49 protein-coding genes, 2 tRNA genes and 1 pseudogene (1 of these 52 cut by a window edge) are annotated in these 56,497 nt (G+C 72.7%); 33 read left to right on the top strand and 19 right to left on the bottom strand.

All coding sequences use genetic code 11. From position 1 onward, the window contains the following. Positions 1–1,500, bottom strand: partial view of a potassium/proton antiporter gene (locus tag ACFWJO_RS12380; RefSeq protein WP_386864668.1) — the 5' portion only. The gene continues 66 nt to the left of window position 1, outside the view; 1,500 of the gene's 1,566 nt are visible here — the first part of the coding sequence; it begins with the start codon at positions 1,498–1,500; the stop codon falls past the left edge of the window. 225 nt (positions 1,501–1,725) lie between these two features. On the opposite strand from ACFWJO_RS12380, the gene ACFWJO_RS12375 reads away from it, so the two are divergent. Continuing rightward, complete coding sequence (locus tag ACFWJO_RS12375) at positions 1,726–4,461, top strand: penicillin acylase family protein (protein WP_386864650.1); 2,736 nt, start codon at positions 1,726–1,728, stop codon at positions 4,459–4,461. A gap of 8 nt (positions 4,462–4,469) precedes the next feature. On the opposite strand, the gene ACFWJO_RS12370 is transcribed toward ACFWJO_RS12375, so the two are convergent. After that, on the bottom strand, positions 4,470–5,075 hold the full coding sequence (locus tag ACFWJO_RS12370) for a 5-formyltetrahydrofolate cyclo-ligase (protein ID WP_386864649.1): 606 nt from the start codon (positions 5,073–5,075) through the stop codon (positions 4,470–4,472). Between the two features lie 158 nt (positions 5,076–5,233). Here ACFWJO_RS12370 and galU point away from each other — a divergent pair, with 158 nt between their 5' ends. The 7 genes from galU (at position 5,234) to ACFWJO_RS12335 (ending at position 11,013) form a co-directional block, all read left to right on the top strand. Continuing rightward, on the top strand, positions 5,234–6,133 hold the full coding sequence (galU, locus tag ACFWJO_RS12365; protein WP_386864648.1) for a UTP--glucose-1-phosphate uridylyltransferase GalU: 900 nt from the start codon (positions 5,234–5,236) through the stop codon (positions 6,131–6,133). Between the two features lie 151 nt (positions 6,134–6,284). After that, positions 6,285–7,562, top strand: coding sequence for a gephyrin-like molybdotransferase Glp (gene glp / locus ACFWJO_RS12360; RefSeq protein ID WP_386864667.1), 1,278 nt, complete (start codon positions 6,285–6,287; stop codon positions 7,560–7,562). A 201-nt stretch (positions 7,563–7,763) separates the two neighbouring features. Then, complete coding sequence (gene moaC / locus ACFWJO_RS12355; protein ID WP_384415803.1) at positions 7,764–8,249, top strand: cyclic pyranopterin monophosphate synthase MoaC; 486 nt, start codon at positions 7,764–7,766, stop codon at positions 8,247–8,249. A gap of 80 nt (positions 8,250–8,329) precedes the next feature. Then, positions 8,330–8,869 (top strand): molybdenum cofactor biosynthesis protein B, encoded by a 540-nt coding sequence (locus tag ACFWJO_RS12350; protein WP_386864666.1) that lies wholly within the window; start codon positions 8,330–8,332, stop codon positions 8,867–8,869. Then, on the top strand, positions 8,866–9,489 hold the full coding sequence (locus ACFWJO_RS12345; protein WP_386864647.1) for a GNAT family N-acetyltransferase: 624 nt from the start codon (positions 8,866–8,868) through the stop codon (positions 9,487–9,489). The genes ACFWJO_RS12350 and ACFWJO_RS12345 overlap by 4 nt, the downstream gene beginning before the upstream one ends. A gap of 146 nt (positions 9,490–9,635) precedes the next feature. Then, a complete protein-coding gene (gene glpR, locus ACFWJO_RS12340) occupies positions 9,636–10,823 on the top strand; it encodes a gephyrin-like molybdotransferase receptor GlpR (protein ID WP_386864646.1) in 1,188 nt (395 codons plus the stop codon). Between the two features lie 116 nt (positions 10,824–10,939). After that, positions 10,940–11,013 (top strand) — tRNA-Ala (locus tag ACFWJO_RS12335). 142 nt (positions 11,014–11,155) lie between these two features. Here ACFWJO_RS12335 and ACFWJO_RS12330 read toward each other — a convergent pair. Together ACFWJO_RS12330 and ACFWJO_RS12325 are read right to left on the bottom strand one after the other, a co-directional pair. Next, complete coding sequence (locus ACFWJO_RS12330; RefSeq protein ID WP_386864645.1) at positions 11,156–12,154, bottom strand: trypsin-like serine peptidase; 999 nt, start codon at positions 12,152–12,154, stop codon at positions 11,156–11,158. Between the two features lie 155 nt (positions 12,155–12,309). Then, positions 12,310–12,801, bottom strand: a complete 492-nt coding sequence (locus ACFWJO_RS12325) for a GNAT family N-acetyltransferase (protein ID WP_386864644.1) — start codon at positions 12,799–12,801, stop codon at positions 12,310–12,312. Positions 12,802–12,869: 68 nt separating this feature from the next. On the opposite strand from ACFWJO_RS12325, the gene ACFWJO_RS12320 reads away from it, so the two are divergent. The 3 genes and pseudogenes from ACFWJO_RS12320 (at position 12,870) to ACFWJO_RS12310 (ending at position 16,279) form a co-directional block, all read left to right on the top strand. Next, positions 12,870–13,673, top strand: a complete 804-nt coding sequence (locus ACFWJO_RS12320) for an exodeoxyribonuclease III (protein ID WP_386864643.1) — start codon at positions 12,870–12,872, stop codon at positions 13,671–13,673. A gap of 33 nt (positions 13,674–13,706) precedes the next feature. After that, positions 13,707–14,420 (top strand): annotated as a pseudogene (locus tag ACFWJO_RS12315) (response regulator transcription factor); the annotation flags it as partial. Between the two features lie 143 nt (positions 14,421–14,563). After that, complete coding sequence (locus tag ACFWJO_RS12310) at positions 14,564–16,279, top strand: sensor histidine kinase (RefSeq protein WP_386864642.1); 1,716 nt, start codon at positions 14,564–14,566, stop codon at positions 16,277–16,279. Positions 16,280–16,326: 47 nt separating this feature from the next. On the opposite strand, the gene ACFWJO_RS12305 is transcribed toward ACFWJO_RS12310, so the two are convergent. The 5 genes from ACFWJO_RS12305 to ACFWJO_RS12285 all read right to left on the bottom strand — a co-directional run bounded on the left by ACFWJO_RS12305 (position 16,327) and on the right by ACFWJO_RS12285 (position 21,104). Next, on the bottom strand, positions 16,327–17,562 hold the full coding sequence (locus ACFWJO_RS12305; RefSeq protein ID WP_386864641.1) for an ABC transporter permease: 1,236 nt from the start codon (positions 17,560–17,562) through the stop codon (positions 16,327–16,329). 29 nt (positions 17,563–17,591) lie between these two features. Continuing rightward, on the bottom strand, positions 17,592–18,410 hold the full coding sequence (locus ACFWJO_RS12300; RefSeq protein WP_386864640.1) for an ABC transporter ATP-binding protein: 819 nt from the start codon (positions 18,408–18,410) through the stop codon (positions 17,592–17,594). Then, positions 18,407–19,678: a peptidoglycan-binding protein gene (locus tag ACFWJO_RS12295; protein ID WP_386864639.1), complete on the bottom strand. Its 1,272-nt coding sequence runs from the start codon at positions 19,676–19,678 to the stop codon at positions 18,407–18,409. Before ACFWJO_RS12295 ends, ACFWJO_RS12300 begins: the two co-directional genes overlap by 4 nt. 2 nt (positions 19,679–19,680) lie before the next feature. Then, a complete protein-coding gene (locus tag ACFWJO_RS12290; protein ID WP_386864638.1) occupies positions 19,681–20,349 on the bottom strand; it encodes a hypothetical protein in 669 nt (222 codons plus the stop codon). A 134-nt stretch (positions 20,350–20,483) separates the two neighbouring features. Then, positions 20,484–21,104, bottom strand: coding sequence for a MerR family transcriptional regulator (locus tag ACFWJO_RS12285; RefSeq protein ID WP_384415920.1), 621 nt, complete (start codon positions 21,102–21,104; stop codon positions 20,484–20,486). A 283-nt stretch (positions 21,105–21,387) separates the two neighbouring features. Here ACFWJO_RS12285 and ACFWJO_RS12280 point away from each other — a divergent pair, with 283 nt between their 5' ends. From ACFWJO_RS12280 to ACFWJO_RS12260, 5 genes are all read left to right on the top strand, one after another. Continuing rightward, positions 21,388–23,034 carry a flavin-containing monooxygenase gene (locus ACFWJO_RS12280; RefSeq protein ID WP_386864637.1) on the top strand — a complete coding sequence of 549 codons (1,647 nt, stop codon included), beginning with the start codon at positions 21,388–21,390 and terminating at the stop codon, positions 23,032–23,034. A gap of 11 nt (positions 23,035–23,045) precedes the next feature. Then, entirely contained in the window at positions 23,046–24,041 is a 996-nt protein-coding gene (locus ACFWJO_RS12275) for an alpha/beta fold hydrolase (protein ID WP_386864665.1), read from the top strand. Beyond that, positions 24,038–24,919: an SDR family oxidoreductase gene (locus ACFWJO_RS12270; RefSeq protein WP_386864636.1), complete on the top strand. Its 882-nt coding sequence runs from the start codon at positions 24,038–24,040 to the stop codon at positions 24,917–24,919. The genes ACFWJO_RS12275 and ACFWJO_RS12270 overlap by 4 nt, the downstream gene beginning before the upstream one ends. Before the next feature lie 259 nt (positions 24,920–25,178). Continuing rightward, positions 25,179–25,385 carry a hypothetical protein gene (locus ACFWJO_RS12265; protein ID WP_386864635.1) on the top strand — a complete coding sequence of 69 codons (207 nt, stop codon included), beginning with the start codon at positions 25,179–25,181 and terminating at the stop codon, positions 25,383–25,385. A gap of 128 nt (positions 25,386–25,513) precedes the next feature. Beyond that, positions 25,514–26,059 carry a GNAT family N-acetyltransferase gene (locus tag ACFWJO_RS12260; protein WP_386864634.1) on the top strand — a complete coding sequence of 182 codons (546 nt, stop codon included), beginning with the start codon at positions 25,514–25,516 and terminating at the stop codon, positions 26,057–26,059. Here the strand turns inward: ACFWJO_RS12260 and ACFWJO_RS12255 are convergent. Further along, entirely contained in the window at positions 26,002–29,391 is a 3,390-nt protein-coding gene (locus tag ACFWJO_RS12255) for a S41 family peptidase (protein WP_386864633.1), read from the bottom strand. The genes ACFWJO_RS12260 and ACFWJO_RS12255 overlap by 58 nt on opposite strands. A gap of 170 nt (positions 29,392–29,561) precedes the next feature. Between ACFWJO_RS12255 and ACFWJO_RS12250 the strand changes: the two genes are divergently transcribed. Beyond that, positions 29,562–30,134 carry a TetR/AcrR family transcriptional regulator gene (locus ACFWJO_RS12250; protein WP_386864632.1) on the top strand — a complete coding sequence of 191 codons (573 nt, stop codon included), beginning with the start codon at positions 29,562–29,564 and terminating at the stop codon, positions 30,132–30,134. 111 nt (positions 30,135–30,245) lie between these two features. Beyond that, entirely contained in the window at positions 30,246–32,447 is a 2,202-nt protein-coding gene (locus tag ACFWJO_RS12245; RefSeq protein WP_386864631.1) for an MMPL family transporter, read from the top strand. A gap of 96 nt (positions 32,448–32,543) precedes the next feature. Here ACFWJO_RS12245 and ACFWJO_RS12240 read toward each other — a convergent pair whose 3' ends face one another. Then, complete coding sequence (locus ACFWJO_RS12240) at positions 32,544–32,924, bottom strand: SsgA family sporulation/cell division regulator (RefSeq protein WP_386864630.1); 381 nt, start codon at positions 32,922–32,924, stop codon at positions 32,544–32,546. 150 nt (positions 32,925–33,074) lie between these two features. Here ACFWJO_RS12240 and ACFWJO_RS12235 point away from each other — a divergent pair, with 150 nt between their 5' ends. From ACFWJO_RS12235 to ACFWJO_RS12215, 5 genes are all read left to right on the top strand, one after another. Next, positions 33,075–34,136 (top strand): energy-coupling factor ABC transporter permease, encoded by a 1,062-nt coding sequence (locus tag ACFWJO_RS12235; RefSeq protein ID WP_386864629.1) that lies wholly within the window; start codon positions 33,075–33,077, stop codon positions 34,134–34,136. A 1-nt stretch (position 34,137) separates the two neighbouring features. Beyond that, positions 34,138–34,899, top strand: coding sequence for a cobalt ECF transporter T component CbiQ (gene cbiQ / locus ACFWJO_RS12230; RefSeq protein ID WP_386864628.1), 762 nt, complete (start codon positions 34,138–34,140; stop codon positions 34,897–34,899). A gap of 11 nt (positions 34,900–34,910) precedes the next feature. Beyond that, positions 34,911–35,711, top strand: a complete 801-nt coding sequence (locus ACFWJO_RS12225; RefSeq protein ID WP_386864627.1) for an energy-coupling factor ABC transporter ATP-binding protein — start codon at positions 34,911–34,913, stop codon at positions 35,709–35,711. A 79-nt stretch (positions 35,712–35,790) separates the two neighbouring features. Further along, positions 35,791–36,969, top strand: coding sequence for a serine hydrolase domain-containing protein (locus ACFWJO_RS12220; protein WP_386864626.1), 1,179 nt, complete (start codon positions 35,791–35,793; stop codon positions 36,967–36,969). Between the two features lie 86 nt (positions 36,970–37,055). After that, positions 37,056–37,616 (top strand): hypothetical protein, encoded by a 561-nt coding sequence (locus ACFWJO_RS12215; protein WP_386864625.1) that lies wholly within the window; start codon positions 37,056–37,058, stop codon positions 37,614–37,616. A gap of 28 nt (positions 37,617–37,644) precedes the next feature. Here the strand turns inward: ACFWJO_RS12215 and ACFWJO_RS12210 are convergent. The 5 genes from ACFWJO_RS12210 to ACFWJO_RS12190 form a co-directional block, all read right to left on the bottom strand. Beyond that, positions 37,645–37,718: transfer RNA gene (locus ACFWJO_RS12210), tRNA-Ala, on the bottom strand. Positions 37,719–37,731: 13 nt separating this feature from the next. Further along, a complete protein-coding gene (locus ACFWJO_RS12205; protein ID WP_386864624.1) occupies positions 37,732–38,169 on the bottom strand; it encodes an NUDIX hydrolase in 438 nt (145 codons plus the stop codon). 16 nt (positions 38,170–38,185) lie between these two features. Continuing rightward, positions 38,186–39,037 carry an EamA family transporter gene (locus ACFWJO_RS12200; RefSeq protein ID WP_386864623.1) on the bottom strand — a complete coding sequence of 284 codons (852 nt, stop codon included), beginning with the start codon at positions 39,035–39,037 and terminating at the stop codon, positions 38,186–38,188. Then, on the bottom strand, positions 39,034–39,522 hold the full coding sequence (locus tag ACFWJO_RS12195) for a YbaK/EbsC family protein (protein ID WP_386864622.1): 489 nt from the start codon (positions 39,520–39,522) through the stop codon (positions 39,034–39,036). Before ACFWJO_RS12195 ends, ACFWJO_RS12200 begins: the two co-directional genes overlap by 4 nt. A 54-nt stretch (positions 39,523–39,576) precedes the next feature. After that, positions 39,577–41,235 (bottom strand): penicillin-binding transpeptidase domain-containing protein, encoded by a 1,659-nt coding sequence (locus ACFWJO_RS12190; protein WP_386864621.1) that lies wholly within the window; start codon positions 41,233–41,235, stop codon positions 39,577–39,579. 187 nt (positions 41,236–41,422) lie between these two features. Between ACFWJO_RS12190 and ACFWJO_RS12185 the strand changes: the two genes are divergently transcribed. After that, a complete protein-coding gene (locus ACFWJO_RS12185) occupies positions 41,423–41,731 on the top strand; it encodes an antibiotic biosynthesis monooxygenase family protein (protein ID WP_386864620.1) in 309 nt (102 codons plus the stop codon). A 65-nt stretch (positions 41,732–41,796) separates the two neighbouring features. Here the strand turns inward: ACFWJO_RS12185 and ACFWJO_RS12180 are convergent, their stop codons facing one another. After that, positions 41,797–43,590 (bottom strand): dolichyl-phosphate-mannose--protein mannosyltransferase, encoded by a 1,794-nt coding sequence (locus ACFWJO_RS12180; protein WP_386864664.1) that lies wholly within the window; start codon positions 43,588–43,590, stop codon positions 41,797–41,799. Between the two features lie 133 nt (positions 43,591–43,723). Between ACFWJO_RS12180 and rsmI the strand changes: the two genes are divergently transcribed. The 6 genes from rsmI (at position 43,724) to ACFWJO_RS12150 (ending at position 49,341) form a co-directional block, all read left to right on the top strand. Beyond that, a complete protein-coding gene (rsmI, locus tag ACFWJO_RS12175; protein ID WP_386864619.1) occupies positions 43,724–44,602 on the top strand; it encodes a 16S rRNA (cytidine(1402)-2'-O)-methyltransferase in 879 nt (292 codons plus the stop codon). Between the two features lie 202 nt (positions 44,603–44,804). After that, positions 44,805–45,242 carry a hypothetical protein gene (locus tag ACFWJO_RS12170; RefSeq protein WP_386864618.1) on the top strand — a complete coding sequence of 146 codons (438 nt, stop codon included), beginning with the start codon at positions 44,805–44,807 and terminating at the stop codon, positions 45,240–45,242. A gap of 54 nt (positions 45,243–45,296) precedes the next feature. Then, a complete protein-coding gene (locus ACFWJO_RS12165; RefSeq protein ID WP_386864617.1) occupies positions 45,297–46,199 on the top strand; it encodes a TatD family hydrolase in 903 nt (300 codons plus the stop codon). A gap of 118 nt (positions 46,200–46,317) precedes the next feature. Beyond that, positions 46,318–47,475 carry a ubiquitin-like domain-containing protein gene (locus ACFWJO_RS12160; RefSeq protein ID WP_386864616.1) on the top strand — a complete coding sequence of 386 codons (1,158 nt, stop codon included), beginning with the start codon at positions 46,318–46,320 and terminating at the stop codon, positions 47,473–47,475. Between the two features lie 49 nt (positions 47,476–47,524). Further along, positions 47,525–48,418 carry a 16S rRNA (adenine(1518)-N(6)/adenine(1519)-N(6))-dimethyltransferase RsmA gene (rsmA, locus tag ACFWJO_RS12155; RefSeq protein WP_386864615.1) on the top strand — a complete coding sequence of 298 codons (894 nt, stop codon included), beginning with the start codon at positions 47,525–47,527 and terminating at the stop codon, positions 48,416–48,418. A 20-nt stretch (positions 48,419–48,438) separates the two neighbouring features. Continuing rightward, positions 48,439–49,341 carry a 4-(cytidine 5'-diphospho)-2-C-methyl-D-erythritol kinase gene (locus ACFWJO_RS12150; RefSeq protein WP_386864614.1) on the top strand — a complete coding sequence of 301 codons (903 nt, stop codon included), beginning with the start codon at positions 48,439–48,441 and terminating at the stop codon, positions 49,339–49,341. On the opposite strand, the gene ACFWJO_RS12145 is transcribed toward ACFWJO_RS12150, so the two are convergent. Beyond that, on the bottom strand, positions 49,342–50,313 hold the full coding sequence (locus ACFWJO_RS12145) for a hypothetical protein (RefSeq protein WP_386864613.1): 972 nt from the start codon (positions 50,311–50,313) through the stop codon (positions 49,342–49,344). Between the two features lie 230 nt (positions 50,314–50,543). Between ACFWJO_RS12145 and ACFWJO_RS12140 the strand changes: the two genes are divergently transcribed. Then, complete coding sequence (locus ACFWJO_RS12140; RefSeq protein WP_386864612.1) at positions 50,544–51,875, top strand: acyltransferase; 1,332 nt, start codon at positions 50,544–50,546, stop codon at positions 51,873–51,875. Here the strand turns inward: ACFWJO_RS12140 and ACFWJO_RS12135 are convergent. Further along, positions 51,853–52,461 (bottom strand): Uma2 family endonuclease, encoded by a 609-nt coding sequence (locus ACFWJO_RS12135; protein ID WP_384415929.1) that lies wholly within the window; start codon positions 52,459–52,461, stop codon positions 51,853–51,855. The two genes, ACFWJO_RS12140 and ACFWJO_RS12135, sit on opposite strands and share 23 nt — an antisense overlap. Before the next feature lie 147 nt (positions 52,462–52,608). Between ACFWJO_RS12135 and ACFWJO_RS12130 the strand changes: the two genes are divergently transcribed. Together ACFWJO_RS12130 and ACFWJO_RS12125 are read left to right on the top strand one after the other, a co-directional pair. Continuing rightward, the gene (locus ACFWJO_RS12130) at positions 52,609–54,414 is read left to right on the top strand and encodes an ABC-F family ATP-binding cassette domain-containing protein (protein ID WP_386864611.1); all 1,806 of its coding nucleotides are present in this window, start codon (positions 52,609–52,611) and stop codon (positions 54,412–54,414) included. A gap of 134 nt (positions 54,415–54,548) precedes the next feature. After that, positions 54,549–56,357: a PQQ-binding-like beta-propeller repeat protein gene (locus tag ACFWJO_RS12125; protein WP_386864610.1), complete on the top strand. Its 1,809-nt coding sequence runs from the start codon at positions 54,549–54,551 to the stop codon at positions 56,355–56,357. Positions 56,358–56,497: the final 140 nt, after the last annotated feature.

Genomic DNA, 56,497 nt, shown 5'->3' with positions numbered 1-56,497 from the left:
GGTGGCGGCAGTGGCGCCCGTGCCGAGCCAGCCGGCCAGCTTTCCGCCCTGGCCGACGGCGCGGAGCCGGCGTTCGGCGGCGTCGCGGACCGGGTCGGTGGCGACGACGAGGAGTTCGTCGCCGCGCCGCAGCACGGTGGCGGGACTGGGGACGAAGCTCTTCTCGTCCCGGACGACCAGGGTGACGGCGGCGCCGGCGGGCAGGCGGAGCTCGGCGACCTCGACGCCGTGCATCTTGGAGCCCTGCGGGACGGAGACGGAGAGGAGGTGTCCGCGCAGCCGCTCCAGAGGGGCGGACTCGACGCCAAGGTCGGCGGCCTCGCCCTGGTCGCCGAGCTTCAGGGCCCTGGCCAGCCAGGGCAGGGTCGGCCCCTGGACCAGGGTGTAGACGACGACCAGCACGAAGACGATGTTGAAGATCCGCTCGCTGCCCTCGATCTCGGACACCATCGGGATGGTGGCCAGGATGATGGGGACGGCGCCGCGCAGGCCGGCCCAGGACATCAGGGCCTGCTCCTGCCAGGGGATGCGGAAGGGGAGGAGGCTGACGAGGACCTCCATCGGCCTCGCGATCACGGTGAGGACCAGGCCGATGACGATCGCCGGCCAGAAGTCGTGCACGAGCTCATGGGGGGTGACGAGCAGACCGAGCAGGACGAACATGCCGATCTGGGCGATCCAGCCGAGGCCCTCGGCGAAGCCACGGTTGGCCGGGGCGTGCGGCAGCTTGGCGTTGCCGAGCACCATCGACGCGAGGTAGACGGCGAGGAAGCCGGAGCCGTGGGCCATGGCGCCGGAGGCGTAGGCGACGACGGCGATGGCCATGACGGCGATCGGGTAGAGGCCGGAGGCCGGCAGGGCGACGTGGCGCAGCCCGTAGGCGCCGGCGAAGCCGACGGCGAGGCCGACGGCGGCGCCGATGGCGAGTTCGAGGGCGATCTTGCCGACGAGGACGTACCAGGAGTCGACGGGGCCCGCGGTGGAGAAGGCGACGACGAGGATGACGACGGGGGCGTCGTTGAAGCCGGACTCGGCTTCGAGGACGCCGGTGACGCGGGACGGCAGCGGCACCTTGCGCAGGACGGAGAAGACGGCGGCGGCGTCCGTGGAGGAGACGACGGCGCCGATGATGAGGGCCTGCTGCCACTCCAGGCCGACGAGGTAGTGGGCGGCCGAGGCCGTGATGCCCACGCTCACCGCGACGCCGACGGTCGAGAGCATGACCGCCGCGGGCAACGCGGGTTCGATCTCCTTCCACTTGGTGCCCAGGCCACCTTCGGCCAGGATCACCACAAGTGCGGCATAACCGATCACCTGGGTCAGTTCGGCGTTGTCGAAGGCGACGTTGCCGATGCCGTCCTGCCCGATGGCGATCCCGATCCCGAGATAGAGGAGGAGGCTGGGGAGCCCGCTCCGGGACGAGATGCGCACCGCCGCGACGGCGATGAGCAGGACGAGCGAGCAGATGAGCAGGAGTTCGTTGAGCTGGTGGACAGTCAGTGGCCGTTCCTTCCCCTCGCATGTGCCGGCCGATCGTTCCTCCGGCACCGGTACTTCGTTACCTTACCTAATCTTTAACGCATCCTTGACGACTCCTTGGTGTTGCATCGCACACCAGTACGGCTAAGAACGGTCCTCTTCCTGACACCGCGTCCGGGCCCTCCGGAGGCTGCGCCTAAGGTTGCTCCCGTACTCCAGGACCACCCTGCCCCTCGAAGGACAGCGATGCCCTCCAACACGACCGCGCCCCCCGCCAAGAAGAAGGGGCGGCGCGCCCGCCTGATCGTCCTCGTCCTGGTCCTCGCGCTGCTCGCGGGCTTCGGGTACGGGGGGTACTGGGGCGTCAGCACTGTCCGTGGCTCGTTCCCGCAGACGACGGGCACGATCCGGGTCGACGCGCTCTCCGGCCCCGTCGAGGTCAAGCGCGACGCCTACGGCGTCCCGCAGATCTACGCCGACAGCGAGGCCGACCTGTTCCGCGCGCAGGGCTACGTCCAGGCGCAGGACCGCTTCTACGAGATGGACGTCCGCCGTCACATGACGGCCGGTCGCCTTTCCGAGATGTTCGGCAGGGGCCAGGTCGACACCGACGCCTTCCTGCGCACGCTGGGCTGGCGCCGGGTCGCCCAGCAGGAGTACGACAAGGTCCTCTCGGCGGAGACCAAGAAGAACCTCCAGGCCTACGCCGAGGGCGTCAACGCTTACCTCAAGGACAAGGACCCGTCGGACGTCTCCGTCGAGTACGCGGCCCTGGCCTTCACCAACGAGTACACGATCGAGCCCTGGACCCCGGTCGACTCCGTGGCCTGGCTGAAGGCGATGGCCTGGGACCTGCGCGGCAACATGCAGGACGAGATCGACCGCTCCCTGATGGCCGGCCGGCTGGAGCCGGGCCAGATCAAGGACCTCTACCCGGGCTACCCGTACGAGCTGCACCAGCCGATCGTCGACGGCGGCGCCGTCGACAAGGTCACCGGCAAGTTCGCCCCCAAGGCCCAGGCGAAGAGCGGCGACGACGGCACGGCCACCACGGGCGGCGGTTCGCAGGGCGGGATCCAGTCCCAGCTCGCCGCGCTGTCCGACACCCTCGACGAGATCCCGGCCCTCATCGGCCCCAACGGCAACGGCATCGGCTCCAACTCCTGGGTGGTCTCCGGGGCGTACACGACCTCCGGCAAGCCGCTGCTCGCCAACGACCCGCACCTCTCGCCGATGCTGCCGTCCCTCTGGTACCAGATGGGCCTGCACTGCCGCTCCGTCTCGGCGACCTGCCGCTACGACGTCGCCGGCTACACCTTCTCCGGCACGCCCGGCGTGATCATCGGCCACAACGACTCCATCGCCTGGGGCTTCACCAACCTCGGCGCCGACGTCACCGACCTGTACCTGGAGAAGGTCGGCATCGACGGCTACGTCGTGGACGGCAAGACCAAGCCGTTCATCACCCGTGACGAGACCATCAAGGTCGCCGGCGAGGCCGACCGCCTCATCAAGGTCCGCTCCACCGAGCACGGCCCGCTGGTCTCCGACCGCTCCACCGAACTCGAGAAGGTCGGCAAGACCGCGCCCGTCGGCAACGCCGCACCCGACCGCGGCACCAGCGGGTACGGCGTCTCGCTGCGCTGGACCGCGCTGCAGCCCGGCAAGTCGATGGACGCCGTCTTCGAACTCAACCGGGCGAAGGACTTCCAGGCCTTCCGTGCCGCCGCGAAGGACTTCGAGGTCCCGTCGCAGAACCTCATCTACGCCGACACCGCCGGCAACATCGGCTACCAGGCGCCCGGAAAGATCCCGGTCCGCAGCAAGGCCGCGAACTACGACGGCACCCTGCCCGCGCCCGGCTGGGACTCCTCGTACGACTGGAAGGGCTACATCCCCTTCGCCGAGCTGCCCTACGAGTACAACCCGAAGCGCGGCTACATCGTCACCGCCAACCAGGCCGTGATCGACGAGAAGAAGTACCCCTACCTCCTCACCAGGGACTGGGGCTACGGCTCGCGCAGCCAGCGGATCAACGACCTCATCGAGTCGAAGATCAAGGACGGCGGCAAGATCTCGCCGGACGACATGCAGACCATGCAGGTGGACAACCGCAGCGAGATCGCGACCCTGCTCAACCCGCTCCTGCTCAAGATCGACATCGCCGACCCGCAGGTCCGCGAGGCGCAGAAGCTCCTCGAGGGCTGGGACTACACCCAGGAGCCGGACTCCGCCGCGGCCGCGTACTTCAACGCGGTCTGGCGCAACGTCCTCAAGCTCGCGTTCGGCAACAAGCTGCCCAAGGAGCTGCGCGTCGAGGGCGAGTGCATCAACGTGCGCGTCGTCGACACCACCGGCCCGGTCGACGAGCAGGGCAAGCTGGTGTCCGAGTGCGGCGAGCGCGACCCCGAGACCGCGCAGCCGGACGGCGGCGACCGCTGGTACGAGGTGGTCCGCCCGCTGCTCCAGAAGGAGAAGAGCGAGTGGTGGAAGACGCCGGGCGACCGGCTGAACGCCGCCACCGAGACCCGTGACCAGCTGCTCGCCCAGGCCATGAAGGACGCCCGCTGGGAGCTGACCGCCAAGCTCGGCAACGACGTCTCCACCTGGAGCTGGGGCCGGCTGCACCAGCTGACCCTGAGGAACCAGACCCTCGGCACCGCCGGCCCCGGTTTCGTGCAGGCGCTGCTCAACCGCGGCCCGTGGAACCTCGGCGGCGGCGAGGCCGCCGTCGACGCCACCGGCTGGAACGCGGCCGGCGGCTACGAGGTGATCTGGGTGCCGTCGATGCGGATGGTCGTCAACGTCGGCGACTGGGACAAGTCCCGGTGGATCAACCTCACCGGCGCCTCCGGCCACGCCTTCCACAGCCACTACACCGACCAGACGGACGCGTGGGTGAAGGGCGAGCTGCTCGACTGGTCCTACGGACAGGGGGCGGTCGAGGCCACCACCCAGGACACCCTCAAGCTGGAGCCGTAACCGGCTCCTCAGCGCGCGAAGCGCCTGACGCCCTCCGGGGTCACCACCGCGTGGACGGGGTGGTCGTGCGGTTCCTCCGGGACCCGCACGACCACCTCGTTCGCGTACAGGAGCACCACCAGCGCCGGATCCGCCCCGGCCCGCGCGAGCCGGGCGAGGACGCGGTCGTACGAACCGCCGCCGCGTCCGAGGCGCATTCCGCGTCCGTCGACCGCGAGTCCCGGCAGCAGCACCGCGTCCGCGGCGCACACCGCCTCGGGCCCGAGGCGCCCGTCGGCCGGTTCGAGCAGCCCGCGGCCCGCCTTCACCAGCCGCTCGGCCCCCTCGTACACGGCCCAGTCCAGATCGTTGTCGGGCAGCAGCACCGGCAGCAGAACCCGTACGCCGCGCTCGCGCAGCGCGTCGAGGAGCGCGCGGGTGCCCGGCTCGCGCCCCACCGACACATAGGCGGCGACGGTGTCCGCCTCCGCCAGCTCGGCGAGCTCCAGCGCGTGTTCCGCCAGGAGCTGCGCCGATCGCGCCCGGTCCTCGTCGGCCAGGGCGGCCCGGGCGGTGAGCAGGGCGCGGCGCAAGAGCGCCTTCTCGGTCGGTTCCTCGGTCGTGTCGGCGGTCAAGACGGCTCGTATTCCTCTTGTATCGGGCGGTAGCGGTACGAGAGTTGAGAAACGGCGCGAGAGCCATGTCCTGCTCATGGTCTCCTCGCAGCGTTTTCGCAGCTTTTTCTCGGCTTTTCCTCATTTCCTTCCCATACCGAACGGCTAGGGTGCTCCGCATGACTCAGACGCCGTCCATCACAAAGGCTGTCATCCCGGCCGCCGGTCTCGGCACCCGGTTCCTGCCGGCCACCAAGGCGACGCCGAAGGAGATGCTGCCGGTCGTCGACAAGCCGGCGATCCAGTACGTCGTGGAGGAGGCCGTCGCCGCCGGACTCTCCGACGTGCTGATGATCACCGGCCGCAACAAGCGCCCGCTCGAGGACCACTTCGACCGCAACTACGAGCTGGAGGAGGCCCTCGTCCGCAAGGGCGACGACGAGCGGCTCGCCAAGGTCCAGGAGTCCAGCGACCTGGCGACCATGCACTACGTGCGCCAGGGCGCCCCCCGCGGCCTCGGCCACGCGGTCCTGTGCGCCGCGCCGCACGTCGGTGAGCAGCCCTTCGCCGTGCTCCTCGGCGACGACCTGATCGACCCGCGCGACCCGCTGCTCGCCCGCATGGTCGAGGTCCGCGAGCGCTTCGGCGGCAGCGTGATCGCGCTGATGGAGGTCGAGCCCTCGCAGATCCACCTCTACGGCTGCGCGGCGGTCGGCCCGACCGGCGAGTCGGACGTCGTGAAGGTGACGGGCCTGGTGGAGAAGCCGGAGCCGTCGGAGGCGCCGAGCAACCTGGCGATCATCGGCCGGTACGTCCTCGACCCCGCCGTCTTCGGGATACTGCGGGAGACCGGGCCCGGCCGCGGCGGCGAGATCCAGCTGACCGACGCGCTGCAGAAACTCGTCCAGGACGAGCGGGCCGGCGGTCCGGTGCACGGTGTCGTCTTCAAGGGCCGCCGCTACGACACCGGTGACCGCGGCGACTATCTGCGTGCCATTGTCAGACTGGCGTGCGAACGTGATGATCTGGGGCCGGACTTCCGGACCTGGCTCCGCAGTTACGTCAGCGAGGAGATGTAGCACCTTGAGCAGCAGCGGTACGGCACCGTCGGCCCACGACGGCCATGGCCACGGCCATGGTCACGGCGAGGGCCACGGCGACGCCGAGGGGCACGACCACGGCCACTCCGGCCCGGAGGCCGCCGACCCCTGCGCGGGTCCGGCCCGGGGCCTGTGGTCCGTCGACGAGCACCTGGCCGACATCCTGGCGGCGGTCGCCCCGCTCGAGCCCATCGAGCTGCAACTGCCCGACGCCCAGGGCTGCGTCCTCGTCGAGGACGTCACGGTGCCGGTGGCGCTGCCGCCGTTCGACAACAGCTCCATGGACGGGTACGCGGTGCGGGTCGCCGACGTGGCCGGAGCGAGCGAGGAGTTCCCCGCCGTCCTGACCGTGATCGGCGATGTCGCCGCCGGGGCCGGCGGCCTGCCCGAGGTCGGCCCCGGCCAGGCCGCCCGGATCATGACCGGCGCGCCGCTGCCGCCCGGCGCCGAGGCCGTCGTCCCCGTCGAATGGACCGACGGCGGCACCGGCGGAGGCGCGGCCGGCACGATGCGCCCGGCCAGCGCCGCGCCCGAGGGCGCCGAGGGCGAGGTGCGCGTCCACCGCCCCGCCGAGGCCCGCGCCCACGTCCGGGCGCGCGGCAGCGACGTCACGGCCGGGGAGCTGGCGCTCGCGGCCGGCACGGTCCTCGGCCCGCCGCAGATCGGCCTGCTCGCGGCGATCGGCCGCGGCACCGTGCGCGTGCGGCCCCGCCCGCGGGTGGTGGTGATCTCCACCGGCAGCGAGCTCACCCAGCCCGGCGAGCCGCTGGCCGAGGGCCGGATCTACGACTCCAACAGCTTCGCGCTCGCCGCCGCCGCGCGGGACGCCGGAGCGCTCGCCTACCGGGTCGGCGCGGTCGCCGACGACGCCGAGTCGTTGCGCGCCGCCATCGAGGACCAGCTGATCCGGGCCGATCTGATCGTCACCACGGGCGGCGTGAGCGTCGGTGCGTACGACGTGGTGAAGGAGGCGCTGACCGCGGACGGCGAGGTCGACTTCCGCAAGCTGGCGATGCAGCCGGGCAAGCCGCAGGGCTTCGGCATGATCGGCCCCGAGCACACCCCGCTGCTCGCGCTGCCGGGCAACCCGGTGTCCTCGTACGTCTCCTTCGAGCTGTTCGTACGGCCCGCGATCCGGGCCCTGATGGGCCTCGGTGAGCGGCCCGACGCCCAGCGGCCCCGGGTCCGGGCGGTGCTCAAGGCGGACCGGGCGCTGTCCTCGCCGGCCGGGCGGCGCCAGTTCCTGCGCGGGACGTACGACGCCGAGTCGGGCACCGTCGCCCCGGTGGGCGGTTCGGGCTCGCATCTGATCGCGGCGCTCGCGCACGCGGACGCGCTGCTCGTCGTACCGGAGGAGGCGACGGAGGTGGAGCCCGGCACCGAGCTGGACGTGCTGCTCCTCGGGTGAGACCGGGGTGGGACCTCGGGTCCGCGCACGGTCGGCGAGGCCGTCGCCTCGGGCCGCGCGTCGGGTGCCCGGGCCGCCGGGCGGGTGGCGGCCGGCCCGTCGGGTGACCGGTCGGGTGACCACCACCTGGTCCTGATCCGGTGGACGGGCGGTGGTGGGGGTACCGTGTCGTCCCACACAGCGACCGGGAGTGTCACGGCCATGAGCACGCAGCAAGGACTCACCCACATCGACGACGCGGGGGCGGCCCGCATGGTCGACGTCTCCGCGAAGGACGTCACCGCCCGTACCGCCCGGGCCAGCGGACGGGTCCTCGTCTCGCCGCGCGTGATCGAGCTGCTGCGCGGCGAGGGCGTGCCCAAGGGCGACGCGCTGGCCACCGCCCGCATCGCCGGGATCATGGGCGCGAAGAAGACCCCCGACCTGATCCCGCTGTGCCACCCGCTGGCCGTCTCGGGCGTGACGCTGGACCTGACGGTCGCGGACGACGCCGTCGAGATCCTGGCGACGGTGAAGACCACCGACCGCACGGGCGTCGAGATGGAGGCCCTGACGGCGGTGTCGGTGGCGGCGCTGACCGTCGTCGACATGGTCAAGGCGGTCGACAAGGGCGCGGTCATCTCCGACGTCCGGGTGGAGGAGAAGACGGGCGGCAAGTCCGGCCACTGGACGCGGAGCGAGTCGTGACCCGCGCGGGCAGGGTGGCGGGCGCGCACGAGCACGAGCACCGTGAGGGCCACGAGCACCGTGACCACGGGGCGCAGGCCGTGCCGGAGGCCGTGGCCGGTGCCGCCCTCACCGCCCCGTACTCCGCGCTCGTCGTCACCGCCTCCAACCGCGCGTCCGCCGGTGTCTACGAGGACAAGGGCGGTCCGCTGATCGCGGAGGCGCTGCGCGGGATGGGCTTCGCCGTGGACGGGCCGCAGGTCGTGCCGGACGGCCGGCCCGTCGAGGCGGCCCTCCGGGCCGGGATCGAGGCCGGGTACGACGCCATCGTGACGACGGGCGGTACCGGGATCTCCCCCACCGACGAGACGCCCGAGGTCACCCGGCGACTCCTGGACCGGGAGATCCCGGGCATCCCGGAGGCGATCCGCGCGTACGGCCGGGAGAAGGTGCCGACGGCGGCGCTGTCGCGCGGCCTCGCGGGCGTCGCGCGCGGCACCCTGATCGTCAACCTGCCCGGGTCGACGGGCGGGGTACGGGACGGGCTCGCGGTCCTGGAGCCGTTGCTGATCCATGCCGTGGACCAGATCCGCGGCGGTGACCACCCGAGACCCGCGGCGGAAGCGGGTCCGGAGTCATGATCCCGTCCTGGCCCGTGGTCCTGGTCGACGGTGACGTGCTGCTGCGTCCCATAAAGATGCGCGACCAGCGGGCCTGGCGCGAGGTGAACCGGCGCAACCGCGACTGGCTGCGCCCGTGGGAGGCGACCGTTCCGCCGCCGGGCCCGGGCGGGCCGGTGACGCAGCGCCCCACGTACCGTCAGATGGTGCGCCACCTGCGGGCGGAGGCGAACGCGGGGCGGATGCTGCCGTTCGTGATCGAGTACCAGGGGCGCCTGGTCGGGCAGTTGACGGTGGCGGGCGTCACCTGGGGCTCGATGTGCTCCGCGCACGTGGGTTATTGGGTCGACCGTGACGTGGCGGGCCGAGGTGTCATGCCGACGGCGGTCGCGCTCGCCGTCGACCACTGTTTCCGTACGGTCGGACTGCACCGGATGGAAGTGTGCATTCGCCCGGAGAACGGTCCCTCGCGGCGGGTCGTGGAGAAATTGGGATTCCGCGAGGAGGGGCTGCGGCCGCGTTACCTCCACATCGACGGCGCCTGGCGTGACCACCTGGTCTTCGCGCTCACGGCGGAAGAGGTGCCGGAAGGTCTGCTGCGTCGCTGGCATCAGACGCAGTCCCGTCGACAGCACCAGTAATTCCCATAAGTGTTCGAATTTGATCGGCAGTTGAGCGCCAATCGATCTGAACAATCACAAAAAAGTTCAGTGATATCAGCCAGATCGTGCGACACACCGGGCCAATTGGCCGATGCCCTCACCCGAACCCCTCTACCGTGTGAGGCGTGAGCAGCAGCGGCCTCATCTACGCAGTCATCGTCGGGGCCTGGGCCGCCTACTTGGTGCCGATGTGGCTCCGCAGGCAGGACGAGCTGAACGAGGCCCGTCCGACGGAACGCTTCAGCACCGCCATCCGGCTGCTGTCCGGACGGGCGGGCATGGAGCGCCGTTACGCCAGGGAGCTCAGGGACCGGGATCGTGCGGCGGACCACGCGGCGCCCGACGTGGACCCGGACGCGGAGACCGAGCAACTGAGCTCGGTCGACGTCCGGGGCTTCTGCGCGCCCGCGGCCAGGACGGAAGCCCGCATGGAGGTCCCCGACCCGGCCCAGGCCTCCGCCCCGGCGCAGGCGCCCCCGCAGGCGTCCGCCCCCGCGCAAGCCCAGGCACAGGCGCAAGCACAGGGGCAGGGGCAGGGACAGGCGCAGGCGAAGGCCTCGGCGCAGGCTTCGGCCTCCGCTCCGGCCGCCAAGCCCCAGGCCTCCGCCCGCCGCGCCGGCGCCGCCGCGCCGGGCGCCGGTGCGGCGGCCGAGCGCGCCCGCAGGACCAAGGTCCTCGCCCGGCGGCGGCGCACCACCGTGATCCTCTTCCTGGCGTTCACGCTCGGCGCCGTCGTCGCGGCCGTCGGCGGCCTCGCCTTCCTGTGGGCCCCCGGCATCCCGGCCGTGCTCCTCAGCGCGTACATCGTCTATCTGCGCGCCCAGGAGCGGCGGCGGTTCGTGTACGTGATGGACCGGCGCAACGCGGAGGCCGCCGCGGCCCGGCTGCGCGAGAGCCGCCGCCCGGCCCCGACGCCCGAGCCGGAACCCGCCCAGGACCGGCCCGCCGAGCCGTCCGTCTCCCCGCAGGAGGCCGACCGCCGGGCGCTGGTGGAGCAGACGGACCACGCCGAGTGGGTCGACCAGCAGCGCGAGCGCGGCCCGGCCCGCGGTGACAGCTGGGACCCGGTCCCGGTCCCGCTCCCCACGTACGTCACCGCGCCGGTCGCCCCGCGCGCCTCGGGCGGCGTCGACATCACGGACCCGGAGACCTGGAGCTCGGCCCGCTCGTCCACGGCGGCCGACCCGGTCCCGGCCCCCGCGCCGGCCCCGCGCCAGCGCACCACGCCGCCGCGCGGTCGCCGCGACCACGGCCGCACGCCGCTCTTCGACCAGTACGCGGACGACGACCGCCCCCGCGCGGCCAACGAGTGACCGGTCGGCGGCCGGGCCACCCGCCCGGTCGCCTGCCGGAAGCAGGGGTCGCTGACCTGCGGAGGAACGGATTTCCTCGTACGCCGGTCGGGATGCTAATGTTTCACACGTCGCAGGGGCCTGTGGCGCAGTCCGGTAGCGCACCTCGTTCGCATCGAGGGGGTCAGGGGTTCGAATCCCCTCAGGTCCACAGACGACGAAGATCCCGTCCGATCACCGATTGGACGGGATCTTCGCTTTTCGCGGGACAGTCGCTTTACGGGATGTCTCCTTACGGTCTCTGCCTTACAGGTCTCCGTCTTACGGGATCTCCGCTTCTGCGCGGCCCAAGGTCAGGACGTCTGAGCCTTGTTGTAGAGGTTCTGGGCGTCCGTGCCGAAGTACGGGCCGAACATGCGGTTGGGCAGGAAGGTGTAGCCGAAGCTGTTCACCGAGGACTGCAGGCCGGTGCCGGTGGTCTCGTTGAAGGACGTGAACCAGGGGCCGCCGCTGGAGCCGCCCGTCATGTTGCAGGCGAGCGAGTGGTCCTGGGAGAACAGGAAGTCCTTCGAGGAGTTGCCCGCGCAGTAGATCAGCTTCGTGCCGTCGTACGGAGAGGCCGCCGGGAAGCCGAAGGCGTACATCGTCTTGTTGTAGCCGCCGTTGAACTGGATGCCCTGCGCGCCGGTGACCGACGTGAGGGTCCGGCCGTTCAGCGGGGCGACGACCGCGGCGCCGACGTCGTAGTTGATGTCCTCGCTCGCCTCCCACTGCGGGGTGGTGAGCGTCTTGGTGGCCGTCCACTGGCCGTAGGGCGCGTTGCCGTTGTCGTACGCGGGGACGAACACCCAGTTGGTGTGCCAGGCGCCCTGGTACTTCACGCAGTGGCCGGCGGTGATGACGGTGCTGGCGTTCTGGCTGGTGACCGCGTTGCCGGAGCAGGAGGCCGTACGGCCCTGGAAGGTGAAGAAGACCCGGCCTGAGGTCTTCACCACCGCGCCGCCGCCCGTCCACGCCCCGCCCGCCTGCGGGAACGCGGTGGGTGTGACGGCCGACGGCGAGACGGCTGACGTGGTGGCGCCGGCCGCCGCGCTCGTGGTCGGCGCGATCGTCGTCGGGGTGGCCGCGCGGGGGACCTGGCGCAGGGCGCCGGGAGTGGTCTTCAGGTCCAGCGGTGTCGCCGACCGCATCCGGTCCGGGGTCCAGAACGCGGCGGCGTCGCGCTGCTGCGCGGCGGTGAACGAGTGGCCGGTGTTGCCGGCCGCCTGCGCGGTCCCCGTCGTGGCCAGCCCGCCGACGAACAGGGCGCCGGCGGTCAACAGGATGGCTGTGGCGAAGCGATGGCGTCTCACGCATGTCTCCTTCTGCCGAGGCAGGTGGGGGATGAGAACGGTGCGGATCGACGTGCTCGTGCGTGGGCAGCGTGCCAGAACCGGAAGAATTTGTCAGGAGCGCGTCATCGCCATTTCGCGCGCCGCCCGGCTCGATCGTCCCGGGCGGCCGGACGCTACAGCGGCTTCGCGAAGCAGCGGCTGTTCGGGTAGTCGCGGTAGTAGCCGAACTTCGTGCACGGCTCGTAGCCGCTGGAGGTGTAGAGCGCGATGGCCTCCGGCTGGGCCGTGCCGGTCTCCAGGACCATGCGGGTGCGGCCGGCGGCGCGGGCGTCGGCCTCCAGGGCGGCCAGGATGCGGCGCGCCAGGCCCAGGCCGCGGGCCTCGGGGATCACGTACATGCGCTTCAGCTCCGCGTCGCCGTCCGCGTAGCCCTCGTCGTTCGCGTCCTGCGTGCGCCAGCCGCCCGACGCGACGGGCCGGTCCTGCTCGTCGTACGCGAGGAGGTAGAGGCCCAGCGGCGGGACGAACATCGACGCGTCGAGGGGTGTGAGATCGCCCTCACCGTCGCCGTCGTCATCCGCGTAGCGCTCGGCGTACTCCAGCTGCACGGCGTCGTTGAGCTTGACCGCGTCCGGGTGGTCGAAGGAACTGGTGCGTATATCCATGCGGGAAATCGTACATCTATGCGAAGTGCCAGGCGGGTGCCGACGTCCGGTGTCGGTATTCTCCCGGGATGCTCACTGTGACGTCCGCGAATGTCAATGGTCTCCGGGCCGCCGCCAAGAAGGGCTTCGTCGAATGGCTGGCCGGGACCTCGGCCGATGTGGTCTGCCTGCAGGAAGTGCGCGCCGAGGCGGCACAGCTGCCCGCCGAGGTCCGCGCCCCGGAGGGCTGGTTCACCGCCCACGCGCCCGCCGCCGCCAAGGGCCGCGCCGGGGTCTCGCTCTACACCCGGCGTGAGCCCGACGCGGTGCGGATCGGCTTCGGCGTCGCGGAGTTCGACGCCAGCGGGCGGTACGTCGAGGCCGACCTGCCCGGCGTCACCGTCGCCAGCCTCTACCTGCCCTCGGGCGAGGTCGGCACCGAGCGGCAGGACGAGAAGATCCGCTTCATGGACGCCTTCCTGCCGTACCTGAAGGAGCTCAAGGAGCGCGCCGCCGCCGACGGCCGCGAGGTCGTCGTCTGCGGCGACTGGAACATCGCCCACCGCGAGGCCGACCTCAAGAACTGGAAGGCCAACCAGAAGAACGCCGGCTTCCTGCCGGAGGAGCGGGCCTGGCTGAGCCGGGTCTTCGAGGAGGGCGACGGCGGTTACGTGGACGTCGTCCGCGCCCTCCACCCCGACCAGGAGGGCCCCTACTCCTGGTGGTCCTACCGCGGCCGCGCCTTCGACAACGACAGCGGCTGGCGCATCGACTACCAGGTCGCCACGCCCGGTCTCGCGGCGAAGGCCGTCAAGGCGTACGTCGAGCGGGCGGCCACCCACGCGGAGCGGTGGAGCGACCACGCGCCGGTCACGGCGGTCTACGCGCTCTAGGCCGCTTCTTCCGAACCAAAGGGGGGCACGAGGGTGAACGCGCGGATTCTGGTCGCCGAGGACGACGAGAAGCAGTCCCGGCTGGTCCGGATCTATCTGGAACGGGAGGGGAACGCGGTCCAGGTCGTCGCCGACGGCCGGGCCGCGCTCGACAAGGCACGGGCCACGCGGCCGGACCTCCTCGTCCTCGACGTGATGCTGCCGTACGTCGACGGGCTCGACGTGTGCCGCATCCTGCGCGCCGAGGGCTCCGAGGTACCGATTCTGCTGCTCACCGCCCGCAGCACCGAGGAGGACATGCTCCTCGGCCTCGACCTCGGCGCGGACGACTACCTCACCAAGCCCTACAGCCCGCGCGAGCTCGCCGCCCGGGTCCGCGCGCTGCTCCGCCGCTCGCGGACCACCTCGCGGGCGGCCGCCGCGCCCGAGCTGCTGCGGGCCGGTCAGCTGGAGCTCGACACGGCGCGCTTCGAGGTACGGGTCGCCGGACGGCCGGTGGCGCTCACCGCGAAGGAGTTCGCGATCCTGGAGGCGCTGACCCGCGAGCCGGGCCGGGTCTTCACCCGCGCGCAGATCATCGAGCGGGTCTTCGGCCTCGACCGGGACGTGCTGGAGCGGACCGTCGACGCCCATGTGATGAACCTGCGCCGGAAACTGGAAGCCGCCGCCCCGGGCAGCCCGCGCCTCCTGGAGACCGTGTACGGGCGGGGCTACCGCATCGCCGACGGGGAGGCGGGAGCCGACGCGGGCGGGGCGCAGGGGGCTGACGGTGCAGGGGCGGGCAGGGCGAACGGTACGGGCGGGGCGGGTGTGACTGGTGGTGTGGGTGTGACTGGCGGTGCAGGGGCGGACGGGGCGGGCGGGGCCGGCGTGGTCCGGCGGGAGGGCGCGTGAGTTTCCGGGTCCGGGTGTTCGCCCTCGTCCTCCTTCTCGTCGTGGCCGCCACCGCCGCCACCGCCTGGCTGACGCTCGCCCAGGTCACCCGACAGGCCCGGGAGTCCGCCGCCGCCGACCGGCTCGACGTCACCCGGATCACCGACGGGCTGCGCCGGTACGCCGAGTCCCACGGCACCTGGGACGGCGTCGGCGGCACCGTCCGCGACCTCGCCCGCGACACCGGCCAGCGGATCCGGATCAGCGACGCGGGCGGCACACAGCTCGCCGACTCCGACGCCCTCCTCGGCCGCGCGCCGCGCGCGGGCGGCACGGCGGCGCCGCTCCTCGTGGACCCCCGGCCGGAACTCGCCTTTCCCCCGGGCGGCTTCGGGCCCTCCCTGCCGAAGATGACCGTCTCGGCCATCGACGAGTACGCGCGGAGCGTGACCTACGCGGCCTGCCTGACCCGGGCCGGCCGGGCCGTCACCGTCCGCACCGGAGAGCTCGGCATCCCGCTCTACGAGGACGCCGGACCCAAGGAGAGCGGTGCGGCCGGTGCCCGCGCCTGCTCCCGGGCGGCGGCCGGATCGAGCGACGCGCTCCGCGCCGACTCCGACGCCGTCGCCGCCGCCTGCGGCCGCGAGGAGGGCGCCGCGCGCGAGGCCTGCCTGCGGCGGATGTTCGCCGAGCGGACCGCCGAGGTCGCTCCGCAGCCCCTCACCGTACGGCTCGGCGCACTCGACGACGCGGGGCGTTCCCTCGCCGTCGGCCCGAGCATCGCCGTCGCCGCCGGGGTCGCCGCGGCGGCCGTCGCGGGCGCGCTGCTGCTCAGCCGGACGGTGCTGCGGCCGGTGCGCGCGCTCACCGCCGCCTCCCGCGGACTCGGCGAGGGCGATCTGGCGCGGCGGGTGCCCGCGCACGGCAGGGACGAGATCGGTGAGCTCGGCCGCTCCTTCAACCGCATGGCCGACTCGCTCCAGGCCAGCGAGGAACGCCAGCGGCGGCTCGTCGGCGACATCGCCCACGAGCTGCGCACCCCGCTCGCCAATCTGCGCGGCTATCTGGAGGCCCTGCGCGACGGCGTCCTGGAGGCCGACGCGGAGCTCCTCGACTCCCTCCACGAGGAGGTGCTGCTCCAGCAGCGGATCGTCGACGACCTCCAGGACCTGGCGCTCGCGGAGGCGGGTGCCCTCGTCTACCACCGCGAGGACCTCGACGCCCGGGACCTCGCCGAGACCTGCCGTACGGCGCACAGCGCGCTGGCCGCGGCGGCCGGCGTGGAGCTCGCGGCGGCCGTGCCGCCCGTACCGGTCCGGGTGCACGGCGACCCCGGGCGGCTGCGGCAGGCGCTCAGCAACCTGGTCGCGAACGCCGTCCGGCACACCGCGCCGGGCGGCACCGTGCGGATCGAGGTGGCCGAAGGCGGCGGCGAGCTCGCACGGATCTCGGTACGGGACACCGGCAGCGGCATCGCCGCGGCCGATCTCCCGCACCTCTTCGACCGCTTCTGGCGCGCCGACACGGCCCGCGGCCGCGCCACCGGCGGCAGCGGCCTCGGCCTCTCCATCGCCCGCCAGATCGTGGCGGACCACCACGGCGCGATCGAGGTGGAGAGCGAGGTGGGCGTGGGCACGGTCTTCACCGTCACGCTGCCGGTACGGGAGGTACGGGAGGTACGGGAGATACGGGAGAGGGGCGTGGGCGCGGCGGATGCGAGCGCGCGTGACTGATGCGCGGGGTGTGGCGGATGCGCCGGGGGTGCCTGATGCACGGTCGCTCAGGTTCCGGCCAGGGCCTCCGTCGGGGACAGGCGGCTTGCCCGTACCGCCGGATAGAGGCCGGCGAGCATGCCGATGACCAGCGTCGAGGCGATGCCTGCGGTGCTCGCCCACAACGGCACCACCGTCGGCCAGCCCCGGGAGAGGGCGTACGCACCGGTGATCAGGGTGCCGAGCACCGTACCGGCAAGGCCGCCGAGGAAGGAGAGCAGCAGCGACTCGGTGACGAACTGGAGCCGGATCTGCGCCTTCGTCGCGCCGAGGGCACGGCGCAGGCCGATCTCCGGGCGGCGTTCCAGGACCGAGATGACCATGGTGTTGCCGACTCCGACGCCGCCGACGAGCAGGGCGACCCCGCCCAGGCCGAGCAGCAGCCCGGTCAGCGCCGACTCGGTGGCCTCGCGGGCCGCGAGCGCGTCGGAGGGCCGGGAGACCTGGACCTCGCCCGGTCTGCCCGGGTTGGCGGTGGCCGCGAGGACCGAGCGTACGGCCGCGATCCGGCGGTCGTCCGCCCGTACGTACACGGTCGAGGGATGACCGTCGAACCGGAGGTACGTCCGCGCCGCCTCCCAGCCGACGAGCGCCGCGCCGTCGAGCTCCGGTGCGAGGGGTACGGGATCGAGTACGCCGATCAGCGAGAACCACCGGCCGCCGAGCCAGAGCTTGGTTCCCGGGGTGTAGACGTCGAGCCGCTGGGCGGCCGTGGCCCCGAGGACGACCGCCGGATAGCGCTCGGTCGTCTTGTCCAGCCAACGGCCTCCGCGGAGCCGCGCCCCGACGGCAGGGAGCAGGTCGGTCCGGGTCGCCAGGACGGTCAGGGAGCCGGTGCGGCCCGTGGCGATCCGCTCGTTGCGGTAGACGTGGGCGGAGACCGTGCCCGTGGCGGAGACCTGCCGCACCGGCGGGATGCGGTCGATCATGGGCACGGCCTCGCGGGGCAGCCTGGAGTCGCCGCCGGTGAGGGACTTGCCGGGCGCGACCCGGAGGAGGTTGGTGCCGAGGGCGTCGAGCCGTCGGTCGACCTCGGCCTGACCGGAGCCGGAGATGCCGACGACCGCGATCATGGCGGCGACGCCGATGGCGATGCCCAGCGCGGACAGGAACACGCGCAGGGGGCGCGTGCGCAGTCCCGTGCCACCGAGCCGTACGACATCGGCCGGCCGGAGGCGGGCGGCGCGGAGCCTCGGGTGGCGGCGGGAGCGGGGAGCGGCGGTGCGGCGGGTTCGGTGTCGCATTGCGGGCGGGGAGTTGTCGTCGTCGTGCGTCACCGTGGGGTCCCGGTCGTCGTGATCACTGTCGTGTCGGTGTCGGTGTCGGTGTCGGTGTCGGTGTCGGTGTCGGTGTCGGTGTGGGTGTGGGTGTCTGTGGCGGTGTCCGTGTCGGCGATCACGTGGCCGTCGCGCATCTCGATCCGGCGGGGCAGCGCTGCGGCGATCTCGCGGTCGTGCGTGATGACCACGACCGTGGTGCCGGCGGCGTGGAGTTCGCGCAGCAGGGCCAGGACGGCCGCGCCGGAGGCCGAGTCCAGGTTTCCGGTCGGCTCGTCGGCCAGCAGGACCGCGGGCTCGCCGACCACGGCCCGGGCCACCGCCACGCGCTGGCGTTCGCCGCCGGAGAGCTGGTGCGGCAGGTGGTGGGTGCGGTGGGCGAGGCCGACCCGGCGCAGGGCGGCCGCGGCGGCGGCGCGGCGGCGGCGCGCCGGGACGCCCGCGTAGAGCAGTCCGTCCGCGACGGAGTCCAGGACCGGTACGCCGACCGCGAGGTGGAACTGCTGGAAGACGAAGCCGATCCGAGTGGCCCGCAGCGCGGAGACCTCACGGTCCGACAGGTCCGCCACGTCGTGGCCGTCGATCAGGACCCGGCCCGTGGTCGGCCGGTCCAGACTGCCCATCAGGTTCAGCATGCTGGACTTGCCCGAGCCGGACGGGCCGACGATCGCGACGAGTTCGCCCCTGCCCACGGTCAGGCTGACGTCCCGGACCGCCGTCACCCCGCCCGCGTACGTCTTGGTGACGGCGTCGAACTCCACGACGACGTCGGGCTCCGCGGCCGGGGCCTTCCCCGTCGTGTTCCCGGCGCTCACCGCGGAATCCTCACTTCGAGCCCCTCGCGGACCGCGGGCCCGCTGATCTCCACGTCCCCGTCGGCGAAGAGCCCGGTCTTCACGGCGACGAAGGTGCCGTCCGCGGTCTCCAGGCCGTGGCCGCCCTCCGCGAGCGCGACCAGCGCGGAGACAGGAACGGTCAGGACGTCCTTGCGCTCCCGCCCCACGTACGTGACGGTGACGGGCCCGCTCTCCAGGCGCCCGAGCGTCTGCTGGTCCTCGATGGTGACGGTCACGGGGACCGTCGGCGCCCCGCCGTTCTCGCCTCCGCCACCGCCGCCCCCGCCCTCGGGCTCGGTCGCCTCGGTGCCCACGCTCGCCACCTTGCCCCGTACCGTGCGCCCGTCGGGCAGTTCGACGGTGACCCGGGTGCCGCGTACGGCCCAGGAGGCCTCCTGGGCGGACGTGTCGACGACCGCCTTGCGTGCCGTGCCGGTGTGGGTGAGGACGTTCTCGGAGACCGCCGCGCCGAGCCGCACGCCCGCCTTGCCCGTCCGTATCCCGCCCGAGGAGTAGACGACGTCGCCGACGCCGACCGTTCCGGTCTGCGGCAGGCCGAGCGACTTCTGCCAGCGCTTCACCGCACGGGCGGTGCCGGCGGTGAAGGTGCTGTCCACCGTGAAGCCGGTGTAGCCGAGCGTGGCGAGGTTCGTCTCGAACTGCAGGACGTCCGTGCCGCGCATCTCGCGGGAGGGAGAGGGGGAGGAGGACGGCGACTGAGGCTGGGACGGAGGCGCGGACGGCGACGTGGTCGAGGGCGGAGCGGACGGCGTGCCGCCGCCCTTGGGTCCGGTTCCGGTGCCCGTGCCCGTGCCCGTGTCGGCGTCCGGGCGTCGGCCGTCCGTCGTGTCGGCCGTCGTGAGGCCCAGGTCCCGGTACATCGGCAGAGCCCCGTACAGCAGCACCACGGGCCGGTCGTCCACCCGCAGCAGTTCCTCTCCGCGCTGGACCGTCGTGCCCGGTGCCGGGAGCCAGGTGACCGTGCCGGTCGCCTTCACGGGCAGCGGTGTCTCGGCGCCGTAGCCCAACCGGCCTTCGAGCGACGTGCGTTCGGTCAGCGTCGCCCGGGTGACGCGTACGGTGGAACCCTCGCGGGGCGGGGCGCCGGCACTCTCGGCCGGGTCGCCCCCGAGGCCCAGCCGGCCGACCGTGACGGTCGCCGCGACGACCAGTGCGGCGGTCACGAGGAGCAGGGCGCGGCGGGAGCGGCTGCTGCGGCTGCCGCGGGGCGGTCGCGTCTCGCTCATGCTCAGCCCTTGCCCGGGCCCGGCTCGACCGGGTCGCCGTGGAACCGCGCCCCGCAGAGGCGGCCGGCGCGCTTGGCGGCCGCCGTCGTCGGGTCCCAGTCCGGGGTGCCGTCGTTGTTGCTCGGCTCGTAGCCGTCGGCGTCGGGATCGGGGAAGTCGGGAGCGCCGTTCTTCTGCATGCAGTCGGCGAACTCGCGGGCGGTCTTGATCTGTTCGGGCGTCAGCCTGGGCCGCATGGCCTTCTCGACGGCCGCCGGGACCGTCACGTTGAACTCCTCGCACTTCTCCGTGGCGGGGATGAACTTCGGGTCCTTCTTCCGCGCCCGGTTGGTGTCGCCGTCGATCTCGACCTGGCCGAGCGGGCCGGGATCGGGATAGTCGAAGCCCTGCTCGCGCATGCAGGTGACCCACTTGCGCTTCGCCGCCACGTACTCGGCGATCTCGACCTGGTCGCCGCCGGCGCCTCCGCCGCCGCTCTGGCCGGCCGTCGTGCCGGCCGGCGACGTGGTCCCGCCCGCCGAGGGCACCTCGGCGTCTCCGCCGCCGTCGCCGCCGCTCCCGCAGCCGGTCAACGCGAACGCCGTGACCGAGGCCGCCAGGGCCATCAGCGCCCGGTTGGCCTTGGGCCGGTTCGTCCCCGCCCGGTTCGTCCTCGCCCGGTTCGTCGTCATGGGTTCTTCCGCTCCTCACGTCGGGTCGGCTCCGACCGTAGGAGTGAGGTGATGAAGAACCTTTGAAGAACCGTTCAGGTGGTTGTGAGGCGCAGGGCGCGTGGCGCGAGGGGACGGGGGCGGGCCCGCCCCCGTTACGAGCGCTCGCGCAGCCGGCGGTCCAGCGCGAGGGAGAGTTCCGCCTCCACCACGCTCTTCGCCAGCGGGCGCAGCCGCTGGACGTCCTTCGCGTCGGTGTACTTGCCGAGGAGTTCGGTGAAGAGCTCCGCGAGCGCCTCCGCGTGCTCGCGGACCCGGCCGCCCGCCTCCAGGACGGCGGCCAGCGGGACGCCCTCGCGGACGAGCGCGGAGGAGACGTCGAGCAGGCGGCGGCTGACGTGGACGATGTCCTCGCCGTCGGTGGCGAGGTAGCCGAGGTCGAGCGCGGCGGCGAGGTTCTCCGGAGTGACCTCGCCCGCGAAGTGGTCGGCGAGCTCCTCGGGGGTGAGGCGGACGGGCTCCTCCTCGGTGGGGGCGCCCAGTTCCAGGACCTCGCCGACGTTCCGGCCGGACTCGAAGGCGGTGGTGAGGTCGGCGATGCCGTTCAGGGTGTGGCCGCGCTCCAGGAGGGCGGAGATGGTGCGGAGCCGGGCCAGGTGACGTTCGTCGTACCAGGCGATCCGGCCCTCGCGGCGGGGCGGCGGGATGAGTCCGCGCTCGCGGTAGAAGCGGAGCGTGCGGACGGTGATGCCGGCCGCGGCGGCGAGGTCGGCCATGCGGTACTCGCGGGGCGCGGACCCACCGGCTACGTCCGCCGCCTCCGTCCCCGCCGCGTCGTCCGCCCCCGGCGTCCCCGCCGCGTCGTCCGGCCCCGTCGTCCGCGTCGGCGCGGTGGTGTCCGTCTGGTCTCCCGATCGCTCTGCCACGTTCGCCAGCCTATGTTGTACCGCCGGTAACTTTCCCCGGCCTTACCCCTACCGCTCGGTATGCGGCTGCTCTACAGTCCCGACTGTGCCAGTGATTGCTGGCGGAATCTTGGCCGGGCGCACGGGAGGCGGCATGGCGAAGCACGAGCACGTACGGGTGGCGGTGATCGGATCGGGATTCGGCGGGCTCGGAGCCGCCGTCCGGCTGCGCCGCGAGGGGATCACCGACTTCGTCGTCCTGGAGCGGGCCGACTCCGTGGGCGGCACCTGGCGCGACAACAGCTATCCGGGCTGCGCCTGTGACGTCCCGTCCCACCTCTACTCGTTCTCCTTCGCGCCCAACCCCGACTGGCCGCGCACCTTCTCCGGTCAGCGCCACATCCGCGCGTACCTGGAGCACGTCACCGACACCTTCGGGCTCCGGCCGCACCTGCGCCTGAACCACGAGGTCACGAGGATGGCCTGGAACGAGGACGCGCTGCGCTGGGACATCGAGACCAGCGGCGGCACCTTCTCCGCCGACGTGGTCGTCTCCGCCACCGGGCCGCTCTCCGACCCCAAGATCCCCGAGATTCCGGGACTCGACGGATTCACCGGCAAGGTCTTTCACTCGGCCCGCTGGGACCACGACTACGACCTCACCGGCAAGCGCGTCGCCATGGTCGGCACCGGCGCCTCCGCGATCCAGATCGTGCCGTCCATCCAGCCGAAGGTCGGCAGGCTCACCCTCTTCCAGCGCACGCCCCCGTGGGTCATGCCGCGCATGGACCGCGCCATCAGCGCCCCCGAGCGCTGGCTGCACCGGCGGCTGCCGTTCACCGCGGCCGCGCGCCGCGGCATCCTGTGGGGCATCCGGGAGCTCCAGGTCAGCGCGTTCACCAAGCGGCCCGACGAGCTCGGCCTGGTCGAGCGGCTCGCCAAGGCCAACATCGCGCGTGCGGTGAAGGACCCGGCGCTGCGGGCCAGGCTGACGCCCTCGTACCGCCTCGGCTGCAAGCGCATCCTGCTCTCCAACACGTACTATCCGGCGCTCGCCCAGCCCAACGTCGACGTCGTCGCCTCCGGTCTGAAGGAGGTCAGGGGCAATGTCGTGGTCGCGGCCGACGGCACCGAGACCGAGGTCGACGCGATCATCTTCGGCACCGGCTTCCACGTCACCGACATGCCGATCGCCCCGCGCGTCATCGGCGCCGACGGCCGGTCGCTCGCCGAGCACTGGAAGACGGGCATGGAGTCGCTGCGCGGCGCGACCGCGGCCGGCTTCCCCAACTGGATGACGATCATCGGCCCCAACACGGGCCTCGGGAACTCCTCCATGATCCTCATGATCGAGTCCCAGCTGAACTACATGGCCGACTACCTGCGGCAGCTGGACCTGCTCACTCCCGCCGGTCCCGGCGGACGCGCGGCCCTCGCCGCCCGGCCCTCCGCCGTCAACGCCTGGAACCGCCGCGTGCAGTCCCGGATGGAGCGGACGGTGTGGAAGGCGGGCGGCTGCGAGAGCTGGTACCTCGACGCCAACGGCCGCAACACCACCCTGTGGCCGGGCACGACGGGCGAGTTCCGGCGCGAGACGCGGACCGTCGACCTGTCCGAGTACGAGGTGCTGCGCACCCCGGCGCAGGCACAGGCGCAGTCCCAGCCGGAGTCGCAGTCGGAGTCGCAGTCGGAGCCGGAGTCGCAGTCGGAGCCGGAGTCGCAGTCGCAGTCGGAGTCGCAGTCGCAGGCGGCCTCCGCGTCCGCCGGGCGTACCTCCCGGAAGAAGGAGACCGTCCGGTGAACCGCCACGACATGACCGTGACCTCCGCCGACGGCTCGTCGGTCCACGTCGAGGTCTACGGCCCCGAGGGCGCGCCCGCCGTGGTCCTGGCCCACGGCTGGACCTGCTCGACCCGTTTCTGGGACGCGCAGATACGGGACCTGGCCGCCGACCACCGGGTCATCGCCTACGACCAGCGCGGCCACGGCGGTTCGCCGGTGCCCGCCCCGGCGGGCAAGGGCTACTCGACGGAGGCGCTCGCCGACGACCTGGAGGCCGTGCTCGGCGCCGTCCTCGGACCCGGCGAACGGGCCGTGGTGGCCGGGCACTCCATGGGCGGCATGACGATCATGGCCGCGGCCCGGCGGCCGCTGTTCCGGCAGCACGCCGCCGCCGCGCTGCTCTGTTCGACCGGGCCCTCGCGGCTGACGGACGAGGCCCTCGTCGTGCCGCTGGGGCCGGGCCGGCTGCGGAGCCGGCTCACCCGCGCGGTCCTCGGGTCGAAGGCGCCGCTCGGGCCGGTGACTCCGGTCTCGAAGCGGATCCTCAGGTACGCGACGATGGGCGCCGGTTCGGCGCCCGAGCGGGTGGACGCCTGTGCCCGCATCGTGCACGCCTGCCCGCGCGGGGCGCGGTACGGCTGGTCGCAGGTCCTCGCGGGGCTCGATCTGGAAGTGGGGATACGGGAGTTGCGGCTGCCCGTGGCCGTGCTCGTCGGCACCGCCGACCGGCTGACCCCGCCCCGCCACTCGCGGGCGATGGTGGGCGCCCTGCCGCACTGCACGGGCCTCGTCGAGCTGGCCGGCATGGGCCACATGACGCCGGTGGAGGCTCCCGAGGCCGTCACCGCGCAGATCCGCGAACTGACGCTCACCTACCTGGGCGCGAAGCAGCATCCCGGGGAGAACCGACCCGGGGAGAACCAGCCTGGCGGGCACCAGCCTGGGCAGAACCAGCCCGGGAAGAACCAGCCCGGGAAGAGCGGTCCCTGGCAGGCGCAGACTGTGAAGGAGGAGGCAGAGGCATGAGCAGGGTGAGCCTGGAAGGACAGGTGGCGGTCGTCACCGGAGGAGCCCGCGGCGTCGGCGAACTCCTCGCCCGCAAGCTCTCCGCGCGCGGGGCGAAGATCGCGCTGGTCGGCCTGGAGCCGGAGCTCCTGAAGGAGGTCGCCGGCCGGCTGCACACGGAGGCGGACTGGTGGCACGCCGACGTCACCGACCACGAGGCGATGGCGAAGGTCGCGACCGAGGTGAAGGAGCGGTTCGGCAAGGTCGACATCGTGGTCGCCAACGCCGGTGTCGCGGCGGGCGGTCCGTTCGTCGACTCCGACCCGGTCGCCTGGCGGCGGGTCATCGAGGTCAACCTCATCGGCGGTGCCGTCACGGCGCGCGCGTTCCTGCCCGTCCTCATGGAGTCCCGCGGCTACTTCCTGCAGATCGCCTCGCTGGCCGCGATGACGCCGGCGCCGATGATGACCGCGTACTGCGCGTCCAAGTCCGGTGTCGAGGCCTTCGTGCACAGCCTGCGCGCCGAGGTCGTCTACAAGGGCGTCAAGGTCGGCGTCGGCTACCTCTCCTGGACCGACACCGACATGGTGCGGGGCGCGGACCAGGACGACGTGATGCGCGAGCTGCGGGCGCGGCTGCCGTGGCCGTCGAACCGCACGTACCCGCTCGGTCCGGCCGTCGACCGGATCGTCGCGGGCATCGAGCGGCGCTCGGCCCATGTGTACGCCCAGTGGTGGCTGCGCGGGATGCAGTCGAGCCGCGGCTATCTGCCGGGCATCATCGCCGCTGTCGGGCAGCGCGAGATGCGGCGCTTCGAGCCGAGGCTCGGGTCGGTCTCCAAGGGGCTCGTGGGCGCCGGCGGAGCGGCGGACGAGCAGGCGCGCGGGAAGCGGGTCTGAGAGTGGGGTGAGGGTGGACTGCGGGCGCGGCGAGGGCTGGGTGAGGGATAGGCGGGCGGCTGCGTGCGCCGGCCTGGTGACGGCTGCCTGGTGACGGCTGCCTGGTGACGGCCGCCTGGTGGCGACCCCATGGTGACGACCCCATGGTGACTGTCCGTGTGTGATCGAAATGCGCAGTGTGTCCGGCCGTGTCAGTCTGATCGTGCCCAAGGGGCAAACCCGCCCCGCACCCCTCACACCCTTCTAGGAGTGAATCCGCATGGGCATCAAGGACGAGATGCAGAACAAGGCGCAGCAGGCCAAGGACTCGCTGAGGTCGAAGAAGGACGAAGCGTCCCAGCGCGCCAGCCGGGCCAAGGAGCGCACGCAGGAGCGGTCGGGTCGGCCGGCCGAGCGGCCGGACCGGCCGGAGCGTGGCCGGCCCGAAGCCGAGCAGGACCGGCTCGACATGGACTACGACGCCTGACGCCGTTCTGTGAGGAAGGCGCACCCGGGACGCCGGGTGCGCCTTCGCGCATGCCGAAAAGTATGAAGAACCGTACGGCCTGTGGATAACCGAGGGCGCGGGGTGGCGGGGCTACGTACGGTGATGCCATGTCCGTAACCAAGGCCGTACTTGAGCGCATCCGATCCGACCACGCGCCCGCCCTGCTCGCCTTCGAGCGGGAGAACCGGGCCTTCTTCGCGGCGTCCGTGCCCGACCGCGGGGACGCGTATTTCGAGGACGCCGGGTTCGCCGCCCGGCATCAGGCCCTGCTCGACGAGCAGGAGATCGGGACCATCCTCTTCCATGTGCTGGTGACCGGTGACGGGGAGATACTCGGGCGGTTCAACCTGATCGACGTCGACCAGGAGGCCGGCACCGCCGAACTGGGCTACCGGGTGGCGGAGAAGGCCGCGGGGCGCGGGCTGGCGACCGCGACGGTACGGGAGCTGTGCATACGGGCCCGCGAGGAGTACGGGCTGAGCCGGCTGACCGCCCGCACGACCCCCGACAACGCGCCGTCCCGGGCGGTGCTCGCCCGGGTCGGGTTCGGGGCCGTGGGAAGCGTGACGCTCGAGGACGGCGAGCGGGGCATCGCCTACGAGCTGGACCTCGGCGGCAGTTTCGGCCGGGAGTGGTCCGGCACCGACTCGTAGCCGGGCGGGCTCGCGGGCGGGCTTTCCTCCAGGAGGGCGAGGGCGACGTGGACGGCGTCGTCGAGCTGGGCGTGCCGGCCCTCGGCCCAGTCGAGCGGGGTCCGCATGATCTCGAGGTCCGGGGCGACGCCGTGGTTCTCGATGGACCAGCCGTATTCGGGGAACCAGGCCGCGTTCATCGGGACGGTGATCTGGGTGCCGTCGCCGAGCCGGTGGCGGCCCGTCATGCCGACGACTCCGCCCCAGGTGCGCTGGCCGACGACCGGGCCCAGGCGGAGCAGTTTGAAGGCGGCGGTGATCATGTCGCCGTCGGAGGAGGTGGCCTCGTCGGCGAGGGCGACGATGGGGCCGCGCGGAGCGTTGGAGGTGTAGCTGACGGGCTGGGCGTTCCGGGTGAGGTCCCAGCCGAGGATCTTGCGGGTGAGTTTCTCTATCACCAGCTCGCTGATGTGGCCGCCGGCGTTGCCGCGGACGTCCACGATGAGGGCCGGCCGGGAGACCTCCATCCGCAGGTCGCGGTTGAACTGGGCCCAGCCCGAGCCGCCCATGTCGGGGATGTGGAGGTAGCCGCAGCGTCCGCCGCTGACCTCCCGGACGACGGCGCGGCGCTTGGTCACCCAGTCCTGGTAGCGCAGCGGGCGTTCGTCGACGAGGGGCACGACGGCGATCCGGCGGGAGCGGCCCTCGCCCTCGGCGGGGGTGAAGGTGAGTTCGACGGTGGTGCCACCGGTCCCGGAAAGGAGGGGATAGGGGCCGGCGACGGGGTCGACGGGCCTGCCGTCGACATGGGTGAGGACGGCGCCCTCGCGGATGCCGGTGCCGGCGAGCGGCGAGCGTGCCTTGGAGTCGGACGAGTCGCCGGGCAGGATCCGCTTGACCTGCCAGCCGCCGTCGCGGTGCACGAAGTTGGCGCCGAGCAGGCCCTGGGGGCGCTGGTAGTGGGGCGGTCCCTCGTTGCGCCGGGCGGGGGTGACGTACGCGTGGGAGGTGCCGAGCTCGCCCATGACCTCGCGCAGCAGGTCGGCGAACTCGTCGGGGGAGGCGACCCGTTCGACGAGCGGGAGGTACTGGTCGAGGACGGCCGTCCAGTCGAGGCCGCCCATGTCCGGCTCCCAGAAGTAGGCGCGGACGATCCGGCCCGCCTCGTCGAAGGCCTGCCGCCACTCGGCGGCCGGGTCGACCTCGTGCACGATCCGCCGCAGGTCGAGGTAGACGGTGGAATCGCCGTCGCCGGTCTCGGTGGCGGGGACGGCGCGCAGGTCGCCCTCGTCGACGACGACGAGCCGGGTGCCGTCGCCGCTGACCGCGAACGAGTCGAGGTGGTCGACGAGTTCGGTCTTGCGGGCCTTGGTGATGTTGTAGTGCTCCAGGGTGGGCCTGGGGGAGGGGTCGTTGGGGTTGGCGAAGGTCTCGCCGAGCGCGCCGGAGATCGGCCAGCGCAGCCACACCAGTCCGCCGCCGGCCACCGGGTGGAGGGCGGAGTACTTGGAGGCGGTCACGGGGAAGGGCGTGACCCGCTCGGGGAGTCCCTCGATCTCGACGGTCACCGTGCCGTCGCCGGAGCCCGCCTCCTCGTCGGCGGGGTCCATGCCGCCGGCGGCGGGCCGCCCGTCGGGAAGCAGCGCGAAGGGAGAGGGGGTCGCGGAGGAGAGCGGTACGAGATAGGGGCGGCAGCCCAGCGGGAAGGAGAGGTCGCCGGTGTGCACGTCGTACACGGGGTCGAAGCCCCGCCAGGAGAGGAAGGCGAGATAGCGGCCGTCGCGGGTGAAGACCGGGTTCTCGTCCTCGAAGCGGCCGTTGGTGACGTCCACGACGACGGGGTCGCCGGGGCCGGAGATGCGGGCCATCTTGATGGAGCGCAGCGAGCGGCCGATGCCGGGGTGGGACCAGGTGAGCCAGCAGCCGTCGGGGGAGAAGGCGAGGTCGCGGACGGGCCCGTTGTCGGACCGGATCAGCTCGGTGACCTCTCCGTTCGACTCCTCGGTGGCCGCGGCGTCAGCCGTGCCGTCGGACACGGTGATCAGGAGGAGCCGGCCGTCGCTGGAGGCGATGGCGAGGCGCTCGCCGTCCGGGTCGGAGACCAGTTCCTCGACGCGGCCGAGTTCGCCCGAGGCCAGTCGGCGCGGTTCGCGCTCGCCGGTGGCCCGGGGCAGATAGGCGATCTCGACGGCGTCCTCGCCGTCGGCGTCGGTGACATAGGCGACCTGGCCGCCGCTGCCGAGCATCTCGGGGAGCCGGACGCGGACGCCAGGGGTGTCGGTGATGGTGCGGGCGGGGCCGTCGCGGTGGGTCAGCCAGTAGAGGCTGCCGCGCACCGTGACGGCGCTGGCCCGGCCGGTCTCGTCGACGGACAGGGCGTCCACGTGGTGGGCGGCGGGCACCTGGTAGGGGCGCCGGCCGGTGCGCGGGCCGCCGAGGCGGACGTCGAGGCGGCGGGGCTTGGAGTCGGCGGTCAGTTCGTCGACGATCCACAGGTCGCCCGCGCACTGGTAGACCACCCGGCGGCCGTCGCTGGAGGCGTTGCGGGCGTAGAACTCGTCGTGGTCGGTGTGGCGGCGCAGGTCGGTGCCGTCGGGGAGGCAGGAGTAGAGGTTGCCGATGCCCTCGTGGTCGGAGAGGAAGGCGATCCTGGTCCCGCCGCCGGCCCTGCCCTCGCCGGCCGGTGCCTCGACGAACATGGGTGCGTCCAGGTGGCCGCCGATGTCGGGGAGCAGCCGTTCGCCGTGCAGCCACAGCCGGCCCATGGCGCCGCCCCGGTAGCGCTTCCAGGAGGCGGGTTCGTGCGGCGGGGTGCCGGTGAGGAGCAGGGTGCGCCGGTGCGCGCCGGAGGTGTCGTGCCCGGAGCCCTCGGCGTCTCCCGTGTCGTCGTCGAGGTCGGCGACGGCGATGTGGGAGACGGGGCCCCAGGGCATCCGGCCGCCGGGCGAGCCGTCGGTGGGCACGGTGTAGGCCCAGGAGAAGTACGAGAAGGGCTGGCCGTGCGAGGAGACGGCGAGGATGTCGGACCGGCCGTCCTTGTCGGGCGGCGACCAGCCGCAGACCCGGGTGTCCGTGGAGCCCCAGTAGGTGAGCCGCCGGGAGGGCCCGCCGTCCACGGGCGCGAGATGGATCTCGGGGTCGAGGCTGCGCCAGCTCGTGTAGGCGATGTGCCGTCCGTCCGGCGAGAAGCGCGGGTGCCCCACCCGGGTGCGGTCGGCGGTGATCCGCCAGGCGCGGCCGGGCCGGCCGCCCTCGGGCGCGAGGGGGGCGATCCACAGGTCGTCCTCGGCCGCGAAGCAGAGCAGCTCGCCGTGGAGGTGCGGGAAGCGGAGATACGCGACGTCGTCACTCACCTCCTCATGCTTTCCGCGCGGAGGGGGTGCGGCAACTCGTACGCCGGTACGGAAGTGCCGGAGTCCGCCGGGGGCTGTGGTCCAGGACACGTACGAAACGGTTTCGTTTCGCAGACTCCGCGGGTATCGTCGTGGTGTACGAAACCGTTTCGTTCGGTCGGAGGTCAGGCATGGCGCGCAGCAGGCTCACCCCGGAGCGGGAGGCCGAGCTGTACGAAGCCGTGCTCGAACTCCTCCGCGAGGTCGGTTACGACGCCCTCACCATGGACGCCGTCGCCGCCCGCACCCGGTCCAGCAAGGCCACCCTCTACCGCCAGTGGGGGAGCAAGCCCGAACTCGTCGCCAAGGCGCTGCGCCACAACAAGCCGGTCTCGCTCGCCGAGATCGACACCGGCAGCCTGCGCGGCGACTTCCGGGCGATGCTGGAGCGGACCGACGACTGCCAGATGGAGAAGGACTCCGCGCTGATGCGGGGCCTGGCCCATGCCGTCCACGACAACCCCGAACTGCTCCAGGCACTGCGCGAGCTGCTCATCGAACCCGAGATGACCGGCCTCGACGAGGTGCTGCGCCGAGCGGTACGGCGGGGTGAGATCGACGCCGGAAACCCGGCGCTCAAACTCGTCCCGCACATGCTGATCGGAGCGTTCATCGCCCGCCCGCTGATCGACGACCAGCCGGTGGACAACGCCTTCCTCAGCAGCTACGTCGACGCCGTCGTGCTCCCCTCACTCGGCGCCTGACCCACCGCACCCCGCGGTCCCGCACTTCCCGCACCACCTGACGTCGCACCGCTCACGCCGTCGGGCCGGCTCCCCATGCCCTGTCCCACCCAACACCGGGAGTACGCCCCCGTGGCCACGTTCCTCTACAAGCTCGGCCGCTCCGCCTTCCGGCGCCGACGGCTCGTCGCCCTGCTGTGGGTGGCGCTCCTCGCGCTCGCCGGAGTCGGCGCCGCCACCGCGCCCGCCGCGACCTCCAGCTCCTTCTCCATCCCCGGCACCGAGGCCCAGCGCGCCTTCGACCTGCTCGAACAGCGCTTCCCCGGCGGCAGCGCCGACGGCGCCACCGCCCGTGTGGTCTTCAAGGCCCCGGCCGGCCAGAGCATGCAGGACCCCGCCAACAAGGCCAAGGTCGCCAAGACCGTCGCCGAGCTGAAGTCCGGCTCCGACCAGATCGCCCGCGTCACCGACCCGTACACCGCGCAGGCCGTCTCCCGCGACGGCTCGACCGCCTACGTCTCCGTCGCGTACAAGGTCAACGCGATGGAGCTGAGCGACGAGACCCGAGACGCGCTCAAGAAGACCGGGCGCGACGCACAGGGCCAGGGCCTGACCGTCGAGATCGGCGGCGACGCCCTGCAGAGCATGCCGGAACAGGGTGCGGGCGAGATCATCGGCGTCGTCATCGCGGGAGTCGTGCTCGTCATCACCTTCGGCTCGCTCGTCGCCGCCGGACTGCCGCTGCTCACCGCGATCATCGGCGTCGGCATCGGCATCTCGACGATCACCGCCCTCGCCAACGTCCTCGACCTCGGCACCACCACCTCCACCCTCGCGATGATGATCGGCCTCGCGGTCGGCATCGACTACGCCCTCTTCATCGTCTCCCGCTACCGCGCGGAGCTCGCCGAGGGCCGTGAGAAGGAGGAGGCCGCCGGGCGCGCGGTCGGCACCGCCGGCTCCGCCGTGGTCTTCGCCGGCCTCACCGTGGTCATCGCGCTCGTGGGCCTGGCCGTCGTCAACATCCCGATGCTCACCAAGATGGGCTTCGCCGCCGCCGGCACCGTCGTTATCGCCGTACTGATCGCGCTCACCCTCATCCCCGCCCTGCTCGGCTTCGCCGGCGACAAGGTCGTGGCCCGCAAGGAGCGCAAGGGGCAGAAGAAGGACGCGCAGGACAAGCCGAACGCCGGCACCCGCTGGGCCCGCTTCGTCATCCGCCGCCCCGTCATGGTGCTCCTCGTCGGCGTCCTCGGCCTCGGCGCCGTCGCCGTACCGGCCGCGTCCCTCGAGATGGGCCTGCCGGACGACGGCGTGAAGCCGGTCTCCGCCACCGAGCGCCGTGCCTACGACCTGCTGTCCGACGGCTTCGGCCCCGGCTTCAACGGCCCGCTGCTCGTGGTCGTCGACGGCGACAAGGCCGCCGCCGACAAGACCGTCTCCACGATCAAGGGCCTGGAGGGCTGGGCCGCCGTCACCCCGCCGACCCCGAACAAGGCCGGCGACACCGCGATGATCACCGTGATCCCGAAGGACCGCCCGTCCTCCGTGGAGACCGAGGAGCTCGTCCACGACATCCGCGGCGCGACCGGCGACGACGTCCTGGTCACCGGCGCCACCGCGATGAACATCGACTTCTCGCAGAAGATGAACGACGCGCTGCTGCCCTACCTGGCGCTGGTCGTCGGACTCGCCTTCCTGCTGCTCATGGTGGTCTTCCGCTCGGTCCTGGTCCCGCTCAAGGCGGCCCTCGGCTTCCTGCTCTCCGTGGTCGCCGCCCTCGGCGCGGTCGTCGCGGTCTTCCAGTGGGGCTGGCTCGGCGGCCTGTTCGGCGTCGAGCAGACCGGCCCGATCATGTCGATGATGCCGATCTTCATGGTGGGTGTCGTCTTCGGCCTCGCGATGGACTACGAGGTCTTCCTGGTCACCCGGATGCGCGAGGCGTACGTCCACGGCGCGCGCCCCGGCGAGGCGATCGTCACCGGCTTCCGTCACGGCGCCCGGGTGGTCACCGCCGCCGCGGTGATCATGATCGCGGTCTTCTCGGGCTTCATCGGCTCCAGCGAGCAGATGGTCAAGATGATCGGCTTCGGCCTGGCCGTCGCCGTCCTGTTCGACGCGTTCGTCGTCCGCATGGCGATCGTGCCGGCCGTGCTCGCGCTGCTCGGCCACAAGGCCTGGTGGCTGCCGAAGTGGCTCGGCCGCGTGCTGCCCAACGTGGACGTCGAGGGCGAGGGCCTGGCCGCCGCGCAGGACGAGGACGACGACGCGGACGGCAAGGGCAGGGGCAAGGACGGAGGCAAGGACGAGGACCGGGAGCTGGTCTCCGTCTGACCCCGTGAGACTCCGGGGCCGCCGCGCGAGCGGGCGGCGCGCCCCGGACCGCGCCGGAACCTGTGGGGACGGGGAGCCGACGCGGCGCGTACGCCGTCAGCGTGCCGACACCGGCGCGCCGACGGCGTACGTGTGCCTGAGGAAGCGGAGCAGGGCGGTGGTGTCGAACTGGACGACCGCGACCCCGTCGTCCGTGTGGAACTCCACCACCGTCTGCACCCGGCCGCACGGCCACACGCCTATGTCGCCGCGCCGGGCGGGCGCGCGCAGCCCCGTCTCCAGGAGGGCGCGCGGGAACGACCACTCGACGTTGCCGGGGAAGACGAAGCGTACGGTCGCGGGCTGGAAGCCGGGGTCGAAGCGGAGGGCCACCGGCACCGGGCGCGAGAGCGGGGCGTCGCTGATGATCCGGCCTCGGGCGTGGTCCTCGATCGCTCGGACCGGGCGGACCTGATGGTCATCAGCGGCGCGGGGCATCGGACGACTCCTCACACTCATTCGCGTTGTTAGTCCCTAATGTCCCACTATTTCCCGGCGTACGCCCGGGCGGGCGAGGGCTCCTCGCTCTCCTCCTGACCCCTGAGCGCTCTTGCAAACGGTTCGCAGGAGCGCCTTATCATTCGGGACGTGCATGTACCCGACGGATTCATCAACGCTCCCGTATCAGCCGCCGCCGGCGTCGTCGCCGCCGGCGCCGTCGTCGTGAGCCTGCGCGGAGCGCGCAGGGAGCTCGGGGGCACCTCCGGTGCCGGAGGCCACGGGGGAGAGCGGACCGCGCCGCTGGCCGGTCTCGTCGCCGCCTTCGTCTTCGCCGTGCAGATGCTCAACTTCCCCGTCGCGGCAGGCACAAGCGGACACCTCCTGGGCGGCGCGCTCGCGGCGATCCTCGTCGGGCCGTACACCGGCGTCCTGTGCATAGCCGTCGTCCTGCTCATGCAGGGCATCCTCTTCGCCGACGGCGGCCTGACCGCGCTCGGCGTGAACATCACCGTCATGGGCGTGGTGACCGTCCTCGTCGCCTACGCCCTCTTCCGCGGCCTCGTCCTCGTGCTGCCGCGCACGCGTCGCTCGGTCACCGTGGCCTCGTTCGTCGCCGCGCTGGTCTCCGTACCGGCCGCCGCCACCGCCTTCACCGCGATCTACGCGATCGGCGGCACCACCGACGTGCCGATCGGCAAGGTCCTCGCCGCCATGGTCGGCGTCCACACCCTCATCGGCATCGGCGAGGCCGTCATCACCATGCTCACCGTCGGCGCGGTCGTCGCCGTCCGCCCGGACCTGGTGTACGGCGCCCGCGGTCTGACCGTGCCGCTCAAGCTGCGCGTGGACGGCGAGCTCGTCGACGCGGCGCCCGCGACCCCCGCGGCCGTCCCCGGCCGCTCCACGAAGAAGCTGTGGGCCGGCGGTGTCGTCACCGCGCTCGTCCTCGCCGGCTTCGTCTCCTTCTACGCCTCCGCCAGCCCCGACGGCCTGGAGAAGGTCGCCGCCGACGAGGGCATCGACGCGAAGGTACGGCCGCACGCCGCCGCCGACTCCCCGCTCGCCGACTACGGCGTCAAGGACGTCGACGACGCCCGCCTCTCCGGCGGCCTGGCCGGCGTCATCGGCGTGGGCGCGACCCTCGCCGTCGGCACCGGCGCCTTCTGGGCCGTACGCCGCAGGCGGCACGAGACCGGCGCGCGGGTCTGACATGGGAGCGGGGCACGCGCACAAGCTCTACCGGCAGGGGCACTCGCCGGTCCACACCCTGCCCCCGCACACCAAACTCGCCGCCGTCCTCGCCTTCGTCGTCGTGGTGGTCGCGACGCCCCGCGAGGCGATGTGGGCCTTCGCCCTCTACGCGGTCCTGCTCGGCGCCGTCGCCGCCCGGGCCCGCGTACCGGCCGGCTTCCTGCTGAAGCGGCTGCTCATCGAGATCCCGTTCGTCGCCTTCGCGCTGCTCATGCCCTTCGTGGTGCCCGGCGAGCAGACGACCGTCCTCGGCGTGTCGCTCTCCGTCCCCGGGCTGTGGGGCGCGTGGAACGTCCTCGCCAAGGGCACCCTCGGCGTCGCCGCGTCCGTGCTGCTCGCCGCCACCACCGAACTGCGCGAACTGCTCCTCGGCCTCCAGCGGCTCAGGCTGCCCCCGCTGCTCGTCCAGATCGCCTCCTTCATGATCCGCTACGGCGACGTGATCACGGACGAGATGCGGCGCATGGCGATCGCCCGGCGCTCGCGCGGCTTCGAGGCGAAGGGCGTACGGCACTGGGGCGTCCTCGCCAAGTCCGCCGGAGCCCTCTTCATCCGCTCGTACGAGCGCGGGGAGCGGGTGCACCTCGCCATGGTCAGCCGCGGCTACACCGGCTCGATGCCGGTCATCGACGAGGTGACCGCGACGGCGGCCCAATGGCGTCAGGCCGCCGCCCTGCCCGCGGCCGCCCTCCTCATCTGCCTCCTGGGATGGACCCTGTGACCGTGGACCGCATGACCGAGCACGCCGTGACGACAGAGCACGCCGTGACGACCGAGGACCCCGTGACGACCGAGCACCCCTCGCTGGACGTACGCGGCCTCGCCTACGCCTACCCCGACGGCCACCAGGCCCTCTTCGGCGTGAACCTCACCGTCGGGCGCGGCGAGCGCGTCGCGCTGCTCGGCCCCAACGGCGCCGGCAAGACCACCCTCGTGCTCCACCTCAACGGCATCCTCACCGGCGGCGCGGGCGGCGTCACCGTCGCCGGCCTCCCGGTCGGCAAGAAGCACCTCGCCGAGATCAGGCGCCGGGTCGGCATCGTCTTCCAGGACCCGGACGACCAGCTGTTCATGCCGACGGTCCGCGAGGACGTGGCCTTCGGCCCGGCGGCGGCCGGCGTGCGGGGCGCCGAGCTGGAGGCCGTGGTCCGCAAGGCCCTCGCCCGGGTCGGCATGGAGGAGTTCGCCGACCGGCCGCCGCACCACCTGTCCTTCGGACAGCGGCGCCGGGTGGCCGTGGCGACCGTGCTCGCCATGGAGCCGGAGATCCTGGTCCTCGACGAGCCGTCCTCCAACCTCGACCCGGCCTCCCGGCGCGAGCTCGCCGACATCCTGCGCTCCCTGGACGTCACCGTCCTCATGGTCACCCACGACCTGCCGTACGCCCTGGAGCTCTGCCCGCGCTCGGTGATCCTGAGCGAGGGCGTGATCGCCGCCGACGGGCGGACCGCCGACATCCTCGCCGACGAGGAGCTCATGGCCCGCCACCGTCTGGAGCTGCCGTACGGCTTCGTGCCGGGCTCCGTCGCCTGAGACCCCCGGAATCGGCGGTGCCGGACCCACGTTGCACCATGGGAGCGGTTCGGTCGTACGAGAGGAAGCGTGGGTTCAGGTGGACGTCCGGGGCACAGTGGCGGCGGGATTCGAGCCGGTCAGGGACGCGTTCCTGTGGAACTTCGAGCAGCGTGGGGAGCGGGGCGCGGCGGTCGCCGTCTACCGGGACGGCACCAAGGTCGTCGACCTGTGGGCGGGCGCGAGGGACGCTCACAGCGGGGAAGGGGACGGGGACGCCCCGTGGGCGGTGGACACGGCCCAGGTCGTCCGCTCGGCCACGAAGGGCGTCGCCGCGGCCGTCCCCCTCCTCCTCCACCAGCGCGGCCAGCTCGACCTGGACGCGCCGGTCGCCACGTACTGGCCGGAGTTCAAGGCCGCGGGCAAGGAGCGGGTGACCGTGCGGCAGCTGCTCGCCCACCGGGCGGGCGTGCCGGTCCTCGACCGCCCGCTGACCCTCGCCGAGGCGGTCGACCTGGACACCGCCATGAACGCGATCGCCGCCCAGGCCCCCGCCTGGGAGCCCGGCACCGCCCACGGCTACCACGCCCACACCTTCAGCTGGCTGCTGTCCGGCCTGGTCCACCGGGTCACCGGCCGCACCATCGGCCGCTGGGTCGCCGAGGAGATCGCCCGCCCGCTGGGCCTGGACCTGTGGATAGGCCTGCCGGACGACGAGAGCCGGCGGGTCGGCCGGCTCGGCCCGGTCGAGGAGATCGAACCGCCGGACAGCCCGGCGCTCCGGCTCCGCCCCAAGCCGTCGGTCGTCGCCGCCTACCAGGACCCGCGGTCCCTCACCCGCCGCGCGTTCGGCGTGATCGAGCCGAAGCCCGACGAGAACGACCCGGTGTACCGCGCCGCCGAGCTCCCCGGCTCCGCCGGAGTCGCCACCGCACGCGCCCTCGCCCGGTTCTACGCCGCGACCCTGGGCCCCGTCGACGGCGGCCCCCGCCTCTTCGCCCCCGCGACCCTCACCCTCGCCCGCACCGAGGAGTCCGCGGGCCCCGACCAGGTCCTCGTGGTCGGCACCCGCTTCGGCCTCGGCCACATGCTCCACGGCCCGGCCTCCCCGCTCCTCGGCCCCACCTCCTTCGGCCACCCGGGCCGCGGCGGCTCCCTCGGCTTCGCCGACCCGGAAGCCGGCGTCTCCTTCGGCTACGTCACGAACGGCATGCGCAAGACGGTCACGGCGGACCCACGAGCCCAGGCCCTGATACGAGCGGTCCGGGCGTCACTCTGACCGGCGGCGCCCGCCCGGGCTACTCACCGGGCGTCTGAGTACGGGAGCGCTGCCGGGCACCGGGAGCGGGCTGCTGGGATGGGGCCATGCCGATTCCTCTTCCGCCCCGGCGACGGCGCGGGGCCCTCATCGCGGGCCGCGCGGCGGTGGTGCTGCTCATGGCCGTACTCGCTCAGGGCTGCTCGCTGGCTCCCGTCATGTCGGAAGCCGACTTCCGTGAGCATCTGCGGCTCACGGAGGCGGCGGGCGAGGACGCGGTGCGGCGGCTGGGGATGGACCCGGCCGCGCGGATCGACTACCGGCAGATGGCCAACGCCTCCTGCAAGGACGACCTCGGTGCCGACCCCGAGGGGGTCACCCGCGACCGGCCGACGGTCGCCTGGGTGCTCCATTTCGAGAACCGCACCGCCTACGGGAAGGCGCTCGACACCCTTCGCGGCCACTGGTCCGAGCAGGGCCTGGAGGTGATGGACCTCCCCGCCCCCGCGACGGGCGAGCCGGGCGCCGGCTTCCCGGGCCTCCAGACCACGGACGACGACCACGGCGTCGGACTGTCGCTGCGTCCCGACCGGTACACGGGGGAGACAACCCTGGTCGCCGACGGGGGATGCGTACGGCACGAGGGTTACGTCTCGGACTGGGAGTAGTGCACGGGCCCCGGGTCCAGAGGCGGGACGGGGCCGACCGGATTCGAACCGGTGTCCTCCCACATGCCATGAAGGCGCGACGACCTCTGCGCTACGAGCCCCGTCCCTGCCGTGATCATAGAGCGGACGCGAGCAGACGCAGGGCGTCGGCGGCGGCCGGGGACAGCGTGGCGGGGTCCAGTTCCGCGAGCGGCAGCCACCGCACCGCGTCCGTGGACCCGTCCGCCTCGGCGACCGTCGCCGCTCCCGCCGTCTTCGGCTCGACGGCGTAGAACAGTCCGGTCAACTGCCACCGCACTCCGCCCCGTTCGACGTCGTACGTCCGCGCGTCCCACAACCGGGCCGTTCCCAGCTCCAGCCCCGTCTCCTCGCGCAGTTCGCGCGCCAGCGCCTCCACCGGCTGCTCGCCCGGATCGATCCCGCCGCCCGGCAGGTGCCACAGCCCGGGCGCGAACACCGGCGACGAGGCCGCCAGCCGGGCCAGCAGCAGCCGCCCGCCGTCGACGACGACGGCGTACGCCGAGACCCGGGTCCGTACTACGGGTGCGGTCACGTTTCCTTGTCCTCCTCTAACTCGCGTACAGCATCAGTCCGATGCCCACCACCATCAGGCCCGCCGCAGCGACCCTGGGGCCGCCGAAGCGTTCCTTGAAGAGGAGGGCGCCGATCGCGGCGCCCACGATGATCGAGGATTCGCGGAGGGCGGCGATCGGGGCGAGGGGGGCCCTGGTCTGGGCCCAGAGGACCAGGGCGTAGGCGGCGACCGACAGGGCGGCGCCGAGGAGGCCGCGGGCGGCGTACGGGCGGAGTTCCGCGGCCAGGCGGCCGCGGCGCCGGTACAGCGCGTACGCCGGAACGGCCAGGCCCTCCAGGAGCATCAGCCAGGCGATGTAGCCGAGCGGCGTGCCGGAGGCGCGCACGCCGACGCCGTCGACGACCGTGTACGCGGCGATCGACAGGCCGGTCGCCCCGGCGGCGAGCAGCGCCGGCCAGTGCGGGCGCGCGCCCTTGCCGCGGATGCCCCACAGGGCCAGGCCGGTGAGGCCCGCGCTGGCGACCGCGACGCCCGCGAGCTGTCCGGCGTCGGGGAGCTCGCCGACGAAGACCGCGGCGAGCAGCGTCACCACCAGCGGCGCCGTGCCGCGCGCGATCGGGTACATCTGCCCGAAGTCGCCGAGCGCGAAGGACTTCATCAGCAGGGCGTAGTACGCGATGTGGAGGAGCGCCGAGGCGATCAGGTACGGCCACGCACCGGCGGCGGGCAGCGGGGTGAAGCACACGCCGACGGCGCCGATGAGGGCGCCGCCGCCGGAAATCAGGGTGAAGGAGAGCAGCTGGTCGCGGATGCGCGCGGCGATCGCGTTCCAGCTCGCGTGCGTCACGGCGGCGAGCAGCACCGCCGTCGCGACCAGCGGCGTCACGCCGAGCGCTCGCGGACGTCCACCAGCGTGCCGCCCGCGTGGGCGATCAGCGTCTTCGGGTCCAGCGCGAACACGCTGCGCGGGGTGCCGGCCGCCGCCCACACGACCTCGTGGTCGAGCAGTCCGCGGTCCGCGAGCACCCGGGTCCGGGTGCGGTGCCCGAACGGCGGGACGCCGCCGATCGCGTACCCGGTCGTCTCCCGCACGACCCGGGCGTCGGCGCGCGTGACCGCCCCGGCGCCCAGCTCCTGCCGTACCCGCTCCACGTCCACCCGGGAGGAGCCGTCCATCAGGACGAGCACCGGCACCCCGTCCGCCGCGAAGACCAGCGACTTCACGATCTCGGCGGTCTCGCAGCCGATGGCCTCGGCGGCCTGCTGCGCGGTCCGCGTCTCCTCCGGGAAGCTCCGGACCTCGACATCGAGGCCCAACTCCTGCAGGGCCGCGGCGAACTGGGGATGGGCATCGGCGTGTGACGTCGTCATGCCACCGCACGCTAGCGGTAGGTGTACGAGGCACGCGAGCGGGTTATGGCGCCGCTACCCCGCCCTCAGCACCTGTGCCACCACCGGGCCGGCCGCCGTCGCCCCGTGGCCCGCGCCCTCCACGAACGCCGCCGCCGCGAGGTCGTCCGAGAAGCCCGTGAACCACGAGTCGGACACTCCCTGCCCGTCGACCTCCGCCGAGCCGGTCTTCGCGCCCTTGTCGCCGCCCACGGAGGCCATGGCGCCGGTGGCGGTGCCGTAGCTCGCCGTCGCCGTCAGCCGCATCATGTCGCGCAGCTGCTTCGCCACCTGCGTCGGCAGCTTCCGCTCCGCTGTCGCGAAGGTGCGGTTGTCGACGTCCGCGGCGACCAGATAGGGCTGCCTGAAGACGCCCGCCTTCGCCGTCGCGGTGATCGAGGCCATGTTCAGCGGGTTCATCTGGACCGTGCCCTGGCCTATGTACTGCTCCGCGGCCGCGCCGCCCGTCGCCTCGGGCACCGAGCCGTCGACCGAACGGATGCCGGTCTTCCACTCCAGGCCGATGCCGAAGACCTCCCTGGCCTCCCTGGCAAGTCCGAAGTCGTCGCCTTCGGTCTCCTTCACGTCGTCGATCTTCTTGATGAAGGCCGTGTTGCAGGAGCGCGCGAAGCTCTTGCCGAAGGTCGCGCCGTTCATCGAGAAGCCCTCCAGGTTCCCGATCGTCCGGCTGTAGTACGTGGCGGTCGGCGGGCACTCGGCCGCCTGGTCCGCCTTCACCAGCCCCTTCTCGAGGAGCAGCGCCGCCGTCACGATCTTCATCGTCGAGCCGGGCATCTTCTTGCCCTCGAACGCCGCGTTGAACCCGTTCGGGGAGCTGTTCGCCACCGCCCGCACCGCCCCCGTCGACGGCTGGACCGCCACCACGGACGCCGTGCCGTAGCGCGCCACCGCCTTCTCGGCCGCCGCCTGCACATCGGCGTCGATCGTCGTCTGCAGCCGGCCCGGCTCGCCCTTGGCGAGGGTGAGCAGCGTCGTGTCGGGAGCGCCCTGCACGCCCGGGTCGACGTAGACCTCGATGCCCGGCCTGCCGCCGGTCGTCGAGCCGTACCGCTCGCGCAGCTGGGCCAGGACCGGCCCGAGCGACGGGTACTTCTCGGCCGTAAGGACCCGGCCCTTGCGGTCCACCGCCTGGATCTCGCCCGACTTCGCCCCGCCCGTGCGGAGCGTCGCCGTCTTCGTCGTCAGCTTCGGGTGCACCACCGCCGGCTTCCAGTCGACCAGCGCCCGGCCGGTCGTGAGGCCGCGCACCACGGTCAGCTCCGAGGCGTACGTCCACGGCTTGGAGACGCCCTGGTACGTGACGGTCGCCTTCACCGTGAACGGCACCGACGTGCCCGATCCGGTCGCCGCGCCGGGCGTGATGGTGACGGCGGAGACCCTGGCCTCCTCGCGGAAGCCGGCCAGGGCCGGCCCGGCGTCGACCGGGTTGTTCGTCAGCTGCGCCGCCCGGTCCGCCTCGCCGGCGGCCCAGGCCGCCAGGAAGTCCTTCGCGGTCGACGTCACCTCCTCCGAGGTGACCGGCCCGGTCCTCCTGCCGTCGGCGCCGGACATGCCGGTCGTGCCGCCCGAACCGCCCGTGATCCCGTTCCAGAGGTTGTAGCCCCCGTACCCCACTCCGCTCGCCACGACGACGAACACCCCGCCGACGATCGCGACCTTGGCACCACTGCGCATGGCTGCGCCTCCCTCCCCAGGTGTGGCCTCTCGGCAGCCTATGCGGCAGCAGTGACAGTGGCGACGGTCGTTACCGGAAAGCGACCGGGGCGTCGGTTTGCCGGGACGCCCGTGTCCGCGACGCCGGGGCGACCCGCGTGCAAGGGGCCTAGCCTGAGAGGAGGGGCCTCTACCGAGGCGGTGTGCCGTGTCCGAGGACAGCAAGTACTGGGCTTCTGGAAACTGGCAGGTCTCCGAGGGCGATGCCGATGAGTTCATCGACCGTTGGAGGGCCTTCCTCACCTGGACCAAGGAGGCCAATGACGGCTTCATCTCCGCGCGGCTCATCCGTGATCTGAACGAGCCGCGCCACTTCGTGTCCTTCTCCTCCTGGCGGGATCCGGCGGCGATGAAGGAGTGGCAGAGCAAGCCCGAGTTCGCCGAACTGCTCGGCGCCTGCCGGGCCCTGTGCGACGACATGTCGAGCGGCGGCTACGAGCTGGCCGTGGCCGTGTGACGAGAGCTCCGGGAAGCCGTGAGGGCGCGACCGGCCGGTCGCGCCCTCATCCCGTCCTCACCCCGCTACACCCAGGTGTCGAGCCACATCCTGTTCCGCCACTGGTCCATGGGAATCGCCTGCCCCGTGTACAGCGGCCAGAAGTAGATGAAATTCCAGACGATGAGGAGAACGAGCACACCCGCGGCCACCGCCCCGAAAGTGCGACGCCTTTCCGAGGAACCCGCCGGGCCCACGATCGCCCCCAGCATCATCGCCACCGCGAGGCACAGGAACGGGACGAACACCACCGCGTAGAAAAGGAAAATGGTGCGTTCCTGGTAGAGCAGCCACGGCGCCCAGCCGGCCAGGACGCCGCACGCGATCGCGCCCGCGCGCCAGTCGCGGCGGAAGGCCCAGCGCCACAGCACGTAGAGGAGCGCGAAGCAGGCGGCCCACCACAGGAGCGGCGTGCCGAGGGCCAGGACCTCCTGGGCGCACTTCTCCTTGGCGTCGGCGGGGCAGCCCGCGGTGCCGGGGGCGGGGGACTCGTAGAAGTAGGAGACCGGGCGGCCCAGGACGAGCCAGCTCCACGGGTTGGACTCGTAGGTGTGCGGCGAGCTCAGGCCCACGTGGAACTTGTAGACCTCGGTCTCGTAGTGCCACAGGCTGCGCAGCCAGTCCGGCAGCCAGCTCCAGGTGCCGCCGCCGGTCAGCCGGTCCTGCTCGGCGGCCCAGTTGCGGAAGTAGCCCTTGTCCGTGAAGATCCAGCCCGACCAGGACGCGAGGTAGGTGGCGACGGCGACCGGGACCGTCGACACGAAGGCCGGGACCAGGTCGCGGCGGGCCACCGCCGCGTACGGGCTGATCGCGCCGGCCGTACGCCGGGCGCCGATGTCCCACAGCACCGTCATCAGGCCGAACGCGGCCATGATGTACAGGCCGTTCCACTTGGTGCCGGCGGCCAGGCCCAGCATCACGCCGGCCGCGAGCCGCCACGGCCGCCAGCCGAGCCGCAGCGTCTCCGCCACCGTCGCGTCCGGCCGGAGCACTCCCTCCTCGTCCACCGGGAGCGCCGCCGCCAGCCGGGCCCGCGCCCGGTCCCGGTCCACGACCAGGCAGCCGAAGGCGGCGAGCACGAAGAACATCAGCACCTGGTCGAGCAGGGCCGTGCGGCTCATCACGAAGTGCAGGCCGTCCACGGCGAGCAGCAGGCCCGCCAGACAGCCCAGGAACGTCGAACGGAACAGCCGCCGGCCGATCCGGCACAGCATCAGCACCGACAGGGTGCCGAGCAGCGCCACCATGAACCGCCAGCCCAGCGGCTCGAAGCCGATCATCTTCTCGCCGAGCCCGATGATCCACTTGCCGACCGGCGGATGGACCACGTAACCCGGGTCCGTGGGCACGAGGACGGAGCCCGGGTCGGCCAGGATCGTCTTGTCGATGTCCTTGGGCCAGGCGCCTTCGTAGCCCTGGTTGATCAGCGCCCAGGAGTCCTTGGCGTAGTACGTCTCGTCGAATATCACCGCGTCCGGCTCGTCCAGCTTCCAGAACCGGAGCAGGCCCGCGACCAGCGCGACGAGCAGCGGCCCGCCCCAGGCGGCGAGGCGCCACACCCGGTGGGCGGCCTTCGGGGACATCCCGAGGAGCGACCACAGCCGCGGCGAGGGCCGGGTGTACGGCGGGACGAGCCGCTCCCGCAGCCCGACGGCCAGGGAGCCCGTGGTGTCGGGGCGGTAACCGAAGTGCCGCAGCCTGCGCTGCCACGCGGACTGCTCGGCCCCGGTCGGTCCCACGAGGTCCGCGCGGTCCCAGGCGTCCTGGGCGTCCCTCGCGTCCCGGGCGTCCTTGGGGGCCACGGGGTCTTCGGCGTCCATGGGGTCCATGGGGTGCTGACCCTCCAGGGCCTCGGGTGCGGTTCTGGTCACCGCGCCATCGTAGGGAACGCGTCTGTGCGCGTCGCCTGTCCGGGCTGGGTGGACCACCGCCGGGGCTGGGAGGATGACCCGTGTGACAGGAACGCTGGTACTCGCAGGCACCCCCATCGGCGACATCGCGGACGCTCCGCCGCGGCTCGCCACCGAACTGGAGAACGCGGACATCGTGGCCGCGGAGGACACCCGCAGGCTGCGCGGGCTCACCCGCGCGCTCGGCGTCCACACCCAGGGCCGGGTGGTCTCCTACTTCGAAGGCAACGAGTCGGCCCGCACGCCCGAGCTGGTCGAGGCGCTGGCCGGCGGCGCGCGGGTGCTGCTGGTGACCGACGCGGGCATGCCGTCCGTCTCCGACCCCGGCTACCGCCTGGTCGCCGCCGCCGTCGAGCGGGACATCAAGGTCACCGCCGTGCCCGGCCCGTCCGCCGTGCTCACCGCGCTCGCCCTGTCCGGGCTGCCCGTGGACCGCTTCTGCTTCGAGGGCTTCCTGCCGAGGAAGGCCGGCGAGCGGCTCTCCCGGCTCCGCGAGGTCGCGGAGGAGCGCCGCACCCTCGTCTACTTCGAGGCCCCGCACCGGCTCGACGACACCCTCGCCGCGATGGCCGAGGTCTTCGGCGCCGACCGCCGGGCCGCCGTGTGCCGGGAGCTGACCAAGACCTACGAGGAGGTCAGGCGCGGCCCGCTCGGCGAGCTCGCGGAGTGGGCGAAGGAGGGCGTGCGCGGCGAGATCACCGTGGTCGTCGAGGGCGCCCCGGAGACCGGTCCCGCCGAGCTCGACGCGGCGGAGCTGGTGCGCAGGGTGCGGGTGCGCGAGGAGGCGGGGGAGCGGCGCAAGGAGGCCATCGCGGCGGTCGCCGCGGAGGCCGGGGTCCCCAAGCGCGAGGTGTTCGACGCCGTCGTCGCGGCGAAGAACGCGGAGGGCCCGGGTACCGGAAAGGCTCCGCAGGGCCGGTAAACCGGGGGCCCCGTCATCCGCAGCTCCTGATAGGCCCCGTAAAAGGTAAAGGACTAATCTGAAAGGCAAAGCGGAAACCCGGCGGCGGGCCGCTTGAAGGCCTTCGGGGCAAGGAAACGCCAAATGGCGTCCATGGTTTCTCCGGCGCTGATGCGCTCCGGCCGGAAAAGGCGTCCACTGGGTTCAGTGGAGAGGAGCTGGAATGAGTGAGATCACCGGCACCGGCACCGGAACGCCCGTGGCCCACGAGGCGTACGCCTTCGCCTGCATGAGATGCGGATACGGCTGGGAGCAGGCGTACGAGATAGAGCACCACGTGGACGCACGTGGGCACGAATACGTCGTGTACAAGGCGGACGGGGCCCGCGTCCCCTCGCCGCTGTCCCGGCCGACCTGCATGAACTGCGGCAGCCACGTCGTGCGGATCATGCGGGCGGGCCAGGTGTCGTCGGTGCTCGACATGGTGGCCGCGACCGAGCACCACAGCCGCGGGGCCAGGCCGGCCAAGCCGGTGTCCATCGCCGGGCCCATCGGCCAGGAACTGACGGAGGACATCCCCGTCGCGGGTGAGGAACCGCCGCCGGTCCCGCACCACTGGCACCTCTCCCACCTGCTGCGCCCCTTCCGCTCCCGCAGGTAGTCCCCGGCGGTATTCCTTCGCGGTGGAACTCGTGGCCCTCGTACGATCGGGGCCATGAGTTCCAAGGACGCCCCGCCGCCGCTGCCCGAGCCCCTGCTGGTCCCGGTCGCGGACTCGCACACCCATCTCGACATGCAGTCCGGCACCGTGGAGGAGGCCCTGACCAAGGCCGCCGCCGTCGGCGTCACCACGGTCGTCCAGGTGGGCTGCGACATCAAGGGCTCCCAGTGGGCCGCCGAGACCGCCGCCGCGCACGAGAACGTGCACGCGGCCGTCGCCCTGCACCCGAACGAGGCACCCCGGATCGTCCTGGGCACACCTCCCTCTGGGGGGCAAGCCCCCCAGACCCCCCAGGCCGGCTGGTCGCGCCAGGGCGCCCGCGAGGCGGGAGGCGACGCGGCCCTCGACGACGCGCTGACCGAGATCGACCGGCTCGCCGCCCTGCCGCACGTCCTCGGAGTCGGCGAGACCGGCCTCGACTATTTCCGTACGGGCCCCGAGGGCATGGCCGCGCAGGAGCGTTCCTTCCGCGCCCACATCGAGATCGCCAAGCGCCACGGCAAGGCCCTGGTCATCCACGACCGCGAGGCCCACGCCGACGTCCTGCGGGTTCTCGACGAGGAGGGCGCGCCCGAGCGGACCGTCTTCCACTGCTACTCCGGCGACGCCGAGATGGCCGAGATCTGCGCCGCCAAGGGCTACTACATGTCCTTCGCCGGCAACGTCACCTTCAAGAACGCCCAGCCGCTGCGCGACGCCCTCGCCGTCGCCCCGCTGGAGCTCGTCCTGGTCGAGACCGACGCGCCCTTCCTCACGCCCGCCCCCTTCCGTGGCCGCCCCAACGCCCCGTACCTGATCCCGGTGACCGTCCGGGCGATGGCCGCGGTCCGCGGGATCACGGAGGAGGAGCTGGCCGAGGCCATCGCGACGAACACGGCGCGTGCCTTCGACTACTGACTCCTCCGCTGACGCCTCCTGACCGCCGGCCCCGGCCGGTCACCGATCCATAACGGTTACACAAGGTAGTCGAGTCGTTTTGGAGAGTGATCGCCCTCGGGGCTAGGGTCCCGGCCTCGTGAGCACTTCGCATCGTTCCGGGGCCCGCCGGGCCGCCCGGCGCCGCAAGGCGAACCCGCCCGCCGTCGAGGGCCTGCGGCGCATCGTCCCGCAGGCCCTGGTCGTGGCGTTCCTCGCGGGCGGCACCAGCGCCTTCGTCGCCAACGACAAGGCCGTCAGACTGTCGGTCGACGGCGTGCCCCGCACCCTGCACACCTTCGCCGACGACGTCGACGAACTGCTCGCCGACGAGGGCCTGGCCGTCGGCGCGCACGACATCGTCGCGCCCGCCCCCGGCGCCGCCCTCGCCAGCGGAGACGAGATCGTCGTCCGCTACGGCCGCCCCGTCGCCCTCACGCTCGACGGCCGGCGCCGCCAGGTGTGGACCACCGCCCGCACCGTCGACGGCGCGCTGCGCCAGCTCGGCGTGCGCGCCGAGGGCGCCTACCTCTCGGTCTCCCGCTCCGCGCCCATCTCCCGGCAGGGCCTCGCCCTCGACGTCCGCACCGAGCGCGCCGTCACCCTTCTGGCCGACGGCCGGGAGCGGACCGTGCGCACCAACGCGGCCACCGTCCGCGAGGCCGTCGAGGAGGCCGGGATCACCCTCACCGGCCAGGACACCACCTCCGTGCCGCTCGGCTCCTTCCCGCGCGACGGCCAGACGATCACCGTGCTGCGGATCACGGGCACGCAGGAGATCCGCGAGGAGCCCGTGCCGTTCGCCGTCGAGCGCACCACCGACCCGGAGCTCTTCGCCGGCACCGAGGTCGTCGAACGGCAGGGCGTGCCGGGCGTGCGCCGGGTCACGTACACCCTGCGGACGGTCAACGGCGTCCGGCAGAAGCCGCGCCGGGTCCGCGAGGAGACCGTCCGGGAGCCCGTCGCCCAGCGCGTCCGGGTCGGCAGCCGCCCGCTGCCCAGCTCCGTCGCCGGCGCCGACGGCCTGAATTGGGGCGCGCTCGCCGCCTGCGAGTCCGGCGGCCGGCCGAACGCCGTCGACCCGTCCGGCACCTACGGCGGGCTCTACCAGTTCGACCCCGGGACCTGGCGCTCCCTCGGCGGCAGCGGCGTCGCCCAGAACGCGCCCGCCGCCGAGCAGACCTTCCGGGCGAAGAAGCTGTACGTGCAGCGGGGCGCGAGCCCGTGGCCCCACTGCGGCCGCCGGCTGTACGGGTGACCGGGGTGAGCCGTCGGCCGGGCCCACGGGCGCCCCGTAGGCTGTACCGGTGAGCACCACCACCGGACCCGACGGTCCCGACGCCCTCCTCGGCCCCGCCGACATCCGCGAGCTGGCCGCCGCCCTCGGCGTGCGCCCGACCAAGCAGAAGGGCCAGAACTTCGTCATCGACGCGAACACGGTCCGGCGGATCGTCCGTACGGCCGGCGTGCGCCCCGACGACGTGGTCGTGGAGGTCGGTCCCGGCCTCGGCTCCCTCACCCTCGCGCTCCTGGAGGCCGCGGACCGGGTGACGGCCGTCGAGATCGACGACATCCTCGCCGCCGCCCTGCCGTCGACGATCGCCGCGCGCATGCCGGAGCGCAAGGACCGCTTCGCGCTGGTCCACTCCGACGCCATGCACGTCCAGGAGCTGCCGGGCCCGGCGCCGACCGCGCTCGTCGCCAACCTGCCGTACAACGTCGCCGTGCCGGTGCTGCTGCACATGCTGGACCGCTTCCCGACCATCGAGCGGACCCTCGTCATGGTGCAGGCCGAGGTCGCCGACCGGCTCGCCGCCCGGCCGGGCAACAAGGTGTACGGCGTCCCCTCCGTGAAGGCCAACTGGTACGCCGAGGTCAAGCGGGCCGGCGCCATCGGCCGCAACGTCTTCTGGCCCGCGCCCAACGTCGACTCCGGGCTGGTGTCCCTGGTGCGGCGCACCGAGCCGCTGAAGACCACCGCGACGAAGGAGGAGGTCTTCGCGGTCGTCGACGCGGCCTTCGCCCAGCGCCGCAAGACCCTGCGCGCGGCCCTCGCCGGCTGGGCGGGCTCGCCCGCGGCGGCCGAGGCGGCCCTCGTCGCGGCCGGGATCTCGCCGCAGGCGCGCGGCGAGGCACTGACGGTGGAGGAGTTCGCGCGGATCGCCGAGAACGCCGTGAACAAGGGAGCCGAGCAGCAGTGAGTGCGAACGGGGCCACGAGCGTGAGCGCGGGTGTGACCGCGCGGGTGCCGGCCAAGGTCAACGTCCAGCTCGCGGTCGGCGGCGCCCGCCCCGACGGCTTCCACGACCTGGCGAACGTCTTCCTCGCCGTGTCCCTGTACGACGAGGTCACCGCCACGCCCGCCGGGACGCTGACGGTCACCTGCGAGGGGCCCGACGCCGACAAGGTGCCGCTCGACCGCACCAACCTGGCCGCGCGGGCCGCCGAACTGCTGGCCGCCCGGCACGGCATCGCGCCCGACGTGCACCTGCACATCGCCAAGGACATCCCCGTCGCGGGCGGCATGGCCGGCGGCAGCGCCGACGGCGCGGGCGCGCTGCTCGCCTGCGACGCGCTGTGGGGCCTGCACTCCTCGCGCGACGAACTCCTGGAGATCTGCGCCGAGCTGGGCAGCGACGTGCCCTTCAGCCTGGTCGGCGGCGCCGCCCTCGGCGTCGGCCGGGGCGAGCGGCTGACCGCGCTGCCGGTCGGCGGCGCCTTCCACTGGGTGTTCGCGGTCGCCGACGGCGGTCTGTCGACGCCCGCGGTGTACGGCGAGTTCGACCGCCTCAACGAGGGCGTGGCCGTGCCCGAACCGGTCGCCTCGCCGGCGCTCCTGGACGCCCTGCGTACGGGCGACGCCGCCGCGCTCGCGGGCGCCCTCGCCAACGACCTCCAGCCGGCCGCCCTGTCGCTGCGGCCCTCGCTGGCCGCGACGCTGGCGGCGGGCACGGACGCGGGCGCGCTGGCCGGTCTGGTCTCCGGTTCGGGCCCGACCACCGCGTTCCTGGTGAAGGACGCCGAGTCCGCCGAGTCGGTCGCCGCCGCGCTGATCGCCTCCGGCACCTGCCGGACGGCCCGCGTGGCGACCTCCCCGGCGGCCGGGGCGACCCTGCTGGGCTGACTACAGCTTGTTCTTGGAGATCGTGGCCAGGAGCAGGTTCGGGTCCGGGTCCGTCTGGGTGAAGAAGGCCGCGCTGTTCACGTAGACCTTCTTGGCGTGCACCGCGACGGAGGTCGGGCCGTCCAGCCCGTCCGCCTTGGTGAGCACGGTCTTGTGGGTGCCGTCGGGGCGGACGAGCTCCACCTTGTCGTCCGCGATGAGCGCGGCGAGGACCGTGTCGCCGTGCCCGGTGAACGCGAAGTCGTCGATGAACGGGAGCCCGGTCGCCTTGGTCTCGATCGGGCCGGCCGCCCGGTCGGGCTCGGGGCCGACGGGGATGCGCAGCAGCGTTCCCTTCGCGGTGTTGGTCACCCAGACGGCACCGTTGTGGACCTTGACGCCGTTGGCCCCGAAGGGGATCTCCGCGGTGGGCCGGAGCTCGGTCCCGGTCGCCCAGGCCGTGGGTTCGCCGCCGGCCACCGGCAGGCTCCACACCACGCCGAGGGTCGTGTCGGGGGTGTAGAGGGTGCCGCACTCCTCGTCGAGGGCCAGCCCGTTCGGGAACGCGTTCGTGGGGAAGAAGCCGATCTGCTCCGGCTCGCCGCCGGGCCTGATGCGCCAGACGCCGGTCTCGGCGGTGTTGGTGACGTAGTTGACGTACAGGGTGCCGTCCTTGCCGCGGGCGATGCCGGTGGCGGCGGGCCCGCCGACGGGCGTCGACCCGCCCGGCACGTCCGGGAGGGTGGCGATGACCTCGGTCGTGCCGTCCTTGGCGACGCGGGCGACCTGGTGGGCGAAGGCCCAGGTGACGTCGGCCGAGCCGTCGGGTTCGAGGGCGATGTTCTCCGCCTGCTGACCGGCGGCGAAGTCGAAGTGGGCGACGACGCGCGGGTCCGTGACGGTCGGGTCGCCGGCGGACGCGGGTCCGGCGGCGAGCACGCTGAGCGCGGCGCCTGCCGCGGCGACGGCGGCGAGGCGGGTGGTGCGACGCATGGGTCTCTCCTTGTGGGGGGTCACCCCGTGGGGTGCGATGCGACTGCAGACGAACATGACGGACCGCCGGCCCGACCGGTCGGGAGCCCGGGCCGCGGGGTCGCCCGCGCGGCGGACCACGGCCCTCCATCCGCACCCACGGGCGCCGCACCCGCGCCCGCCCGTACTCACGGGCGAGTTGAGTATCCGAGCGCTGACGGAGCCACGGCCCGGACCGGCACCGTGCCCGTATGGGATTCAGTGCGCGTGACCTCGCTGCCGCGACCCCGGCGACCCGCGACCGCTACGTCGACCTGCTGCGGGTCGCCTCGCTCGCCGTCGTCGTCCTCGGCCACTGGCTGATGGCCGCCGTCACGCCCGACGGGCAGGTCGGCAACCTGCTCGCGGTCGTCCCCGGGCTGCAGGTCCTCACCTGGGCGCTCCAGGTGATGCCGGTCTTCTTCTTCGTCGGCGGCTTCTCGCACGCCCTCGCCCACCGCTCGCGCCCGCGGTACGCGGAGTTCCTGCGGGCCCGGCTGCAGCGGCTGCTGCGGCCGACGATGGTCTTCATCGGGGTCTGGGGCGCGCTGGCGCTGGTGCTGCAACTGCTGGGCGCGGACGGCGGACTGACCGGGGTGGCGCTGCGGCTCGTCACCCAGCCGCTGTGGTTCATCGGCATCTACCTCGCGATGGTCGCCTTCACGCCGCCGCTCCTGAGGCTCCACGGGCGGTACGGCTGGGGCGCCTTCGCCGGGCTCGCGGCGGGCGCGGTGGCGGTGGACGCGCTGCGGTTCGCGGCGGGCGTGCCGTACGTGGAGTTCCTGAACTTCGCGCTCGTCTGGCTGGCGGTCCACCAGCTCGGCTTCCTGCGGGCGGACGGGATGATCCGCCGCCCGGCGCTGCTCGCGGGCGCCGGCCTGCTCGGCGCCGTCGCGCTCGTCGCCTTCGGGCCGTATCCGCTGTCCATGGTCGGCATGCCGGGCGAGAAGGTCTCCAACATGGCCCCGCCGACGCTGGCCCTGCTCTGCCACGGCCTGTGGCTGGTCGGGGCGGTCGAGCTCCTGAAGGGCCCGGGCGCCCGGTTCACGGCGCGGGCGCGGGTGTGGCGCGGGGTCGTCGCCGCGAACGGGATCGCGATGACCGCGTTCCTGTGGCACCTGACGGCGATGCTCGGCGTGTACGGGGCGCTGCTCGCCCTCGGTGTCCGGCTGCCCGAGCCGGCGACGGCGGGGTGGTGGGCGCAGGTCCCGCTGCGGATCGCGGCGGCGGCGCTCCTGACCGGCCTGCTGGTCGCCGTGTTCCGCCGCTTCGAGTCCCCGGTCCCGCCCGGCCCGGCGACCGCCGCGGGCGGACCTTCCCCGGCCTCCGGCCGGGGGGACTCCCCTCCCGCTTCGCTCGCGGCCCTCGGCATCACGCTGGCCCTGCTGGGGGTCCTCGGACTGTCGATGACGGGCTTCGGCGGCCTCCTGGAGGGCCACACGGCCACCCTGATCGCCATCCGCGTGTCGGCGCCCGTGGCCGTGGCGATGACGGTGGCGGGGTGGGTGCTGGTGGAAGGGACTACATTTCGTCGATCTCGGTGAGGTCGATGTCGATGTCGAAGGGGACCGACAGCTTCAGCCGGTCGCGGTGGACGCCCGTACAGGTGTACGTCTTGGTGACCGGGTCGCGCTCGTAGACCCGTACGACGGCGTGATCGTCCTCGCCCTCCATCTCGACCAGCCAGAAGTGCTCGATGCCCGCCGCCGCGTACTTGCGGGGCTTGGTGTCGTGGTCCCGGGACTCGGAGTCGGGGGAGACGACCTCGACGGCCAACAGGACGTCGGCGACCGGATAAGAGGTCTGCCGCAGGCCCTTGACGGCTTCCCTGCGGACGACGAGGACATCGGGCTCGGGGCCGTTGCTGCGGTCGATGACCACCGTCATCTCGTTGTAGACCCTGTGCGTCGCCGGAGCGGCGGAGGCCAGTCCGTTCGTCAGCAGTCGGATCACGATGTTGTGGAAACGGCGCTGCGGGCTCACGAAGACCAGGCTCCCGTCGATCAACTCGGTGTGCGGCGGGAGGCCGGGCAGGGTGTCCAGGTCGTCCACCGTCCAGCCCTCGCGAGGCGGCACCGGCCATGCGGGAGCCGACTCAGCGGTCGGCCTGGTCGTCGGCTCGGCGGTCATGGTTCCTCCCATGGACGGGATTCTTCGGCCTGCCTGTCCACGGTAGCCCCAGGATCACGACTACGTCATCACAAAGAGTGACGGCGCCGTACGTTTCGCGGCTCCGTCTACCCTGGACGTCGATCGATCCCCCGCCACAGGAGTGAAATGGCCGTCAACCTGGTCAATGTCGAGTCCGTCAGCAAGGTGTACGGCACCCGTGCGCTGCTCGACGGGGTCTCGCTCGGCGTCTCCGAAGGGGACCGGATCGGTGTCGTCGGGCGCAACGGCGACGGCAAGACCACCCTCATCCGGATGCTCGCCAGGCTGGAGGAGGCCGACACCGGGCGCGTCACGCACAGCGGCGGGCTGCGGCTCGGGGTGCTCACGCAGCACGACTCGCTCGACCCGAAGGCCACCATCCGGCATGAGGTCATCGGCGTCATGGCCGACCACGAGTGGGCCGGCAGCGCCAAGATCCGCGACGTGCTCACCGGGCTCTTCGGCGGGCTCGACCTGCCCGGCTTCGAGAAGGGCCTCGACACCGTCATCGGTCCGCTCTCCGGCGGCGAGCGGCGGCGCATCGCGCTCGCCAAGCTGCTCATCGAGGACCAGGACCTGATCGTCCTCGACGAGCCCACCAACCACCTCGACGTCGAGGGCATCGCCTGGCTCGCCGGGCACCTGCAGAACCGGCGCTCCGCGCTCGTCTGCGTCACCCACGACCGCTGGTTCCTCGACCAGGTCTGCACCCGCATGTGGGACGTGCAGCGCGGCTCCGTCTACGAGTACGAGGGCGGCTACTCCGACTACGTCTTCGCCCGCGCCGAGCGCGAGCGGATCGCCGCCACCGAGGAGGCGAAGCGGCAGAACCTGGTCCGCAAGGAGCTGGCGTGGCTGCGCCGCGGCGCGCCCGCCCGGACGTCGAAGCCGCGCTTCCGCATCGAGGCCGCCAACGCGCTCATCGCGGACGTGCCCGCGCCCCGCGACACCAGCGAGCTGATGAAGTTCGCCAACGCCCGGCTCGGCAGGACCGTGTTCGACCTGGAGGACGTGACCGTCACCGCCGGGCCGAAGACGCTGCTCAAGCACCTCACCTGGCAGCTCGGCCCCGGCGACCGCATCGGCCTGGTCGGCGTCAACGGCGCCGGCAAGACCTCGCTCCTCCGGGCGCTCGCCGACGCCGCCGTCACCGAGGGCGACATCCAGCCCGCCGCCGGCCGCGTGGTCGTCGGCAAGACCGTGCGGCTCGCGTACCTCTCGCAGGACGTCACCGAACTCCCCGCCCAGCTGCGGGTCCTGGAGGCCGTGCAGCAGATCCGCGACCGGGTCGACCTCGGCAAGGGCCGCGAGATGACCGCCGGTCAGCTGTGCGAGCAGTTCGGCTTCGGCAAGGAGAAGCAGTGGACGCCCGTCGGTGACCTGTCGGGTGGCGAGCGGCGGCGGCTGCAGCTGCTGCGGCTGCTCATGGACGAGCCCAACGTCCTCTTCCTCGACGAGCCCACCAACGACCTCGACATCGAGACCCTGACCCAGCTGGAGGACCTGCTCGACGGCTGGCCCGGCTCGATGATCGTCATCTCCCACGACCGGTTCTTCATCGAGCGCACCACCGACCGCACCTTCGCGCTGCTCGGCGACCAGACGCTGCGGATGCTGCCGCGCGGCATCGACGAGTACCTGGAGCGGCGGCAGAAGATGATCGAGGCCGCCGCCCCGGCGCCCGCCGCGCCGGCCGCACAGCAGAAGCCGGGCCTGTCGGCCGCCGACGCGCGCGCCGCGAAGAAGGAGCTGCAGAAGGTCGAGCGACAGCTCGACAAGATCTCCGACAAGGAGCGGAAGCTGCACGCCCAGATCGCCGAAAACGCCACGGACTTCGAGAAGGTGGCCAAACTGGACGCCGAGCTCCGGGAACTCGCAGGTGAGCGCGAGGAGTTGGAGATGCGGTGGCTGGAGCTCGCCGAGGACGCGTAGAGAAGTCGTAGAGGACGCGTAACGGAGGCATCACGGGCCGGTCCTCCCTTGGGTACAAGGGACGGACCGGTCACTTTCGCGCCATCCCGTGAGTGGTAGAAAGAAAACCCGCTCACATCAAGGGGGAAGCGCTGATGACCCAGCCGCCCAGCAACCAGCCGCCGGGAGGCTTCGGCGCGCCGGACCCGAACCCGGGGGCCAACGTCCCGCCGGTGCCGCCGATGCCTCCGCAGGCGCCGCCGGCCCCGCCCGTACCGCCGCAGGCGCCTCCGGCCGCTCCGCCGTCGCCGCAGCAGGCTCCGCCCGCGCAGCCCGGCCCGTACGGCTATCCGCAGCAGGCTCCGCAGCAGCCGGGCCCGTACGGGTACCCGCAGCAGGCCCCGCAGCAGCCCGGTCCGTACGGCTATCCGCAGCAGCCGGGCCCCTACGGGCAGCAGCAGCCCGGCCCGTACGGCGCCTACCCGACGACTCCGATGCCGCCGGCCCCCGGGGGCGGCGGCAGGAACCCGTTCAAGGGCAAGCCGGGTCTGGTCATCGGCGCGGCCGTCGCCGCGGCCCTCGTCATCGGCCTCGGCACCTGGTTCGTGGTCGGCGGCGACGACGAGAAGGAGCCGGTCGCCCAGCCGACCAACTCCGCCACCACCGGCCCGAAGCCGACCGAGTCCGTCGACAAGGGCGACGGCTCCGGCGACGGCGAGAACGGCGGCCCCGAGGACCTCAACGCCGGCCGCAAGGACGGCGAGGCGAAGATCAGCTGGCTGCTGAAGAACGACGTCGACCTGCCGCGCAACGGCGCCGACGTCTACGGCCCGTGGATCGTCGGCGACACCGTCGTCAAGGCCATGTACAAGGGCATCGACGGCTACAGCCTCGCCGACGGCTCCCCCAAGTGGCACATCGACGTGCCCAACGAGCTGTGCGCCGCCCCGCCGGAGCCGTCCGCGAACGGCCTCATGGTCTTCGGCTACAAGGACAGCGCGGGCGACCGCGCCAAGTGCCTGGAGATGCAGCAGGTCGACCTCAACACCGGCAAGGCGGGCTGGAAGAAGTCCATCCCCAAGCCGACCGGCCTCTTCGCCTTCTCCGACAACACCCTCGCCATCGGCGGCAACACGGTGACCGCCTCGGGCTCCAGCTCCGCCTACGGCTTCTCGCTCACCGACGGCAAGCAGCTCTTCACCGGCCCCGCCAGTGGCTGCAAGCCCTACGCGTACGCGGGCGGCAGCAAGCTGATCGCCGCCTCCAAGTGCCCGTCGGGCGACGTGAGCAAGGAGCAGCACGAGATCAGCGAGGTCGACCCGAACACGGGCAAGGCCAAGTGGAGCTTCAAGCTCCAGGCGACGTGGGAGGTCGACAGGGTCTACTCCGTCGACCCGCTGGTCGTCTCCGCCACCCAGCGCGAGCAGAAGAAGTGGGCGATCTTCTCGCTCACCGCCGACGGCAAGGAGCGCTCGCAGATCCAGGGCGGCAAGGACAAGTTCGCCCCGCGCTGCGGCGGCACCTTCGTCGTCTTCGGCAAGAACCTCCAGGGCTGCACCGGCGTCGCCGCCGACCAGAACACCTTCTACATGGCGACCGACACCGAGTACGGCACGCCCAACGAGGTCATCGCCTTCGACCTCAACACCGGCAAGCCCAAGTGGCGTTCCAAGGCGCCCGGCGAGCAGACCATGACGCCGCTGCGCATGGAGGGCTCCGAGGTGCTGCTCTACGTCGAGCCGCGCTACGACGCGGGCGGCGCGGTCGCGACGCTCGCCCCGACGGGCGGCGCGCCGAAGACGCTGCTCCAGCACCAGGCCGCGGTCTCGTCGTTGGAGAGCTCCTTCTACGACGCCGGGTACGCGTACTCCAACGGCTCGTTCGTGATCGCGGCCGGCCGGGTCTCCGCCTCCAACGACAAGGCGGAGAAGGAGACCAAGACGATGATGGCGTACGGCAAGTGACCCCCGCCGTGGGGGCGGCCCGCAACGAGGGGGGGGGGGGCGCGGGGCGCTTCGTTCTCCGCGCTTCTTTCCCCACGAACGAGGTCCTCTGCGGTGGGAGCAGTCTCCTCCCCCCAACCCACTCCCCAGAGAGGCCCCCA

The organism is Streptomyces sp. NPDC127092 (assembly GCF_042722475.1).
Classification (GTDB): Bacteria; Actinomycetota; Actinomycetes; order Streptomycetales; family Streptomycetaceae; genus Streptomyces.
Note: the sequence above shows the minus strand (reverse complement) of the source record. Positions and strands in the feature narration are given on the sequence as shown.

Bases quoted from the DNA above. Each gene is read 5' to 3' on its own strand.
- ACFWJO_RS12275 (WP_386864665.1), top strand. From the start codon at position 23,046: ATGACCGTGACCTCCGCCGACGGCTCGTCGGTCCACGTCGAGGTCTAC.
- ACFWJO_RS12320 (WP_386864643.1), top strand. From the start codon at position 12,870: ATGCTCACTGTGACGTCCGCGAATGTCAATGGTCTCCGGGCCGCCGCC.
- ACFWJO_RS12375 (WP_386864650.1), top strand. From the start codon at position 1,726: ATGCCCTCCAACACGACCGCGCCCCCCGCCAAGAAGAAGGGGCGGCGC.
- ACFWJO_RS12190 (WP_386864621.1), bottom strand. From the start codon at position 41,235: ATGCGCAGTGGTGCCAAGGTCGCGATCGTCGGCGGGGTGTTCGTCGTC.
- ACFWJO_RS12125 (WP_386864610.1), top strand. From the start codon at position 54,549: ATGACCCAGCCGCCCAGCAACCAGCCGCCGGGAGGCTTCGGCGCGCCG.
- ACFWJO_RS12325 (WP_386864644.1), bottom strand. From the start codon at position 12,801: ATGGATATACGCACCAGTTCCTTCGACCACCCGGACGCGGTCAAGCTC.
- ACFWJO_RS12145 (WP_386864613.1), bottom strand. From the start codon at position 50,313: ATGCGTCGCACCACCCGCCTCGCCGCCGTCGCCGCGGCAGGCGCCGCG.
- ACFWJO_RS12305 (WP_386864641.1), bottom strand. From the start codon at position 17,562: ATGCGACACCGAACCCGCCGCACCGCCGCTCCCCGCTCCCGCCGCCAC.
- ACFWJO_RS12270 (WP_386864636.1), top strand. From the start codon at position 24,038: ATGAGCAGGGTGAGCCTGGAAGGACAGGTGGCGGTCGTCACCGGAGGA.
- galU (WP_386864648.1), top strand. From the start codon at position 5,234: ATGACTCAGACGCCGTCCATCACAAAGGCTGTCATCCCGGCCGCCGGT.
- ACFWJO_RS12295 (WP_386864639.1), bottom strand. From the start codon at position 19,678: ATGAGCGAGACGCGACCGCCCCGCGGCAGCCGCAGCAGCCGCTCCCGC.
- ACFWJO_RS12260 (WP_386864634.1), top strand. From the start codon at position 25,514: ATGTCCGTAACCAAGGCCGTACTTGAGCGCATCCGATCCGACCACGCG.
- ACFWJO_RS12225 (WP_386864627.1), top strand. From the start codon at position 34,911: ATGACCGAGCACGCCGTGACGACAGAGCACGCCGTGACGACCGAGGAC.
- ACFWJO_RS12170 (WP_386864618.1), top strand. From the start codon at position 44,805: ATGAGTGAGATCACCGGCACCGGCACCGGAACGCCCGTGGCCCACGAG.
- ACFWJO_RS12265 (WP_386864635.1), top strand. From the start codon at position 25,179: ATGGGCATCAAGGACGAGATGCAGAACAAGGCGCAGCAGGCCAAGGAC.
- ACFWJO_RS12180 (WP_386864664.1), bottom strand. From the start codon at position 43,590: ATGGACGCCGAAGACCCCGTGGCCCCCAAGGACGCCCGGGACGCGAGG.
- ACFWJO_RS12215 (WP_386864625.1), top strand. From the start codon at position 37,056: ATGCCGATTCCTCTTCCGCCCCGGCGACGGCGCGGGGCCCTCATCGCG.
- ACFWJO_RS12140 (WP_386864612.1), top strand. From the start codon at position 50,544: ATGGGATTCAGTGCGCGTGACCTCGCTGCCGCGACCCCGGCGACCCGC.
- ACFWJO_RS12135 (WP_384415929.1), bottom strand. From the start codon at position 52,461: ATGACCGCCGAGCCGACGACCAGGCCGACCGCTGAGTCGGCTCCCGCA.
- moaC (WP_384415803.1), top strand. From the start codon at position 7,764: ATGAGCACGCAGCAAGGACTCACCCACATCGACGACGCGGGGGCGGCC.
- ACFWJO_RS12345 (WP_386864647.1), top strand. From the start codon at position 8,866: ATGATCCCGTCCTGGCCCGTGGTCCTGGTCGACGGTGACGTGCTGCTG.
- ACFWJO_RS12130 (WP_386864611.1), top strand. From the start codon at position 52,609: ATGGCCGTCAACCTGGTCAATGTCGAGTCCGTCAGCAAGGTGTACGGC.
- cbiQ (WP_386864628.1), top strand. From the start codon at position 34,138: ATGGGAGCGGGGCACGCGCACAAGCTCTACCGGCAGGGGCACTCGCCG.
- ACFWJO_RS12285 (WP_384415920.1), bottom strand. From the start codon at position 21,104: ATGGCCGACCTCGCCGCCGCGGCCGGCATCACCGTCCGCACGCTCCGC.
- ACFWJO_RS12195 (WP_386864622.1), bottom strand. From the start codon at position 39,522: ATGACGACGTCACACGCCGATGCCCATCCCCAGTTCGCCGCGGCCCTG.
- ACFWJO_RS12280 (WP_386864637.1), top strand. From the start codon at position 21,388: ATGGCGAAGCACGAGCACGTACGGGTGGCGGTGATCGGATCGGGATTC.
- ACFWJO_RS12165 (WP_386864617.1), top strand. From the start codon at position 45,297: ATGAGTTCCAAGGACGCCCCGCCGCCGCTGCCCGAGCCCCTGCTGGTC.
- ACFWJO_RS12240 (WP_386864630.1), bottom strand. From the start codon at position 32,924: ATGCCCCGCGCCGCTGATGACCATCAGGTCCGCCCGGTCCGAGCGATC.
- ACFWJO_RS12290 (WP_386864638.1), bottom strand. From the start codon at position 20,349: ATGACGACGAACCGGGCGAGGACGAACCGGGCGGGGACGAACCGGCCC.
- ACFWJO_RS12250 (WP_386864632.1), top strand. From the start codon at position 29,562: ATGGCGCGCAGCAGGCTCACCCCGGAGCGGGAGGCCGAGCTGTACGAA.